Source organism: Terriglobus albidus, assembly GCF_025685425.1.
Taxonomy (GTDB): domain Bacteria; phylum Acidobacteriota; class Terriglobia; order Terriglobales; family Acidobacteriaceae; genus Terriglobus; species Terriglobus albidus.
Genome location: NZ_JAGTAS010000054.1, coordinates 1 through 57,671 on the forward strand (window position 1 = coordinate 1; position 57,671 = coordinate 57,671).

General features: G+C 57.7%; 50 protein-coding genes. 14 read left to right on the plus strand and 36 right to left on the minus strand.

The genetic code is table 11. The features are described from left to right. Together OHL21_RS13010 and msrP are read right to left on the minus strand one after the other, a co-directional pair. A partial coding sequence (locus OHL21_RS13010; RefSeq protein ID WP_263417708.1) for a TonB-dependent receptor plug domain-containing protein occupies window positions 1–1,045 on the minus strand: 1,045 nt, incomplete at its 3' end. A 436-nt stretch (window positions 1,046–1,481) separates the two neighbouring features. Beyond that, complete coding sequence (gene msrP, locus OHL21_RS13015) at window positions 1,482–2,423, minus strand: protein-methionine-sulfoxide reductase catalytic subunit MsrP (protein ID WP_263417709.1); 942 nt, start codon at window positions 2,421–2,423, stop codon at window positions 1,482–1,484. Window positions 2,424–2,538: 115 nt separating this feature from the next. Here msrP and OHL21_RS13020 point away from each other — a divergent pair, with 115 nt between their 5' ends. The 3 genes from OHL21_RS13020 to OHL21_RS13030 all read left to right on the plus strand — a co-directional run bounded on the left by OHL21_RS13020 (window position 2,539) and on the right by OHL21_RS13030 (window position 6,679). Further along, a complete protein-coding gene (locus OHL21_RS13020; RefSeq protein WP_263417710.1) occupies window positions 2,539–3,993 on the plus strand; it encodes an FAD-binding oxidoreductase in 1,455 nt (484 codons plus the stop codon). A 113-nt stretch (window positions 3,994–4,106) separates the two neighbouring features. After that, window positions 4,107–5,318: an FAD-binding oxidoreductase gene (locus OHL21_RS13025; RefSeq protein WP_263417711.1), complete on the plus strand. Its 1,212-nt coding sequence runs from the start codon at window positions 4,107–4,109 to the stop codon at window positions 5,316–5,318. Window positions 5,319–5,323: 5 nt separating this feature from the next. After that, a complete protein-coding gene (locus OHL21_RS13030) occupies window positions 5,324–6,679 on the plus strand; it encodes a (Fe-S)-binding protein (protein ID WP_263417712.1) in 1,356 nt (451 codons plus the stop codon). Between the two features lie 239 nt (window positions 6,680–6,918). On the opposite strand, the gene aceB is transcribed toward OHL21_RS13030, so the two are convergent. Continuing rightward, window positions 6,919–8,523 (minus strand): malate synthase A, encoded by a 1,605-nt coding sequence (aceB, locus tag OHL21_RS13035; RefSeq protein WP_263417713.1) that lies wholly within the window; start codon window positions 8,521–8,523, stop codon window positions 6,919–6,921. Window positions 8,524–8,625: 102 nt separating this feature from the next. On the opposite strand from aceB, the gene OHL21_RS13040 reads away from it, so the two are divergent. Beyond that, window positions 8,626–9,837 carry a DUF2264 domain-containing protein gene (locus tag OHL21_RS13040; RefSeq protein WP_263417714.1) on the plus strand — a complete coding sequence of 404 codons (1,212 nt, stop codon included), beginning with the start codon at window positions 8,626–8,628 and terminating at the stop codon, window positions 9,835–9,837. 386 nt (window positions 9,838–10,223) lie between these two features. On the opposite strand, the gene OHL21_RS13045 is transcribed toward OHL21_RS13040, so the two are convergent. The 12 genes from OHL21_RS13045 to OHL21_RS13100 form a co-directional block, all read right to left on the minus strand. Then, entirely contained in the window at window positions 10,224–10,763 is a 540-nt protein-coding gene (locus OHL21_RS13045; protein ID WP_263417715.1) for a c-type cytochrome, read from the minus strand. Between the two features lie 6 nt (window positions 10,764–10,769). After that, window positions 10,770–11,558 (minus strand): 2-keto-4-pentenoate hydratase, encoded by a 789-nt coding sequence (locus tag OHL21_RS13050; RefSeq protein ID WP_263417716.1) that lies wholly within the window; start codon window positions 11,556–11,558, stop codon window positions 10,770–10,772. A 41-nt stretch (window positions 11,559–11,599) separates the two neighbouring features. Beyond that, window positions 11,600–12,493 carry a uracil-DNA glycosylase gene (locus OHL21_RS13055; RefSeq protein ID WP_263417717.1) on the minus strand — a complete coding sequence of 298 codons (894 nt, stop codon included), beginning with the start codon at window positions 12,491–12,493 and terminating at the stop codon, window positions 11,600–11,602. A 9-nt stretch (window positions 12,494–12,502) separates the two neighbouring features. Beyond that, complete coding sequence (rpoZ, locus tag OHL21_RS13060) at window positions 12,503–12,706, minus strand: DNA-directed RNA polymerase subunit omega (RefSeq protein WP_263417718.1); 204 nt, start codon at window positions 12,704–12,706, stop codon at window positions 12,503–12,505. Window positions 12,707–12,817: 111 nt separating this feature from the next. Then, a complete protein-coding gene (gene gmk / locus OHL21_RS13065; RefSeq protein ID WP_263417719.1) occupies window positions 12,818–13,483 on the minus strand; it encodes a guanylate kinase in 666 nt (221 codons plus the stop codon). A 318-nt stretch (window positions 13,484–13,801) separates the two neighbouring features. Next, window positions 13,802–14,707, minus strand: a complete 906-nt coding sequence (locus tag OHL21_RS13070) for a YicC/YloC family endoribonuclease (RefSeq protein ID WP_263417720.1) — start codon at window positions 14,705–14,707, stop codon at window positions 13,802–13,804. Continuing rightward, window positions 14,704–16,551 carry an ABC transporter ATP-binding protein gene (locus tag OHL21_RS13075; RefSeq protein WP_263417721.1) on the minus strand — a complete coding sequence of 616 codons (1,848 nt, stop codon included), beginning with the start codon at window positions 16,549–16,551 and terminating at the stop codon, window positions 14,704–14,706. The genes OHL21_RS13070 and OHL21_RS13075 overlap by 4 nt, the downstream gene beginning before the upstream one ends. Window positions 16,552–16,618: 67 nt before the next feature. Then, window positions 16,619–17,521, minus strand: a complete 903-nt coding sequence (rapZ, locus tag OHL21_RS13080) for an RNase adapter RapZ (RefSeq protein WP_263417722.1) — start codon at window positions 17,519–17,521, stop codon at window positions 16,619–16,621. Window positions 17,522–17,533: 12 nt separating this feature from the next. Next, window positions 17,534–18,184, minus strand: a complete 651-nt coding sequence (gene hpf, locus OHL21_RS13085) for a ribosome hibernation-promoting factor, HPF/YfiA family (protein WP_263417723.1) — start codon at window positions 18,182–18,184, stop codon at window positions 17,534–17,536. A 36-nt stretch (window positions 18,185–18,220) separates the two neighbouring features. Then, entirely contained in the window at window positions 18,221–19,801 is a 1,581-nt protein-coding gene (gene rpoN / locus OHL21_RS13090) for an RNA polymerase factor sigma-54 (protein ID WP_263417724.1), read from the minus strand. A 112-nt stretch (window positions 19,802–19,913) separates the two neighbouring features. Further along, the gene (gene lptB / locus OHL21_RS13095; protein ID WP_263417725.1) at window positions 19,914–20,639 is read right to left on the minus strand and encodes an LPS export ABC transporter ATP-binding protein; all 726 of its coding nucleotides are present in this window, start codon (window positions 20,637–20,639) and stop codon (window positions 19,914–19,916) included. Continuing rightward, window positions 20,639–22,816, minus strand: a complete 2,178-nt coding sequence (locus OHL21_RS13100) for an LptA/OstA family protein (protein WP_263417726.1) — start codon at window positions 22,814–22,816, stop codon at window positions 20,639–20,641. The genes lptB and OHL21_RS13100 overlap by 1 nt, the downstream gene beginning before the upstream one ends. Window positions 22,817–22,855: 39 nt before the next feature. On the opposite strand from OHL21_RS13100, the gene OHL21_RS13105 reads away from it, so the two are divergent. From OHL21_RS13105 to OHL21_RS13125, 5 genes are all read left to right on the plus strand, one after another. Further along, on the plus strand, window positions 22,856–23,482 hold the full coding sequence (locus OHL21_RS13105) for a hypothetical protein (protein WP_263417727.1): 627 nt from the start codon (window positions 22,856–22,858) through the stop codon (window positions 23,480–23,482). Window positions 23,483–23,639: 157 nt separating this feature from the next. Continuing rightward, window positions 23,640–25,157 carry an IMP dehydrogenase gene (gene guaB, locus OHL21_RS13110; RefSeq protein ID WP_263417728.1) on the plus strand — a complete coding sequence of 506 codons (1,518 nt, stop codon included), beginning with the start codon at window positions 23,640–23,642 and terminating at the stop codon, window positions 25,155–25,157. 114 nt (window positions 25,158–25,271) lie between these two features. After that, window positions 25,272–25,793: a VanZ family protein gene (locus tag OHL21_RS13115; RefSeq protein ID WP_263417729.1), complete on the plus strand. Its 522-nt coding sequence runs from the start codon at window positions 25,272–25,274 to the stop codon at window positions 25,791–25,793. A gap of 644 nt (window positions 25,794–26,437) precedes the next feature. Next, window positions 26,438–27,013 carry a RidA family protein gene (locus OHL21_RS13120; protein WP_263417730.1) on the plus strand — a complete coding sequence of 192 codons (576 nt, stop codon included), beginning with the start codon at window positions 26,438–26,440 and terminating at the stop codon, window positions 27,011–27,013. Window positions 27,014–27,065: 52 nt separating this feature from the next. After that, on the plus strand, window positions 27,066–28,451 hold the full coding sequence (locus tag OHL21_RS13125) for an aminotransferase class V-fold PLP-dependent enzyme (RefSeq protein ID WP_263417731.1): 1,386 nt from the start codon (window positions 27,066–27,068) through the stop codon (window positions 28,449–28,451). 50 nt (window positions 28,452–28,501) lie between these two features. Here OHL21_RS13125 and OHL21_RS13130 read toward each other — a convergent pair whose 3' ends face one another. From OHL21_RS13130 to OHL21_RS13180, 11 genes are all read right to left on the minus strand, one after another. After that, window positions 28,502–28,867: a DUF5666 domain-containing protein gene (locus OHL21_RS13130; RefSeq protein ID WP_263417732.1), complete on the minus strand. Its 366-nt coding sequence runs from the start codon at window positions 28,865–28,867 to the stop codon at window positions 28,502–28,504. Continuing rightward, window positions 28,864–29,502: a c-type cytochrome gene (locus tag OHL21_RS13135; RefSeq protein WP_263417733.1), complete on the minus strand. Its 639-nt coding sequence runs from the start codon at window positions 29,500–29,502 to the stop codon at window positions 28,864–28,866. The genes OHL21_RS13130 and OHL21_RS13135 overlap by 4 nt, the downstream gene beginning before the upstream one ends. A gap of 5 nt (window positions 29,503–29,507) precedes the next feature. After that, a complete protein-coding gene (locus OHL21_RS13140; protein WP_263417734.1) occupies window positions 29,508–31,130 on the minus strand; it encodes a TolC family protein in 1,623 nt (540 codons plus the stop codon). A 16-nt stretch (window positions 31,131–31,146) separates the two neighbouring features. Continuing rightward, a complete protein-coding gene (locus OHL21_RS13145; protein WP_263417735.1) occupies window positions 31,147–32,628 on the minus strand; it encodes a multicopper oxidase family protein in 1,482 nt (493 codons plus the stop codon). A 131-nt stretch (window positions 32,629–32,759) separates the two neighbouring features. Next, on the minus strand, window positions 32,760–33,218 hold the full coding sequence (locus OHL21_RS13150) for a hypothetical protein (RefSeq protein WP_263417736.1): 459 nt from the start codon (window positions 33,216–33,218) through the stop codon (window positions 32,760–32,762). A 98-nt stretch (window positions 33,219–33,316) separates the two neighbouring features. Then, window positions 33,317–34,849 (minus strand): MFS transporter, encoded by a 1,533-nt coding sequence (locus OHL21_RS13155; RefSeq protein WP_263417737.1) that lies wholly within the window; start codon window positions 34,847–34,849, stop codon window positions 33,317–33,319. Window positions 34,850–35,116: 267 nt separating this feature from the next. Beyond that, the gene (locus tag OHL21_RS13160) at window positions 35,117–35,503 is read right to left on the minus strand and encodes a cupin domain-containing protein (protein ID WP_263417738.1); all 387 of its coding nucleotides are present in this window, start codon (window positions 35,501–35,503) and stop codon (window positions 35,117–35,119) included. Window positions 35,504–35,575: 72 nt separating this feature from the next. After that, window positions 35,576–36,409 carry an SDR family oxidoreductase gene (locus tag OHL21_RS13165; protein WP_263417739.1) on the minus strand — a complete coding sequence of 278 codons (834 nt, stop codon included), beginning with the start codon at window positions 36,407–36,409 and terminating at the stop codon, window positions 35,576–35,578. Between the two features lie 95 nt (window positions 36,410–36,504). Next, window positions 36,505–37,836, minus strand: coding sequence for a peroxidase family protein (locus OHL21_RS13170; protein WP_263417740.1), 1,332 nt, complete (start codon window positions 37,834–37,836; stop codon window positions 36,505–36,507). 10 nt (window positions 37,837–37,846) lie between these two features. Beyond that, window positions 37,847–38,422 carry a TMEM175 family protein gene (locus OHL21_RS13175; protein WP_263417741.1) on the minus strand — a complete coding sequence of 192 codons (576 nt, stop codon included), beginning with the start codon at window positions 38,420–38,422 and terminating at the stop codon, window positions 37,847–37,849. 19 nt (window positions 38,423–38,441) lie between these two features. After that, entirely contained in the window at window positions 38,442–38,792 is a 351-nt protein-coding gene (locus tag OHL21_RS13180) for a Rieske (2Fe-2S) protein (protein ID WP_263417742.1), read from the minus strand. A 178-nt stretch (window positions 38,793–38,970) separates the two neighbouring features. Between OHL21_RS13180 and OHL21_RS13185 the strand changes: the two genes are divergently transcribed. After that, entirely contained in the window at window positions 38,971–40,095 is a 1,125-nt protein-coding gene (locus OHL21_RS13185) for a ferritin-like domain-containing protein (RefSeq protein ID WP_263417743.1), read from the plus strand. Window positions 40,096–40,438: 343 nt separating this feature from the next. On the opposite strand, the gene OHL21_RS13190 is transcribed toward OHL21_RS13185, so the two are convergent. Beyond that, the gene (locus OHL21_RS13190) at window positions 40,439–41,062 is read right to left on the minus strand and encodes a response regulator (RefSeq protein ID WP_263417744.1); all 624 of its coding nucleotides are present in this window, start codon (window positions 41,060–41,062) and stop codon (window positions 40,439–40,441) included. A gap of 726 nt (window positions 41,063–41,788) precedes the next feature. On the opposite strand from OHL21_RS13190, the gene OHL21_RS13195 reads away from it, so the two are divergent. Next, window positions 41,789–42,694: a sigma-70 family RNA polymerase sigma factor gene (locus OHL21_RS13195; protein ID WP_263417745.1), complete on the plus strand. Its 906-nt coding sequence runs from the start codon at window positions 41,789–41,791 to the stop codon at window positions 42,692–42,694. A gap of 502 nt (window positions 42,695–43,196) precedes the next feature. Further along, window positions 43,197–43,472, plus strand: a complete 276-nt coding sequence (locus OHL21_RS13200; protein WP_263417746.1) for a hypothetical protein — start codon at window positions 43,197–43,199, stop codon at window positions 43,470–43,472. Between the two features lie 24 nt (window positions 43,473–43,496). Here OHL21_RS13200 and OHL21_RS13205 read toward each other — a convergent pair whose 3' ends face one another. The 9 genes from OHL21_RS13205 to OHL21_RS13245 form a co-directional block, all read right to left on the minus strand. After that, a complete protein-coding gene (locus OHL21_RS13205) occupies window positions 43,497–44,012 on the minus strand; it encodes a hypothetical protein (protein WP_263417747.1) in 516 nt (171 codons plus the stop codon). A 49-nt stretch (window positions 44,013–44,061) separates the two neighbouring features. Beyond that, window positions 44,062–45,243 (minus strand): VWA domain-containing protein, encoded by a 1,182-nt coding sequence (locus OHL21_RS13210; RefSeq protein ID WP_263417748.1) that lies wholly within the window; start codon window positions 45,241–45,243, stop codon window positions 44,062–44,064. A gap of 65 nt (window positions 45,244–45,308) precedes the next feature. Then, window positions 45,309–47,954 (minus strand): ABC transporter permease, encoded by a 2,646-nt coding sequence (locus tag OHL21_RS13215; RefSeq protein WP_263417749.1) that lies wholly within the window; start codon window positions 47,952–47,954, stop codon window positions 45,309–45,311. A gap of 9 nt (window positions 47,955–47,963) precedes the next feature. Further along, entirely contained in the window at window positions 47,964–48,314 is a 351-nt protein-coding gene (locus tag OHL21_RS13220; RefSeq protein ID WP_263417750.1) for a PadR family transcriptional regulator, read from the minus strand. A 117-nt stretch (window positions 48,315–48,431) separates the two neighbouring features. Continuing rightward, window positions 48,432–49,976 carry a DUF5060 domain-containing protein gene (locus OHL21_RS13225; RefSeq protein WP_263417751.1) on the minus strand — a complete coding sequence of 515 codons (1,545 nt, stop codon included), beginning with the start codon at window positions 49,974–49,976 and terminating at the stop codon, window positions 48,432–48,434. Window positions 49,977–50,167: 191 nt separating this feature from the next. Further along, on the minus strand, window positions 50,168–50,779 hold the full coding sequence (locus OHL21_RS13230) for a response regulator transcription factor (protein WP_263417752.1): 612 nt from the start codon (window positions 50,777–50,779) through the stop codon (window positions 50,168–50,170). Next, complete coding sequence (locus tag OHL21_RS13235; RefSeq protein WP_263417753.1) at window positions 50,776–51,945, minus strand: sensor histidine kinase; 1,170 nt, start codon at window positions 51,943–51,945, stop codon at window positions 50,776–50,778. Before OHL21_RS13235 ends, OHL21_RS13230 begins: the two co-directional genes overlap by 4 nt. Continuing rightward, on the minus strand, window positions 51,929–52,699 hold the full coding sequence (locus tag OHL21_RS13240) for an ABC transporter permease (protein WP_263417754.1): 771 nt from the start codon (window positions 52,697–52,699) through the stop codon (window positions 51,929–51,931). Before OHL21_RS13240 ends, OHL21_RS13235 begins: the two co-directional genes overlap by 17 nt. A gap of 2 nt (window positions 52,700–52,701) precedes the next feature. Next, complete coding sequence (locus OHL21_RS13245; RefSeq protein ID WP_263417755.1) at window positions 52,702–53,622, minus strand: ABC transporter ATP-binding protein; 921 nt, start codon at window positions 53,620–53,622, stop codon at window positions 52,702–52,704. Between the two features lie 193 nt (window positions 53,623–53,815). Between OHL21_RS13245 and OHL21_RS13250 the strand changes: the two genes are divergently transcribed. Both OHL21_RS13250 and OHL21_RS13255 read left to right on the plus strand, forming a co-directional pair. Beyond that, the gene (locus OHL21_RS13250; protein ID WP_263417756.1) at window positions 53,816–56,458 is read left to right on the plus strand and encodes a TonB-dependent receptor; all 2,643 of its coding nucleotides are present in this window, start codon (window positions 53,816–53,818) and stop codon (window positions 56,456–56,458) included. Window positions 56,459–56,481: 23 nt separating this feature from the next. After that, on the plus strand, window positions 56,482–57,594 hold the full coding sequence (locus tag OHL21_RS13255; RefSeq protein ID WP_263417757.1) for a hypothetical protein: 1,113 nt from the start codon (window positions 56,482–56,484) through the stop codon (window positions 57,592–57,594). The last annotated feature ends 77 nt before the right edge of the window (window positions 57,595–57,671 follow it).

Consider the following 57,671-nt stretch of genomic DNA (forward strand, 5'->3'; position numbering starts at 1 on the left):
TCAGCAGCGTGTTGCCGGAGACAATGTGGTTCCACGTCGCGGCATAGATCCCGCGATTCCCTGTGTACGTCGTGCTGACGTAACCGGGATCCTGGTTGTCCAACAGATTCGGGTGCAGGGCGATCTTATCGTTGCCACCGATATACAGGCCGAAGACCGTGTCCTTTCCAGTCGGATGCGTATCCACGCGTGCCAGTGTTCCGGAATAGACCGGCGCACCGCCGATGCCGATGTCGTCCGTAAAGTAGTTGATCACGCTGCGGCGATACTGCGTGAGAAATGCAGCCTTCTTCCCCAGCGGATGGCTGAAGATCGCACCCATGCCGGCATAGCCCATGTCCATCTGCAGATGCCGTTTCTGCGCAGCCGGCGCAGCGGTGTTCACACTGAGAACGGAGGACAGAGCGCCACTGTACTTTGTGCTGTAGAGCGCCTTATGCAGGCTGACCGATGAGACCGCGTCGGTATCAAGCATCGACACAAAGCCACCCGAAGAATTGCTCGTGCTGAGGTGGTTGATGTTCGCAATTTCAACGCCGTCGACAACATACAGATTCTCGATCGGGTTACCACCATTCACCATGTAGGTGTTTCTGGAGTCGGTATCGAAGGTTACGCCAGGTTCCGTCATCAGGAAGCGAGGGATGTCGTTATAGGTGCCAGGTGCTGCCTGCATCTCGGCGCTTGTTGCCTGCAATGTGATAGCAGTGTCGGTCTGCAGAATCTCGTCTGCGGAGTGGCCTTCCACCGTGATGGAGGCGATTGCTGTGGGGATGACGGCGGCTGCGGGTGCAGCTTTCGTTCCGCTTGATGCGCCTGCAGCGGTCGATACAGATGTTGAAGAGGATGCAGTTGCAGCAATTGCTGCTGCTTTGGTTTTCATCGCCAGCGAGGCTCGCTCACCTGTAAGGCGCAATGGTATTGCGTTCTTCGCGATCTCCACCGGAGAGGGCGTCTTGTGTTTGGAAGTTTGTCCGACGACTGAAAATGGCAGCATAACAACCAGTACAGCAACAGCTCGTATTTTTAATTTGTACGTAGTCATCTTGTCCTCTCCTTCAAAAGAACGGGGGAGACCATGCAGCAAGCTGCTAGTGGCAGCTAACGAAGCAATCGCTATGCCACGGACACACGACTCCATAGAGACGCAGGGATCAAGTCCCTTACGCCTGCAGGCTACGTGCAATCTTTTGCAGACTTTTTCCCCTGCCTAGCGGCAGCGTCTGATCCAGAACGGAGCAGTCGGTCAGAGGAGAATTTGTTGCAGCATCTTCTTCCGCTGCTTATTTCTTCGGCGCGGAACAGCGAGACTTTAGGCGTGACTCGTTTCGCTCAACTTTTTGCGATCGACATTTCAACTGCAATAGTGGCAAAGACTTGCAGTGCGGCAAGCATAGAAAATGCGCCCTCGGTCGGGCGCATTACGTTACATCTGACTAATTTCACGCAAAACAGTTGTAATGAACTGCAGCTAATTACTTCTAATAATTCTTATGAAGATCCATACCGCTGTATAAGCCGGCAACTTCATTACCGTAACCATTGAATGGGAGGGTCGGTACCGTTCTGGGAAAGAGGGAAGCATCGATCTTGCGTTCATTCGCCTGGCTCCAGCGCGGATGGTTGTGCTGCGGATTCACGTTGGCGTAAAAGCCGTATTCCGTTGGAGCAAGATCATTCCACGATGTGTGCGGCTGCTTATCGAGGAAGCGAATCTTCACGATCGACTTTGCAGACTTGAAGCCATACTTCCATGGAATGATGATGCGAATCGGAGCCCCCTGCTGATTCTCGAGCGTCTGTCCATATGAGCCGAAGGTAAGCAGCGTGAGCGGATGCATCGCCTCGTCCATACGCAGCCCTTCCGAATACGGCCACGAGATTCCAGCAGAATCCGGCAGGTCCATCTGCTTCCGATCCGCCAACGAGATGAACTGAATGTACCTGGCGCTTGGCAGAGGGTTGCATGCCTTCACAAACTCTGAGAACGAATAGCCTACCCAGGGAATCACCATGCTCCACGCCTCAACACAGCGAAAGCGATAGACCCGATCTTCCAGCGGACGGTAGTTCATGATGGTGTCGATGTCAAAGGTCAGGGGCTTCTGAATCTGACCCTCCACCTGCACGGTCCACGGGCGTGGCTTCAAACGGTGCGCGTTGGCCGCAGGATCACCCTTGTCGACTCCGTACTCATAAAAGTTGTTGTAGCTGATTGCCTTCTTCAAAGGCGTCGGCGTTTCACTGAGTGAGAACTTTCCCGGGGTCGTCTGCAGCTTGGTTGCACCCCAGAGCCCCTGTGGCGCTATCACGCCGGCGCCCGCCACGGCAGCCGCTCCCGCCAGGAACCCTCGACGGCTCAAGAACTTCTCCTGCGGAGTGATCTCGGAAGATGGAATCGCGGTAGTGGTGTTGATCAACATGGCTGTCTCCTCGTTCGGTTGTCTGACGCTCTGGACGGCTTTTTCGTTACAGTACGCTTTTGGGTGGGTTCGAATGTCACCAAATCATAGTGTCGGCCAGTATGCTAGGTGTGCCATGCTTTCGGCAGAACTTCTTACCGCCTTTTCCCAGATTGTCGGTCCGCGCGGCCTGATTACCGCTCAGAACCAGTTGCAGACCTATGAATGTGATGGCCTTACGGCCTTCCGTGAAGCCCCCTCTGCCGTCCTGCTGCCGGAGACCACCGAACAGGTACAGGCAATCCTGCGTCTCTGTAGCCGCCACAAAGTTCCATTTGTGGCGCGCGGTGCCGGCACGGGACTGTCGGGCGGTGCGTTGCCGACTCACGGTTGCGTCGTCATCGGCTTCTCCCGCATGGCGAAGGTCCTGAACATCGATCTCGTCAACCATCAGGTGACGGTGCAGCCCGGAGTCATCAACGCGAACGTTACCGCCGCGGTCGCAGGCGCCGGATTCTTCTACGCTCCGGACCCCTCTTCGCAGACGGTGTGCACTATTGGCGGCAATGTTGCCGAGAACGCCGGCGGAGCCCACTGCCTGAAATACGGCTTCACCGTCACTCACGTTCTGGAAGCGACAGTGGTTCTACCATCCGGCGAGCTGGTAACGCTGGGCAGCAAATCGCCCGATGCTCCCGGCTACGATCTTCTCGGTGTCTTTATCGGAAGCGAAGGGACGCTCGGTATCGCCACCGAGATGACCCTACGCATCGTACGGAAACCCGAAGCCATCCAGGTGCTTCTGGCGGCCTTCCCCTCCATCTCAGCCGCGGCGCAGACGGTCAGCGACATCATCGCTGCCGGGCTTCTGCCCTCGGCGATGGAGATTATGGACCGGCTCGCCATCGTTGCCGCGGAAGCAGCCGTACATCCTAACTATCCGATGTGTGACGGTCTGCTGATTGTCGAGGTCGACGGTCCGTCCGCTGAGGTCAAGCTGCAGGCGGAGCAGGTGCTGGAACTCTGCGGTAAAAACGGAGCTCTCGAGACACGCCATGCCGTCGACGAAGCTGATCGTCTTCTGATCTGGAAAGGTCGCAAGGCAGCCTTCGCCGCCGCCGGCCGCCTGAGCCCGAACTACATCGTCCAGGATGGCGTCATTCCCCGGACGACGCTTCCTGTCGTTCTGGAGAAGATTGCCGCCATGGCCAACGCGGAAGGTCTGCGTGTTACGAATGTCTTTCACGCCGGAGATGGCAATCTGCATCCTATCGTGCTCTATAACCGTGACAATCCGGGGGAAGAGGAACGCGCCATTGATCTCTCGATGCGCATCCTCGATCTTTGTGTCGAAGCCGGTGGCTCCATCACCGGGGAACACGGCGTCGGCCGCGAGAAGCAGTGCAGCATGAGCTACATGTATGCCCCCGCCGATCTGGCGACGATGCAGCGCGTGCGCCGCGCCTTCGATCCCAACAACATTGCCAACCCGGAGAAGCTCTTCCCCACGCCACGTCTCTGCGGTGAACAGAGCCGTGGTCACTATGTCCCACACCCGGTGGAAGCCTCCGGCATTGCGGAGGTCTTCTAGAGCATTTCTCCTGTTCCTGGGTAGCCCGGAAGAGGAGTTCAGTGGCGTTCTCATTGCGGAAAACGCCCATAAATGCGGAAGCCCTACTCTACACCCACAGGAGAAATGCTCTAATGCCGGTAATCACCCATCTCGCTGAACATCTGGCTCCACTCGTTGGCCATGAGTTTGTCAGAGAAGACAACGGCGTCTTCGTCGTTTCTCCCAAAGACACGCACGAGGTTGCCGCGGTGATAGGCTTCGCCGACCACCATGGACTCAAGGTACGGCCCACCGGAGGCCGTACGAAACTTGCCTGGGGGGCCGCGGCCGAGCCGCAGATTGAGCTCTCTCTCCAGCGGCTGAATCAGGTTGTCGATCATCCATGGCAGGACCTCACCTGCACCGTACAAGCGGGTTGTACCTGGGAGACGCTGCAGCAGACACTCGCGCGGCATGGCCAGTTTGTGGCGCTGGACCCGCTATGGCCGGCTACAGCAACGGTTGGGGGAATCTGCGCCACCAACGACTCCGGAGCTTTGCGCCATCGCTACGGGTCTCTACGCGATCTGGTGCTTGGCATGACGATCGTATTGGCCGATGGGACCATTGCCCGCACCGGCGGCCGCGTGGTGAAGAATGTCGCCGGTTATGATCTGCCGAAGCTGATGGTCGGCTCGCGCGGCACATTGGCCGTCATCACCGAGGTGACCTTCCGTTTGTATGCTTTGCCGCGCTACGCGCAAAGCTTCACGGTAACCGCTGAAATCGCCAGGAAACTTGCGGCTCTGATGCAGGCGATTCGCGATAGCCACCTGGCGACACAGGCTCTACAGTTACGTGGAGATGCGTCTGGTTTCGCGTTGGATATTCAACTCAATGCGCATCCCGAAGCGAAGCAGGAGGCTATGCTGGCAGTCCTCGCCCGACAACATGGCGTGACGATCCATCCGTCATCGCCCGATGTATGGAGATCCCGCGAAGACCTGATGAATACGCCAAATGCCTTTCTGGTGAAGGTGACCGGAAAGGCGTCCGAGCTTTCATCCAATGCAGCGGAAGTTGTCCAGCTTGGAGGGCGCTGCGTTGCGCAAGCGATAGGCATTCTCTACGCCAGTTTCCCGAATATAAGCCAAACGTATTCCGCGCTGGGAAGCCTCTATGCGCATACCGATGCCGGTTCCATGACAGTCTTGTCGGTTCCTCAAAATCCACAGGACGATTCAATGCCGCCGTGGGGCGCGAAAGAGCCTTCTCCACTGACGATGCTCGTCAAACAGCAGTTCGATCCCAACCAGACACTCAATCCGCTGGCCATTGAGCCAGCACCGCAACCGGTCCGCTAGCCATCATGTCTCATCTGCACCAAATCGAACCTCCTGCCAAGCCCTCGGCCTTTGACCCGCATCATCCGCCATCAAAGGAACTGCTCTCCGACTGCGTTCATTGCGGCTTTTGTCTTCCCGCATGTCCCACCTATGTTCTGTGGAGCGAAGAGATGGACTCTCCTCGTGGACGCATCTATATGATGACGAAGGCCGCGCAGGGCGAAGCCGGCCTGGATCAGAACTTCCGCACACACATGGACAATTGCCTGGGGTGCATGGCCTGCGTGACCGCTTGCCCCTCCGGCGTGCAGTACAACAAGCTCATCGAGGATACGCGCTCCCAAATCGAGCGCAACATCCCGCGCTCGACCGATGACTCTCTCTTCCGCAAGCTGCTCTTCGCCACCTTTCCTCATCCGGCGCGGCTGCGTCTGATGGCCTATCCTATGCTGGCCTATCAGCGGCTTGGGTTGCAGAAGCTTGTCCGTGCCACGGGGCTTCTGAAGCTGCTACCCAAACGTCTGCAGGCGATGGAAGCGCTGCTGCCTCGCGTGCCTGACTCGCTCTTCCGCAGCCACATCACGCTCTCCAATAAGGCGAAGACGGCCGACCGACCGCGCGTTGGCCTTCTGACCGGTTGCGTACAGCAGGTCTTCTTCCAGCATGTGAACGAAGCCACGGCACGGGTACTGGAGGCCGAGGGATGCCAGGTCGTCGTTCCTGAGAACCAGCAATGCTGCGGAGCCCTGATGGTGCACACCGGTGTCGAGGATGAAGCTCTGCGAATGGCCAAACAGACCATCGCCCAGTTCGAGGCGGCCAACGTCGACTACATCGCCATCAATGCCGCCGGGTGCGGTTCCACGATGAAAGAGTACGGTTTTCTGCTGCGCGACGACCCACAATGGGCGGAACGAGCTGCGGCTTTTAGTGCTAAGTGCCGCGATATCTCGGAGCTACTGAGCGTCCTCGAACCCCGCAGCCCAAGGCATCCCCTGCCCTTGCGGGTCGCCTACCAGGATGCCTGCCACCTACGCCATGCCCAGGGTATCTATGCCGAACCGCGCGGTCTGCTGAAGACCATCCCCGGTCTCGATCTCCGCGAGGTGCCCGAGGCCAATCTCTGCTGCGGTTCGGCGGGTATCTATAACCTGGTTCAGCCAGACCCGGCGGCCGAGCTTGGTGACCGTAAGGTCGATAACCTGCTCTCGACCGAGGCCGAGGCGTTGATCTCCGCCAACCCTGGCTGCCTGCTGCAGCTCCAGGCTGGATTGCGCCGCCGTGGTCATGCGGAGATTCCAACCTTTCACATGGTGGAGCTGCTGGACGCGAGCATCCGCAATCTCTCAGCAGAAGAGCTGCTGCATCGCCGCGCCTGATAATGGAACTCCGATCTTCCCGTCAGCCAGGTAACCGTTGCCGGCATTATGCCTGTGTAGACCGAATCGGTGGGAGCCGTGCGCTTTCAGCCCACCGTTTTTTCGGCTCTATAGATAATGGCTTTCAGCTCTGGCCTTTTCTCCATCAAAGCTAGACCCAGGGCTAAATCCCGGTTTTTCTATAAGCTCAAATCAGCGGGCTGAAGCCCGCTGCTCCCATCCTTTATGCCTTCCCTAGCCTAAGCGAACGTCTCTTCCCGCAGCACCTGCGTATACGCCGGCAATGTAAGGAACTCCGGGAACTTCTCTGCCCGGACAAGGTCCCGCATCAACACTGCGGCTTTTTGGTAGGACTCACTCCGCTCCGCATCCAGTGTCGGCTTCAGCTTCTCCAGCTCCTCATCGATGATCTGCTCGACAAGTTCTGCGGTTACTTCACGGTCATCGTTCAGCTTTGCATGATGGTGAATCCACTGCCAGAGCTGCGCGCGGGAGATCTCTGCTGTGGCCGCATCCTCCATCAGGTTGAAGAGCGGCACGCAGCCGATGCCGCGCAGCCAGGCTTCCACGTATCCAAGACCAACGGCAACGTTCTGGCGCAAACCTGCTTCTGTAATCTCTCCAGTCGGTATCTCCAGCAGATCGGCAGCGGTCGCAGTGTAGTCCGGCAGCTGTTTCGCAATCTGGTTGGGTTGCGGCATGATGCGGTTGAAGACCTCGAGCGCTACCGGCACCAGGCCGGGATGCGCCACCCAGGTGCCGTCGTGTCCGTCGGTGGCTTCGCGCTCCTTATCGGCGCGCACCTGCGCCAGGGCCTTCTCGTTCGCGACCGGATCTGACTTGATGGGAATATAGGCGGACATGCCGCCCATCGCATGAATCTGGCGGCGATGGCAGGTCTTGATGCAGAGCTTCGAGTAGCTGCGCATGAAGTGCGTCGTCATGGTTACCTGGCCGCGGTCTGGCAACAATACGCTGGTATCGGCAGCGAGCTTCTTGATGAACGAGAAGATGTAGTCCCAGCGGCCACAGTTCAGACCTGCCGAGTGGTCGCGCAGCTCGTAAAGAATCTCATCCATCTCAAAGGTCGCGAGAATGGTCTCGATCAGCACCGTCGCGCGGATGGTGCCCTGCGGAACCCCCAGCAGATCCTGTGCCTTCACAAAGATCTCGTTCCACAGGCGAGCTTCAAGATGCGACTCCATCTTCGGCAGGTAGAAGTACGGCCCGCTGCCGCGTGCCACAAGCTCCTTGGCATTGTGGAAGAAGTACAGACCGAAATCGAAGATCGAGCCCGACATCGGCTCACCATCCACGATGATATGCCGCTCCTCCATGTGCCATCCGCGCGCGCGGACGAACAGTACTGCCGTCTGCTCATTGAGCTTGTAGCTCTTGCCCGTCTTCGCATCCTCGAAGGTGATGGTGCGTCGGATCGCATCGCGCAGATTCGCCTGGCCATCAAGCAGGTTGTTCCACAGAGGTGTGGACGAGTCTTCAAAGTCTGCCATGAAGACCTTTGCGCCGGAGTTCAGCGCGTTGATGATCATCTTCCGGTCGACCGGACCGGTGATCTCCACGCGGCGGTCCTGGATATCGGCCGGGATCGGAGCGCAGCGCCAGTCTCCCATGCGGATATGCGCGGTCTCATGCAGAAAGTCAGGCTTCTCCCCGGCGTCCAGACGAGCCTGGCGCGCAACGCGCGCCGCCAGCAGCTCCTTACGGCGCGGATTAAAGGCGCGGTGAAGCTCAACGATGAAAGTAAGTGCTTCAGGAGTGAGGATTTCGGCGTGAGCGGCTGAGACGGGGGCGTTGATCGTGACACCGGCGATGTTCGGATTCATGACTTGGATATAGTACTTCGCCACGGAATATCATGCGAAGCGAAGGCATGTGAGCCAATCTTCGTCCGTCAGAAGGTTGGACCACACGCCCAGGGAGATTGGATGGATCGGCGTGAGTTTGTGACAGGTGCAGGACTGGCTCTGGCAGCCGGTATGGCGCGTGGTGAGAAAACAGGAACAACCGAACCCACCACTGACATCCGGCAAGAGTGGATTGCGAGGGTGGAAAAGACCGCAGGTCCCGTACTCACAGCCCTGAGCCAGCGCCGCCTGAAACAGGTAATGCCGGTCGAATGCAAACCGGGTCAGGAAGAGTCGCGCAGGCTCTGCACCTATCTCGAAGCCCTGGGACGCACGCTCTGTGGCATCAGCCCATGGCTCGAGAGCGGCACCGCAGGCAAATACGCCGAGCTGGCGCGGGAAGCCATCGCCGCCGGCGTCGATTCCGCATCGCCCGACTACATGCCCTTCGGTTCCATCGCGCAGACTCTGGTGGATGCCGCCTTCCTGAGCCTGGGCATTCTGCGAGCTCCGAAAGAGCTGAACCAGAAGCTCCCCGAGAAGACGAAGCAACTGCTGATCAAAGGATTGCAGCAGACGCGCACGCAGAAAGCGGGTATGAGCAACTGGTTGCTCTTCGCAGCGACCGTTGAAGCCGCGATTGAGGCCTTAGGCGGCGACTGGGAGAAGGCTCCCGTGGAGCTGGCCCTTGCAAAACACAAGGAGTGGTACCTCGGCGACGGTGTCTACGGCGACGGCCCTCACTTTCATGCCGACTACTACGACAGCTTCGTTATCCATCCCTTCATGCTGGCTGTTCTAGAAAGCCCGGTCGGCAAAGTGGGCGTCGGGCCAGAGCTCGCCGAGGTCGAGCCGAAACGCGCCATGCGCTACGCCGCCATCCAGGAACGAATGATCGCCCGTGACGGCACCTGGCCGGTCGTAGGCCGGTCTATCGCATATCGTTGCGGAGCCTTCCATCTACTCGCTGACATGGCACTGCGGCAACAGCTCCCGGAGCATGTGGCTCCCGCCCAGGTCCGCGGTGCGCTCACAGCAGCCATGCGCGCCTCTCTGGGAGCACGCGGCACTTACGATTCCAACGGCTGGCTGACGATTGGCCTGGCTGGGCACCAGCCATCACTGGGAGAGCCCTACATCTCCACCGGTAGCCTGTATCTATGCCTGGAGGCTTTTCTCCCGCTTGGTCTGCTGAAAGATGCGCCATTCTGGAAGGATGCTCCCGCAGAGTGGACGACACGGAAGGTCTGGGCCGGGCAGGATCTGCCGAATGATCATGCGGTGGATGTTTAAAGAAGAATCGTCTCCGGACATCCTTTGCAGATCGAAGCAGGACGCAAGAGAAGCCTTCGAAACCTTATCGGCGCTTCCTGTTTCGCACCGCAGGTGCGAATGCCGTGCTTAAGGGGACGGCTTCAGCCGTCCCGTAGGAATCTCTACGCAATGGCGGCTTTTTAGCCGCTGAGGTGAGGTTTTGTTTGTCATTTCGGAGCGCCGCTGAGGGACATACATCGCCCTCAGCGGCTGAAGCCGCTTTCTCGTCAGGGCAGATACGGGACGGCTGAAGCCGTCCCCTTAAGCAAGGCATTCGCGCTACAGCGCGAAATGGTTGTGCTACGCACAACGTTGTTTGAATCGCTCTTCTTTGTGATTCCGAGCGAAGGCGAATGAATCTATTCCTATTTCCCGATCGGCTTCGATACAGCCTCTTCCGCCGCGGCAGGAAGTGGTTTGTCAGCCTTTGAGAGCAGCAATGAGACCTGCCAGAGTTGGGTATCGCTCAACAACTTCTGATACGAGGGCATACCCGTCAGCCGGATACCATTCTTCGCTCGCCAGTAGGTCATGCCTGGCTCATCATCGCTGACGCCCACCACGCCGTTCTTGTGCTTCTCCCAGAGCTGCGGTGCGCGCGGATACATGGACGCGCCAAACGACGAAGGATGCTCCTTCAAACCGTGGCACGAGGCACACTGCTCTCGATAGATAGTTGCTCCTGCAACCAGATTCTCATCGCTTGCAGGAATGGCCGGCTGCTTCGGCATCTCCGCCTCCATACGAGCGTGCAGCGGAACACGAACAATCTGCTTTTCAAAGGGAAACGCATCATCGGCAACGGCGACCGGGGGACGTCCGAAGGCGAAGTACGCGTAAGCGATTGCAGGCAGCACCAGAAGACCGGCGACGATTCCGAGGATGAAAACGATAGCGGAGCGCATAGAAGGCTAGCTTGCGAAAGAAAGCTTAACCGATCCTGAACTTGTAAATCGAACAGCCGCTTCGGATCCAGGCGTCGCGGGCGTATTCCCGGTCCACGATCCCGTTGTGATCCACTGCCCGGCGCGAATGCCGCCGGTGCGCTTCGCTCCCTCATTCACCACCCAGGAGAGCAGGCGCATCAGGTCCGTGCCGCCGGGGTTCGAGCCCGTACGCTCTACGCGGATCACCCCGTCCACCGCCAGTTCGACCGATTCCAGCGCCCAGTCAACGCTCTTCCAGTTCTCGATCGCCGGCCCGTGCACAAAGGCGCCGTGGAACTGCATGTCGGCAGAGACCGCAAGACGAGGCTGCTTCCCAGGCTCGGTATAGGCCGACTCCAGCACCTCGATGACGGCGTGTGCGGAAGAGATCGCCTCAGCGATCTCTTGGTTCGCATAACGCATCGCTCGCGCCGGAAGATCCTTGGCAAAGTGGAAGGCGATTTCACCCTCCAGAATCCGCAGGCGATGCATTGGATTGATCAGGGTCGATCCGGACGCAGCCATCCAGATGAGCGGCATGGGAGCGAAGAACGGCTCGGCATCGGGCGAAGCCGCGCCTACCTTGTACCCACCTACATCACCGTAGGCGGCCATCATCTCGTCCTGTACGAAGTACGCCTCCTCCATGGAGGACGGAACAAGATGCTCCGGCAATGCATCGATCGTCTTGCCCGTGCGGCGGGCATCCAGCAGCAGGTCGGCCAATGAACGAAGGTGTGACTCACGTTCCGCGGTGAGGATGTTCTGCGACATAGCGTCTCTTTTCTCCTGAACTACTGCTTCGCGCTCCTGAACTACTGCTTCGCGGGAGGCTTCAGACCCAGTTCCCGCATCACCATCTGCAGGTCTTTCCAGGCTTCGCCCTTCATCCGGGGGTCGCGCAGCAGAAATGCGGGATGGTAAGTCACCGCCACTTTGGCTCCGCGCGCCGTGTGCCACGTGCCACGCAGCCCGGCCAGCGCCTGCTTCCGTCCCAGCAGGTACGTTGCCGCCGTGGAGCCGAGAGCCACAATCACCTTCGGCTGTACAACATCGATCTGTTTGATCAGGAACTGGGAACAGGTCGTGGCTTCCACGTACTCCGGCGTCCGGTTTGCCGGCGGACGGCACTTGACGATATTGGCGATATAAACCTGCTCACGCTTTATGCCCATCGCCGTGATCATGTTGTTGAGCAACTGCCCGGCCTTGCCCACAAAGGGCAGCCCCTGTGCATCTTCATCGGCGCCGGGGCCTTCCCCGACAAACATGAGCGTAGCGTTCGGGTCGCCGTCGGCGAACACAATCTTGCGGCGTCCGCCATAGGCAAGCGGACAGCGGGTGCAGTCGCCGATCTCATCCTGGATCAGCTTCATCGCAGCCGCACGATCGGCGGCGGGAACCGTCGTCGTCGGCAAAGGAACCAGTTCATCAAAGGAATACAGCTTGGGAATGGGAGGCTCTCTCAGCTCCGGCGGCAGCATCTGCGCCGGTTGTGGCTCGCGGTCATCGATCTCCGGCGCAGTAGCAGCCGCCACCGGCACCGGTGTTGGTACGGGAGCGGAAGGCACAGGCTGCTCGATAACCGCAGAGGTCTGTTGCGTCTGCGGAGCCGGCTCGCTCCAGCGATAGAACTCATGTACGCCAAGGTCGCGGAAGTACGCGACATAGGCCCGCAGCCGCGCGGCGGCCTCAGGCGTGTAACTCATAGAACGATCTTAAATCACAGACTCAATGTCGGGCTTCAACTCTGTTTTGGGAACGACGAACTTTACCTGCCCGGAGAGAATCTCGTCCTGGGCAACACGGCATGCCTTCATCGATTTGGATGCGATCAAGGGAGTGGCACCCGACTGCAGTTGACGTGCACGACGCGCCGCGCCCTTAACCAGGCTGTACTTATTGACGAGCTTTGTATCCATTGCTAGCCTCCGTATGCAAGCAATGTACCCGCTTGCACTGGACTCGCCAAGCAGGAATTTAAAGCTGTGGATATTTGAGGTCGAATTCGGGAACGAAAATACCAGGACGAACTATTCCGTCGCAAAGCTGCGGAGAGAATGCATCAGCCGCTCCGACATTGCCGAGGTGCGACAAGACTGTGCCAGTTCACGCAAATAGCGTCCCTCTTCCCCACGCTCGGTCACAACAACCGCCTTCAACTCCGTTACCGCCTGGTCCAGCACATCATTCACGACGGCGTACTTGTACTGCTCGAGGAACTGCAGTTCGTTCCGCGCCTCTGTCAGCCGCCGCTGAATCACCGTCTCGTCGCTCATGTTCTCGGCCAGCGACCGGTTACGCAGCCGCATCTCCAACACCTGCGGGCTGGGCGGCAGGATAAAGATCGAGACTGCGTCCGGCATCTTCTGCATCACCTGCATCGCCCCCTGCACATCGATATCGAGCAGAAGGTCGTGGTTGTGCTGCCGGGCATGATCCAACGCCGAACGCGCCGTTCCGTAGTAGTTGCCGAAGACCTCGGCCCACTCCAGGAACTCATCGCGGGCGATCATCGCCTCAAAGTTCTCGCGCGTCGTGAAGTGATACGCCTCACCATCCACCTCTGACCCACGCGGTGCGCGGGTGGTGTAGGAGACCGAAAATTCAAGCCCCGCCACAAGCGAGCGAACGTTGGCCACAAGAGTCGACTTACCCGAGCCCGAAGGCGCGGAGATGATGAAGAGAATGCCTGCCATCAGAAGGAATGTTTCTTTTCAGAAGTGTACATAACGCGATTGTTGATCTGACAGATCCAACAGTTACGGGGCTGGGCTGAATGACTGAAACTGGTGGAAGCAGCGGGCTTCAGCCGCTGATAAAGGCGTTTAAAAACAAATAGGCTTTAGCCCTGGGCCTCCTCTGTCCGTCAGGCCCAGGACTAAAGCCTGTTCCTATGTGGTCTGATAGACCGTGGGCTGAAGCCCACGGCTCCCACCGTTCGAACTTCGCTCGTATCCCAGTTCCGTGATAGAGACGAAATCTTATTCAATCATTCAATGATTCAATTTCCCTGTTTATTCAAGGTTCTGTACCTGTTCCCTTGCCTTTTCAATGACCGTCTTCAATTCCAGACCAAGCTCGGTGATCCGGAGACCGTTCGCCGTATTGGCTCCGCTGGTTTTGGAGAGGAGCGTATTTGATTCCCGGTTCAGCTCCTGCAGCAGGAAGTCGAGCTTCTTCCCCAGCTCCCCGCCGGCGGCGAGCAGTCCACGAAAGTGGTCGACATGGGTCTTCAGCCGGACGATCTCCTCTTCCACGTCACTGCGTTCAGCCATTACCGCAGCCTCGGAGAGCAGGCGTTCTTCGCTGATATTGGCGCCTTCGGTCAGCTCTGCAATCCGGCTCCGGATACGTTCGTAATAGCTGGCGCGTACATCGCCACGCAGCGTGTTGACTTCATCCGCCACGGCTCCGATCCGCACCATGCAGGCATCGAGCTCGGCTACAAGGGCCGCGCCCTCCTGGGCCCGCATCGCTCGCAGCGAGGCGATCAGCGGTTCCACCTCCTGCAGCACCGCCGCCTCAATCTGCTCCGGCTTCAGCTCAGAGTCTTCGCCATCTGAGCTGAAGACGCCGGGCATACGCAGAATGCTGGCGAGGTCCGGTTCCCCGGAGAGATTATTCTCCTCTGCCGCACGACGGTACGCCTCAACATACGCGGCCACGACGGCACGGTCGTACTGTAGTGTGCGCTGACGCTGGCGGTCGAGCTGCAGCGTTACCTCGACGTGGCCGCGGCGCAACTGCTCTTTGAGCAGCTTGCGAAGCTGCATCTCCAACGCATCGCAACCGGCCGGAAGGCGCATGTGCAGATCGAGGAAACGGTGGTTGACACTCTTCAACGAGAGCGTAAATCCAACGCCCTCAGCCACACTGCCTTGAACACGGGCAAAGCCCGTCATCGAATATGCAAGACTCATGCGGTTCCTTCCGCAACAGTTTCAACAGCCCGGTCGTTCACGAACTGCAGATCATACAGCCGCTTGTACGTTCCGGAGAGCTGTAGCAACTCCTCGTGCGACCCAATCTCGGTGATCTGCCCTTGTTCGATCACGACGATACGATCGGCACGGCGAACCGTGCTCAGCCGATGCGCGATCACAAAGACGGTACGTCCCTGCATCAGATTAGCCAGAGCGGCCTGTACCAGGGCCTCGCTCTCCGTATCCAGAGCCGAGGTGGCCTCGTCCAGAATCAGGATCGGCGCATCCTTCAACAGCGCTCGCGCAATGGCCAGCCGCTGCCGTTCACCACCGGAGAGGCGCGCGCCCTTTTCGCCGATCATCGTGTCGTAGCCGTTCGGCAACCGCTCAATGAAATCGTGCGCCAGAGCCGCTTTCGCAGCCTCCTGTACCCGGGCTAACGGGACATCAGGCTGCCCATACGCGATGTTGTTGCGTACCGTGTCATTGAACAGAACGGTCTCCTGGGTCACCTTGCCGATCAACTTGCGCAAGGATGCGATGGTGACATCGCGCAGATCGTGGCCATCGACCGTAATCGCGCCTTCGGTCACATCGAAGAAGCGTGGAATCAGATTTACCAGAGTCGACTTTCCTGCGCCGCTGGGGCCGACAAACGCGATCACCTCGCCACGCCGAACTTCCAGATCGATGTCCCGCAGTACCTGCTTCTGCTCATGATCGACCTCATACGCAAAGCCGACATGCTCGAAACGGATCTCGTTCTGGAAGCCTGGCAACACAAAAGCCTTCTTCTTCTCGCGGACATCGTCCTGTGCGTCCATGAAATGGAAGATCTCTTCGCTGGCGCCCAGGGCCTGCTGAAAACTGTTGTAAAACATCGCGCACTTCCGCACCGGGTCATACAGAGTGAAAACAGCAATCAGGAACGAGATGAACGAACCGGCAGTCATCTCATGTGACCGGATGAGGCCGCGGCCCAGCAACAGCAATAAAGCAATCGCCACGGAGCCGATGGCATCCATCAGCGGAGAACTGATCGCCTGCACACTGACGCTCTTCAGGTTGGCGCGGAACAGACGCCGTGCCGCTGTGCGGAAACGGTCCATCTCCCAAAGTTCCATCCCGAAGGCCTTCACGATGCGGTTGCCGGTGATGGTCTCGTGCAGGATGTTCTGAATCTCGGCCAGCTTGTCCTGTCCCTTACGAGTCGTAGACCTGACGCTGCGCCCGATGCGACGTGCCGACGAAAGGACTACCGGCACGAAAAGCAGCAACACCCAGCTCAGCTTGCCGCCCATCAGGATGACGACGACAACCGTCCACACCAGAGTGAAGAACTGCTGCAGCAGTTCACTCAACACGGCGGACATAGCGACCTGTACTTTTTCGATGTCGTTGATCAGCGTCGAAAGGAGTGTGCCCGTTGAGTGCCGCTGAAAGAACGCGACCGAGCGCCGCAGCACGGCGTTATACAGGTCGTTTCGAAGATCGGTGATCATGCCAAAGCCGGCATAGTTCACCAGATAAGTTCCTACGTAATCACAGACGCTCTTTAAAATCGCCGAGCAGACCAGAGCGTAGGCGATTACCGTCCAGGCATTGTGGAAATGGCTGGGAACGAGCCATTGCAGATTCAGCGAGATATTCCGATGGGGGATCGGGATATTCAGTACATTGGGCGACGGAGAATCCGGCGCAAGCACGTTATCGAAGATCGGCTTGACCAGCAGAATGCGGAAGGCCGCCATGGCGCCGACCGTCGCCATCAACACGACAGAAGCCAGCGAGTAAAGCATGTATGGCCGCGCATACAGCAGCAGCCTCCAGATGCGCCTCAAGTGCGCACCCCCAGCCCGGCGTTGGTGATGGGAGACATCGGTTTTATTCTAATCAGCCCGCTGCCGGTCAACGCGGCATATCCCTGTGGCCGCTCTTGACGCGATAACCCGCGGCCTCCAGCCGTTTCTTCATCTCTTCGGCGATTGCGACCGACCGGTGCTGGCCACCGGTACATCCGAAGGCGATCGTCAGGTAACTTTTCCCTTCCTTGACGTAGAACGGCAGCAGAAATTTCAGCAGATCGGTGGTCTTGTCCAGGAACTCCTTGGTCTGGGGAAAGCGTTTGACGTAGCGCGCCACCTTCGGGTTCAGCCCCGTTTCTTTCCGGAACTCGGGGATGAAGTGCGGATTCGGCAGAAAACGCACATCGAAGACAAGATCCGCTTCCGGCGGCACACCATTCTTGAAACCGAAGCTGATGGCGCTTACCAGCAGGTTCTGATCGGTATCTCCACGATCAAACTGCTGGTTGATGTGGGTGCGCAGCTCGTGGACATTGAACTTGGTGGTATCCAGAATGACGTCGGCCACATTCCGGAGTGGGTCGAGGCGCTTCCGTTCCCGCTGAATCGACTGCAACACCGTATCGTTCCGTCCCAGCGGATGTGGCCTGCGCGTCTCACTGAAGCGACGCAACAGTACCTCATCGGTCGCCTCCAGAAAGACAACCCGCGTATCCAGCACCTTGCGGACTTCTTTCAGGATTGCGGGAAACGCGTCGAGCTTCATGCCCTCGCGCACATCCACTACCAGAGCGGCACGGTCAATCTCGTGCGACTGTCGCACCAGGTCGGCAAACCTGGGGACCAGTTCCAGCGGCAGATTGTCGACCGAGTAGAATCCAAGGTCCTCAAATGCCTTCAGAGCGCTGAGCTTGCCGGAACCGGACAAGCCCGTCAGAATGACGAGCCTGTCCTTTCCGTCCGATTTTTTCTTTGGGGATGCCGCCCGCGTACCCTTCTTTGGCATGCAGAGATGCTACTACGCCGGCGTCTCAATCAGCTCCATCTTGCCATCACGCATACGATGCAGCACCAGCAACTGCCCCGTCCGGTTACGGAAGATAAAGATGTCTTTATCGCGAAAGTGTGCTTCCTTCAGCGCTTCCTCCAGCGTCATAGGGCGCATCGCCACCGAATCCAGAGAGCGAACGACGTGTGGCTCCGGCAGGCTGGCTGTTTGCGGAAAGCTATGCGCTATCACGGCGACCTTGCCGTTGGCGTGGCCGTTCAGCTTCGATTTTCTAGCCGCCGGCACTGTTGGGGCCTTGTCCGACGCGGCGCGGGCTTCGTCACCGCTCAGCCGGACGGTGCCCGCCGTCAGCTTATCTCCCTGAGGATGACGTTTCCGTGTCACGATGGTCTTCTTCAACTTCAAGATCTGCTTCTCGATCTTGTCCAGAGCGTCGCGCAACGCGATCTCCACTTCCGGTGAGACGCACAAGGCGGCGATGTCTTTCAGCTTGGTCTTCAACGTGATTTCCACGCTGCAGCGATACTTTTCGCAGTTTAAAAAGATGTGGACTTTGGCCGTATCATCAACCAGCTTTTCAATGCGCTTCAAACCCTCTTCAGCCTGGGCCTTCAGCTTTTTTGTAACAACGACCTTTCGTGCGGTGTATTCCACGTGCATCTTGGGCACCTCTTTCTAAGGTCTGGTTAGACGCGATTAGCGTACTCTGCGTTTATGCGTACTGGGAATCTGCATTTCTTCCCGGTACTTTGCTACGGTACGACGAGTAATCTGGATTCCCTGACGCTGCAGCTCGGCAGCCAGGTAGTCGTCCGTATAAGGTTGGCGCGGATCTTCTTCTTCAATCAGCTTCTTTACCTTCCGTTTGAGCAATACGAGGGGAAGGTCGCCACCTTCAGGCCCATTCACTCCTTCCGAGAAAAAGAAGCGAAGCTCATATACGCCCTGCGGCGTATGGACATATTTGTTCGACACCGCGCGACTGACCGTAGAAGGATGCACGCCGATCTCCTCGGCGACCTCCTTGATCATCATCGGCCGCAAACCATCGATGCCCTTTTCGAGAAAGTCATGCTGGCGGCGCACAATCGCCTCGCAGGTGCGCACGATCGTATTCTTCCGCTGCTCGATGTTCCGCAATAGCTGAATCGCCGAACGATACCGCTCCTTGACGTACTCCTTCAGATCACGGTCGGCATCCTTCTGATGCATCATGCGGCGATAGCCCGCATTCAACCGCAGCGCCGGCATATCCTCCTCATTCATCACCACCACGTACTCATCGCCGCGCTTTACAAAGGCGACATCGGGTTCAATCAGCCGCGTCTCCGTATTGTTGTAGCGCTGGCCTGGACGAGGATCGAGCGAGCGAATAACATCCACCGCCTCCTGCACGGTCTCAGGAGATTGCGCGCACTCCTTCACCAGCTCGCGCATGTCCTTCTTCTGCAGCAGAGCCAGATGCTGCTGCACGATCGCATCAGCAATCCTCATGACACAACCACGGTGCTCTGCCGCCAGCTTCTCAACATCCTCGACCCGGCGATCGATCTCGACGGAGAAGTCGTCCTCATGCTCCTTCTGTGCCCGATAAGCGGCACGCCGCTCGGCAGCCGCCTCGGCCTCGCGTTCACGGGCGGCGAGCTGCATCAGCAGGCATTCCTTGAGATCACGCGCTCCCACACCTGCAGGGTCGAGTGTCCCGATCACCTTGTGGGCTTCCTCCAGTGCAGCCTCGGGATGCTCAATCCCCTGCTCTCGTAAAGCCGTGGCCAGCTCTTCGTCGGTAGCGACAAGATATCCGTTCTCGTCCAGGTTGCCGATCATCAGCTCCGCGGCAGCCCGAACCTCATCCAGCAAGTGGACAGAGCCGAGCTGCCACAGCAGATGGTCTGTCAGCGTGCTTGGTTTGGAAAGGAAGTTTTCGAAGGAGGGCTTGTCCAGCTCCTCACCGCCGAGATTGCCCGTCCGGAAGCCGGGGTCAAGATATTCCTGGAAGTAGCTGCCGAAGTCGATCTCTTCAAAGGGATCTTTCTCTTCCTTGGCGGCAGTCTCTTCGACGGTTCGCTCGCGGTCGCCCTCGCGCCCGGCGAGCTCTTCGAAAGAAGGATCGTGGCTCTCGATCTCCTCAAGGACAGGATTCTCGACGATCTCAGTATTGATCATCTCCTTGAGTTCAAGCTTGTTCAGCGCCAACACGCTGACCATCTGCATCAACCCAGGGGTCAGTACCTGGCGTTGGGAGATCTTTACGTTGAGCTTGGGTTGGAGGAGCACTCTTTGTTACTGGATCCCTTTCTTTATCTCCGCGGCAGGGGTGTCTCCGACCGTGTGCCGTAGTCTACACCCGCATGCAGGCTTGTAAAGTGGTTGCCATCGCGTGGTTGTACTACAACGAAAAACCCTCTCCCAAATAGATTCGCTTGACCTCTGGATCGCGTCCAAGTTCCCCGGGAGTTCCCTCCCGGAAGATTTTGCCCTCATTAATGATGTAAGCGCGGTCGGTGACACTCAGCGTCTCACGAACATTATGATCTGTGATCAAAACTCCGATCCCACTTGTCTTCAGGTCAAAGATAATCTCCTGCAAATCCAGTACCGCGATGGGATCGATTCCCGAAAATGGCTCATCCAAAAGGATGAAAGCCGGCTGGATGCACAGGCACCGGGCGATCTCCACGCGACGGCGCAGACCGCCGGAGAGCGCATACCCCTGCGTCTTGCGGACAGGCCCCAGGTTGAGCTGCTCGATCAGCTTTTCCAGGCGCGTCCGGCGGGTCTCCGGCGAGAGCTGTTGCGCCTCCAGAACCGCCATAATGTTTTCTTCGACCGAGAGTTTGCGGAAGACCGAAGGCTCCTGCGGCAGGTAGCTGATACCGAACTTCCGGGCTCGCATGTACATGGGAATCCGGCTGATGTCCGCTCCGTCTGAGAGCACCCGGCCGATATCTGGCCGAACCAGACCCACCATCATGTAGAAACTAGTGGTCTTTCCCGCACCGTTGGGGCCCAGCAGGCCGACGACCTCGCCCTGGCTGACGTGCAGGCTGACGCCGCGTACTACTGGCCGGCCGCCATAGCTCTTCCCGATCTCATCTGTTGACAGCCTGCGCATTACTTCACCTGCGTTTCGGTGCGCACACGCCGGTCGCTCGCGCCCGATACAACCACGCTACCATCCGCTGCGTGGAAGCTCAATTGCGTCCCGGTGATCGTCCCCTGTTGCGGATCTACCACTTTGGGAGATCCCGTAAGAACGGCCAGTCCATCGGCCGCCGTATAGACCAACTGGCTCCCCGTACCCCGGCGCTGGCCTTGTTCAATCACAACATCTTCTTTGGCCACTACCCGTTCCACATTGCCGCTGAAGTCAGCCGTTTTTGCCTTGGAGGGGGAAAGAAAGACCGTCGCCTGTCGCGCGCTGACGGTACCGTCGGCGCTCTCCATCCGGACAGGTCCGGCAAACTCCACCTGATGTTGCGCTTCGCTGAAGCTCATCTGGCGGGCCGCGATGCGATAGACCGTCGAGGGACGCTTCGGCGTAGCCGCCGAGACCAGCACCGCCCGCACCATACCGTTGCCTGCCGCAGCCAGAGCCGTATGTTTGCCGCGGTCGAGCGTGATCGTGGGAGCCTCCACCTGAGAATTCGACTGCCACATACGCGCGGGGCGGGCTCCGCCGGTAAAGATCACCAGTTCGTCCTGGGGCTTCCATTCAGCCCGGTCCGCGATGACGTGCATAGGATCGTTGCCGCGGGTATAGTTCGCCTTTACATTGCCAGTGGCCCAGGCCTGCTGCGTCTGACGCTGCATCTGGATCCGTTGCGCCTCTACGCTTCCGTCTCCATCGCCGACACGGGGATGGCCGGTCAGCTCAATGAGGCCATCCTGTTTCAAGACGGCCAGGTCTCCCGTGGCTTTGGTCTGGCGGGACTGCCCCTTCACCACGCTGGCCTGCGTCACCGTCACGCCACCGGACATTGTGCCCGATTCCACTTCACTGGCGGCATTCAGAGTGGCATCGATGCGATCCGAAGCGCCGGTCTGAGTAACACCCTTCGCCGAGAGCGACTCCATGCGGGCATGCCCCTCACCATGGACGTGGGACGCACGAGGCCGCCGGTCGCCGGCAAACTGCGCCGTCAGCAGTTCAGCCTGGAAGTGGCTGCGGGCGCCATCGGCAACGCTCAACACATTGGCATCTCCCTGGGCGACTGCGGAGCGCAGCACTGAATTCTTCTCCACCTGCTCGAAGTGCAGGTCCACTTTGGCGGCACGCAAATCTCGCGAAGTTCTCTTCCCCTCCGCATCCGTCAGCTGCACGCCGCCAATCAGGTGGGCCACCTTTGCCACGCCGCCTGGCCCGAACTCCACCAGAGCCTCTGCCGCATCGCCGCGTGAAATCCGTTCGCCCGTGTTCTGCTCCGTGTGCACTGCCCCCTGAAGCCGAACCCGTTCCGGTTCGCTGCGGGCGCTCAGCCATGTCTCACTCCGCTGTGCGGTCAGCAAACGGCCATTGTCTGAGGTTATCTTTAGCCCACCGGAGGTCTCAATCCGCTCGGCCGACCCATCCCGGCGGAGATGCACGATCGCCTCAGCCGCTTCTCCGACGGAGTCACCCTGCACCATCCGGGTCTGCTTCAGTTGCGCAATCTGTCCCTTGCGGTCGAGCTGGGCCCAGCCGGCGAACATCTGGATCTGACGGCCCTTGGCCTCGGTCGTCGCATCCACGGCCGAATGCAGTACCAGCAGCCCGGTATCGGTGCTGTAATCCGCGCCTGTAGCGTGGCCGCTTACCCCTTTGGCGGCAAATTCGATTGGTTTCTCAGTAGCGGCGAGACCCAATTTCTGCAGAAAGACCAGGCCACTGGTCTTCACATGAACAGCCGCTTGATCTTCTTTGCCTTCGGGAGAATCAAGGTCAAGGTGCACCTCGCCATCCGCCTGGATGACACCATTGTTCTGGTCGTAAACGAACTCATTGCTGCTGATGCGATCGATCCGGGAGCCGTCATGCACGGTAATACTGACGTCGTGCAGCGTTACTTTTCCATCGGTTCGCTGAATCATCTTCGACGCATGCACGGTAAACATCGTGCGGCCCTTGATGCTCTGCGAGTAGGTGAATCCATTCGTCGACTGCTTGATGTCGGCTCCGAGCTGCTGCGGCAGCCGTTTTAGAAAACTGCCCGTCCGGTATCGCGCATAGCCAATGAAGCCGGCCACCAGCAAGAGCAGCGCGCCCGCACCGATCAGCAGCCACATCCGCAATCGCTCAATCGTTATCCGCATTCGTGCCACATCTATTCTCTCACCGGCCTACAATGAAGCATGAGCGATCAACTCTATCTTTCCCTCTGGTTCCCGAACTTCCGGCTGGAGGCGTTGCCCGCCGCTCTGATCAGCGTCCTGCAGCAGTTTGCCCGTATCTCAGGCGATAGCCGCGTCTCCGCGGCATCCGCGATTCCCATTGACTGGACCGAGTCGCCCATTTATCAGCGCATCTATGTCAACGACGAGCGTTCGGAGGAAAGCGATGACGCCAAAATCGAAAATGCCATCCGTGAAGCCACCGAACAGCTCCACGACGACACCGCCTACGAGTTCGAGATGAAGTGGCAGCTCTGGCTGCCCGAGTCCGTCGAGGGATTCGACACCACCTGGCGGTTGCAGCCCTATACCGTCAAGATCACCGGCTTTGGACCGGAGTTCGACGAAGGCGCCTACGACCAGAACGGCCACATCCGCGTTGACTTTGGACTTGACACCCCCTGGGTTCTGGAAGACGAGGAACTCGACAAGACGGCCCAGCAGAAGATCCAGCAAAACATCGAGAAACTTCTGGCCTTCACTCTGTCGGTTGAGAAACATAGCGGCATCTCCAGCCGTCTGCTCTGGACCGAATCCGGAGAGCCGTTGGCCGAAAAGCTGGTTGCCAGCCTGCAACGGCTGAACTAGGCCCGATCCACAGGGACGAGCAGGATCAGTAGCTTAGACACGATTGGCGGGGATCCGGCACACCTGTTTGACCCAAGTACGGTAAGCTATCAGGAAACTTTTTCGTCAACACCCCTCAACCCGGCGCGCAACGGCGCCACGAGGAATCTCACACTTTATGATCGTGTCACCCGTACCTGAGGCACTTACCTTCGACGACGTCCTGCTCGTTCCTGCGTACTCCGACGTTGTCCCTACGCAGGTTTCCACGCAGGTCCGTCTTACCGCCAACATCATGCTGAACATTCCGCTGATGTCGGCCGCGATGGACACCGTAACCGAGTCCCGTCTGGCCATCGCGATGGCACAACAGGGCGGTATGGGCGTTGTCCACCGCAACCTCTCCATTGAGGCCCAGGCAAGCGAGATCGATAAGGTCAAGCGCTCTGAGTCCGGCATGATCGTCGACCCGGTCACCATCGGACCCGATCAACCCATCTCCGCCGCCCTTGAGGTCATGCGCCGCTACAAGATCTCCGGCGTTCCGGTGACGCAGAATCGCAAGCTGGTCGGCATTCTGACGAACCGCGACCTCCGTTTCGTCTCCCGTACCGACCTCCGCATCGACGAGGTGATGACCAAGAGCAACCTCATCACTGTCCCGGTCGGCACGACATTGGGACAGGCGGAAGAGATCCTCCACCAGCACCGCGTGGAGAAGCTTCTGGTGGTCAACGACGCCTACGAACTGAAGGGTCTGATCACTGTCAAAGATATCCAGAAGAAGTTGAAGTATCCCAACGCCTGCAAAGACGGCCAGGGCCGTCTGCGTGTTGCCGGAGCCATCGGCGCCACGGGCGACTTTCTGGAGCGCGCGGCTGAGTTGATCAAGGCGCGCGTCGACGCGTTGGCCATCGACTCCGCCCACGGCCATTCCAGCCGCGTTCTCGAAGCCGTCGCCGAGTGCAAGAAGCGCTTCCCTAACGTTGATCTGATTGCCGGCAACATTGCCACCTACGAAGGCTGCGCTGCTCTCATCGAAGCCGGCGCCGACGCCGTGAAGGTAGGCATTGGGCCTGGCTCCATCTGCACCACCCGCATGGTAACCGGCGCGGGCATGCCCCAGATCACCGCAATCTCTGAGGCCTACCGTGCCGCCGATGAGCGCGGTATCTCCGTCATCGCTGACGGCGGTATCAAGTACTCCGGTGATATCACCAAGGCCATCGCCGCGGGCGCCTCCATCGTCATGATGGGTTCGCTCTTCGCCGGCGTGGACGAGTCCCCGGGTGAGACCATCCTCTACCAGGGCCGCAGCTTCAAAGCTTACCGCGGCATGGGTTCACTCTCTGCAATGGCGCAGGGATCGGGCGAGCGCTACTTCCAGGGCAAGGACGACATGACTCCGTCTGAACGGCAATCCATCACGGCTCCCGAACAAACGAACTCCAACCGCCTGGCCAAGTTCGTTCCTGAAGGTATTGAAGGCCGCGTCCCACATCGCGGACCGCTGGAGAACATGGTCTACCAGCTCGTCGGCGGACTGCGCTCCGGCATGGGCTATCTGGGTTGCGGCACGATTCCGGACCTGCAGAAGAATGGGCGCTTTATTCGTATCTCCGGCGCAGGTTTACGCGAGTCGCACGTCCACGATGTCATCATCACGCGCGAAGCGCCCAACTATCACGTCGAATAGAGCATTTCTCCTGAAGGTGTAGTGCAGGGTTTATGCATCTGTGGGCGTTTTCCTCAATGAAAACGCCGCTGCACACTCCTCACGGGATGCCCAGCAACAGGAGAAATGCTCTAGATGACTGTTTTCCGCAAAAGACCTTCCAATCTGGAATCACGCACTGGTGTGCGATGGCTCCTCTATGCCTGGCTTCCGGCCATCATCATGGTCGCCGCCATCATCACGGAGTCCACACACACCTTCTCCGCGGCCAACACCGACGGCATGTTCAGGCCGATCTGGGAGGCCATCTTTGGCAGGGTGGATAACGCCCGCTGGCAGGAGATTCATCACTATATCCGCAAAACCGGTCACTTTACCGGATATGGCCTGCTTTGTATTACCAGCCTGCGCGGCTGGTTGCTGACCTTCGCCCGCAGCCTGCGGCATATGCCTATCGGCGCATGGCGCGCACGCTCTGCGCTCATGGCGATCTGCACGACGGTCTTTGTCGCATCCAGCGATGAGCTGCACCAGTACTTTATGCCAGACCGCACCGGAACCATCGTTGATGTCGGACTGGATACGTTTGGCGGCCTCTGCTTCCTTGGCGTCGTTGCGCTGTTGTTCTGGCGTAGAGGTTCTCGCTCCGGTAACTAGGGCTTATCGACAAGCCCATACACTCGGTGCCTCATCCATCGCAAATCGGGGTCTCCGGCGAACTTGTTCGTTGGGGTGACTCGTGATGGGTGGGATATTCGAGCGAAGCTCGAACCGTCTTTCCTCGTCGTTTCGTAGCAAACGGGTGCTGCGTCAGCTTCGCTCGCTGTGAATGATCCGCTCTTCTCGAACCCTTCGGACGCCTAAGATCAATCGAATTCGAGCTCCGCTCGAACGTTCCACTCACGCTGCGCGTGAATGGGGCACCCAGTGTATGGGCTACCAAAATTTCTAAAAGCCCTTAGAACCTTTCAAGTCTACAAAGCGTTTGGACAAACGTTTGGGACAGTGCCCCACGCCGTCTAGAGACAGTAATCAACGTCACATCTTTGGCATAGGTCATTTGCCTGTGGCGTGGTGTTTGCCGTAAAGGGCACACTACGCGAAATTTCGGATTCGAGCTGTATCCGTGCGGAAGATCTTGATTTGTCTGCCAGACATAGTCATTTCCCGATCTAATCATCGGCTTCAGCATGTCGGCTAGGCCATGTTTTCTGCCGGGCACTGCCAGTACAAACCCCAACGGTTTCGGAAATAAGGCAGGTCGCTTTCGACCAAAACGATACAAAGGAGGATTTCTTTCAGTGATCGACAATTTCGCGGAGACCAACTCACGGCGCAGCTTCTTTGGGAAGCTCGCGGCGATGATGACTATCCTGACGGGCACGTCCAGACTTTCTGCACAACAATCTGCCCCGGCACAACCATCCACTCCATCCGGCGCCGCGCCTTCGTCCCCGGAAGGCAACAGACCCAGCCCCACCAGCAACCACACCTACAACGGCATCTATTACTTTTCGGGAACCGGATCGAATGACGGGTATCCCAAAGACGACCACGTCACCGTGACCGATCCCTTCGAGAAGCACGTCACCCGAACCATGGATGCGCTGAAGCGATCGCTCGAGCGCAATGGTTGCAGCATGGACAGCATTCTCAACCTGCAGGTCTTTCTCTGCCTGCCGCTTGCGGAAAGCACTCCCACGCCTACCGGGAAGGCCAGATTTGATGCGCACAAGGCACAGTATGACGCGTTAAATAAGATCTATGCGACCTACTTCACCCCGGGAAAAGCCCCTTCCCGTGCCTGTATGGCCGTGGAATGGATTCCTGGCGATTCCCTCATTGAAATTGTCGGCAGCGCGCGCGTGATTGCCTGACCGGCTCTTTCCGAGAAACCCCAAACGCAAGAAGAACCTGAAGGAGTAACGAATGAATCTCGGATCCGGCTGGAATCGCCGTTCTTTTCTATCCATGCTTGCGGCGGCAACCGGCAATCTGCTCAGCCCTGCCAGGCTGAATGCCGAAGGGATGTTTTCCAAAAAAGGCAAACAATCTATTCCCCCTGTCGATGGACATCCCATCGTTCCCATTACAAGTGGTCTTGGTTCTACCGGCGATATCTACGCCGAGCTTGGAGTCACACCTCTCATCAATATCAATGGAACGGTAACCGTGATTGGCGGCTCAGTGATGAGGCCAGAGGTCATGGAGTTGATGCGCCAGGGCAACCAGCACTTCGTCCTGATCAATGAGCTGGAAGTTGCTGCCGGGAAGTTTATTGCGAAGCTATGCAAGTCGCCTGAGGGCTATACCGGCCTGGTAACGGCCGGCGCGGCTGCTGCGATGGTGGTCGGCTATGCGGGCATGATGACGGAAGATCTGGAACCACGCATTACTTCCTGCCCAGACGTGAGTGGCTTCCCCAGGACGGAGGTCATCATTCAAAAAAGTCACCGTTATCCATTCGATCATCAGATTCGCCAGACAGGCGCAAAGCTGGTCGAAGTGGAGACGCGTGAAGAGATGATCGCCGCCATCAACCCCAAGACACTGGCCATCCACTTCACGAACATCCTGTCAGACCGCGGTAAAGTCAGCGGCCCCGAAACTGTTGCCATCGCCAAGGCGCATAACATCTATACCTTCAACGATGCCTCCGCCGATGTGCCGCCGAAAGAACGCCTGTGGGAGTATCCCGCACTTGGCTTCGACATGGTCACGTTCAGCGGCGGCAAGGATATCTGCGGTCCGCAGGCCTCCGGTGTTCTCATTGGAAAAGAAGAACTGATCCGCTGGGCAATGCTCAACATGAGTCCGCAGGAAGACCGCATCGGTCGTCCCTGCAAAGTAGGCAAAGAAACGATCTTCGCGCTGTTGAAGGCTCTGGAGCTCTTCGTCAACCAGGACTACGACGCAGTGCTTAAGATGTACGATGCGCGGGCACAGGTGATTACTGATGCCATCAAGAAGTTTGGCGTAACGGCTCTTCCAAGGGAGTTCAATCCGCAAGCTCTGGGGAATGTGACACCGCACTATAGCTGGCATATCGATCCGGCAAAGCTGAGGATTACCGGACCGGAGGTCATGCAGAAGCTCGCCGATACGCGGCCGATAGGAATCGGAAGCATGGGCGCCGGTGCAAGCGGCCTTCGCGGACGCAATCCCGACGCTCCCGAGAAGCCGGCCACTGAACGCCGACGTCGTCCGTCTGATCCAAGTGTCTTTGGTTTCGCTCTCTGGCAGATCAAAGATGGCGAAGACAAGATCATTGCGGACCGGCTTGTACAGATCTTCAGCGAAGCACCAAAGGCTTGAGCACAATCGTGAATGCCCGGGCGCGCCGGCTACAGTGCACCCGGGCATCGCTATTTTGATTTGGCTCCCGACATATCCATTCCGTTCATGTCACCGTGCATTCCCTTCATATCGCCCATCCCATGCGCGGTCCCAAGCTTGATTTCGGCAGCAATCAACTGGTCTCGTTTTTTGGCAGCGTGCACCACGACATGATCGCCGACCTTGACGTCTTTCTGCGCGATCACAGATGTGCCTTTGGCGTACTTCGTCTGGCTGTTGAGGACCACCATCTGTGTTGTTCCGTTTGTGGCTTTGACCGTCAGGCTGTTCTCGGTAATGGCCACCACTGTACCCATCACGTGCTGCATGCCTTCATGGGCATACGCCAGGCCGGCAAACAGAACGACTACGACTAATGCGACAAGACGCTTCATGGAATCTCCGTATTCCTTTTGTGGTGCGTAGTAGAAGTCTTTGGTGACGCGGAGCCTCCATCACTGTTCAGAAACTGATGTTCTTCGCGTTCTTCCTGGAACTCTTCCGGAGTCTTCGGATTTAGCTGCTCCATCTGCAGCTCCTCCTGTTCCGTCAGCTTTGGAAGATGACGGATGAAGGCGACGAGCTTCCAACTATCAATGTCATCGTCGCCCGGCTCTCCGAAGGCGGGCATTCCGCTCAGCCTCACGCCGTTTTTGATGGTGTAGTAGAGCTCTCCGTCTGAGAGTTCCTGAGTCGATGCGAGCCGCATATCCGGAGGACGCGGATACATCGTCTTTCCATACATAGTCTCGCCGCCGCCATTATTTCCATGACATGACGCACAATGATCTGCCCAATGCGCCATGCCTTCACGAAGGACATCAGGTGTCCCCTTCACGGGCATCTTCAACTCCCTCTCATGAGAGGGAATGGCCGCGCGGCGAAGGGTTGTCGCAAGCATCGCTTCGATCTTGCCGGGTTGATTGCGCGTACTAAAGCCGCGATGCACGAAATACCATGTCACGAAGCCAGCGCCTGCCAGCAGCAGAATAACCGACGAGACAATCGACACGACCAGCCGGTATCGCATAGCTCTCACTCCTGCGCTCCAGTCGCATTTGGAAGATTGATCGTGGTGCTTGGCGTATCGCTTGAGACCGGAGCCTGAAGACCTCCCCTCAAGGTGTAGTTCTGAAGAGCAATCGCATTGCGCCAAACTTCACGCAAAGCTTTCACATAGCTGACTCGCAGTTGGAAGAGCGTCCGTTGCGAGACGAGAACCTGCGGATACGCCTGTGCCATGTTCTGATACTTGTTCAGATAGAGCTGATAAGCGCGCTCGGCACGGGGAATGAGCTGGGTCTTGTAGCGGTCTGCTTCGAATCGAGCTGACTCGTACGACTGAGCAAGCGGCGCTGATTGTTGACGGAGCGATAACTGTTCACGGCGAAGCGACTGCTCGGCGCGCTCGATATCCGCCTTAGCCGCCTGCACGTTTCCCTGGTTCCGGTTCCACAGCGGAATATTCACGCCTGCACTGGCAAAGCTCTGTGGGCCGGTTGCCTTGTTGGGAATCCCGTCGACCCTCTCGAAGTTGTACTGTTCTCCTGCCCTCAACTGCAGGTCTGGTATCGCTTCTCGTTTTGCATCCTTAAGGCGTGCCTGGGCAACCACAATCTCCTGCTGCGCCCGCTTCACTGCAGGACTTTCGGAGACGAGGCTCTCAGTCATCTGTTCTGCGTTGAGATCAGGAGCCTTTTCAAGCTCTCCCTGCAAGGGACTAACGGGAAGATCGCCCCTGCCCGCGAGAGCAGAGAGTCCCCGGAAGCTTGCGAGATAGTCCCTCTGAGCGGTGGTGTAGTCCACCTTCGCCTGTTCCGCCTCGACCTCGGTCTGCAGAATGTCCGGCGCATCTGCTTGGCCTATATTCGCCAGCTGGTGCACGGTTTCGACTGCATCGAGCGCGATACTCAATAGCTGTTGGCGCAGGCGAACGGTCTCCTGCGCAGTCAAGGCGTCGAAGAATGCCTGCTGGATATCGGCATGGACGCGATAGGTTTGTTCCTGCACGCCGATCTGCTCCGAGCGGCTTTCCTGTGCGTGAATATCCCGCCGCAGCCCCAGCTTTCCTCCGAGGACTATCGTCTGCTGAACGAAGGCTCCTTGCTCGCCGCCGTGATAGGAGCCACCTCGGATCTGTTCTCCCTGGTAGCCGACCGTAGGATTCGGATACAAACCTGCCTGCCGTGCTTTTTCCTGGGATCTGCGGACAAAGGCGCCTGCTTCCTTGATCGTGGGATTGTTCGCATCTGCCAGTTTCATGAAGTCATCCAGACTCATGGGCGGCCGTGCAGCAACCTCCTTGAGCAGTTCCGGCGCTGGCAGATTCGATCCTGTCTTGTGCGCAGGATTCTCAGGCTCCTGCAACGTCATACTGGCGTGTAAATTCGGGCCCTGCCCATTTTGCGGAGAGGAGGTCTGCGCCGGCGGATGTTGGTGCTGCATGCCCGGCATACTGTGCTCCTGATGCTCTTTGGATGGCGTCGCACCTTGCGGTTGTTGCTTCGGCTGCGGGTTGGGTGGCGTTTTGACCGGTATGCATCCGGGCATATCCATGCCCTCCATACACGGCATCGCATTGTGCTCCTGGCCCTGCGCGACGGAGATACCACTGAGGAGAGCGAGCATCGCAAAGGGAACATAGAATTTCATCGTCATGACACAGCTCCTCATCTCAGGCGCGCTCCAGAATGGTTTTGTAGGGATCGTTAGGACGGTTCGCCTGCTTCATGCGCGAAATCACTTCGTCGTATTTCTCCGGAGGCAGCACGCGGATGAAGGTCATCATGCCCTGCATGAAACCGCTCCAGCCGGCGTTGAGACCGTAGTTCTCCGGCCGTTCCACAGCTTCATCCATGGTCATCATCGCCCCTTCCATGTATGCGTCCTGCGGGAAGTTGGGAACGTCGTTGGCATTCGGGGCAACATCACTTGCCATATCCGCCATCTGCTTCTCACTCATGTTGTGCTGCATGCCGGGCATCGCATCCATTGCCTTCTGTTGAGAGAGCGGCCCATTGGTGGATGGCGTCTCGTTCGCATTACCCACACCACCGAGACCACGACCGAGAGCGGGGCCATAGCCTTCTCCCATCGGGGCGCCGGGTTCCCCGGTCAGCATGCCCATTCCAGTATTCATGGCGCCGCCGGCCGGCGTTCCAGCGGTCCGGGTCATCTTGCCGGCAACGGAGGACATCTGGTTCATCATGTGATGTGGAAGGTGACAGTGGATCATCCAGTCGCCTGGATTATTCGCCACGAACTCCACCGCACGAGCCTGGGCAACACCTACCAGCACCGTATTTCCCGGCCACCAGCCTGCCTCCGGGATGCGTCCGCCTTCCGTGCCTGTGGTGTAGAACGTGTGGCCATGCAGGTGCATCGGATGATGATCCATCCCAAGATTCACGAAGCGGATGCGCACGCGGTCGCCGAGCCGCACAATGAGTGGAGTTGATGCCGGGGCAGCCTTTCCGTTGAAGACCAGCCAGTTGAACTCCATGTTCATGGTGTTAGGGACGGTGTTATTCGGAAGAACGGCATACTCCTGCAGATGGATCAGAAAGTCCTTATCGCAGTGAGGGCGATATGGTTCCTTCGGATGCATGATGAAGGCGCCAAGCATGCCGGCCATCTCCTGCATGGCCATGTGCGAGTGATAGAAGTAGGTTCCTTCCTGGTGGATATCGAACTCGTAGATGAAACGTCCGCCGGGCTTCACTGGAGGCTGACTGATGGAGGGCTGACCATCGTTCTGGATGGTGTCTTCAAATCCATGCCAGTGGATGGAGGTCGCCTCCGGCAGGTGGTTATCGAAGATGACACGGACGTGGTCACCCTGATTCACCTGGATGGTCGGCCCGGGTGCGCTGCCGTTGAATCCCCAGAGATCGATCGTCTTATCCGGATGAATCTGTTGCTTCACTACCTCAGCTACAAGGTGGAAGACCTTGGTATCGCCGTCCATCGTGTAGGGGAGATCGCCAACGTCCGTCGTAATAACCGGGACATTGAAGGCCGGACCGCGGTCGCGGATACGCTTGCGCTTCAGCTGTTCGGCAGCGGATTGAGGTGTGGATGCGGATAGCTTGTTTGCCGAAAGAAACGTGGCTCCCAGGCCAAATGCGCTCTGCAGAAACGAGCGACGGTTCGCCATAAAAACTCCCTTGAATAAGGACAGACAGTGGGCGCCACCGGCGCGGGGTGCTGTGCCGCTTCAAGACAAATGGAAGCAAAACGGCGCACTTCGGCCAGCGACAGAGGTATGTCGCAGGAAAAGGACTATGCCTAGACGCGCTGGATAGAGCTCAGTTCGAGAGCGGTAAGAGGGTCTGGAGGCGGCTCTTCCGTGGAAAGCGATGCGTATGAAGCCTGAAGAACAGGTTGCTGTGTGACGCCTGCGACAACAGCTGCATTGACTGTCCAGCTTGGCTGCCAGTCACGCATCGATTCGGCAATTGCTGCATCGTTATGCCCGCAGAGATGATGTCCGGAGCTTACGATGTAGCATCCTGCATCGCTTTGGCGCTCCGTCATGTGCATGGACCCGCAGTCAGCCATGTCGCCCATCTCATCCGATTGGGCTTTGGCTGCAACCTGCTCTTGGGTGGATGCGCCTGAACCTGCTACGCCAGCAGCTTTCATCTGCCCCAGATCACAGAGCGCTTCACAACGAGCAGAGACGCAGGAAAAGATCAGGGCCAGGATGACCGCAAGTGTGCCGACGATGGTTCGAACCCTGTGCATTTCCGTTTTGACTCTCTGCGTTGTTTAACGCAGAAGATCACTCTCCGTTTCAGTTGTACCACCTTCCGCTGGAGATTTCCTTCCCGGACGGGGGTGGGTTACTTGTTCCGATTCGATTCTGCTGAGGAAGGTATACCTGGCTCGATCAACAGCCACGCCGTGAGCGAGCTCAAAACCGCAAGCGCCGACGCGATCCAGATCACCGCACGGTAGCCGCTCAGAAACGACTCGGTAATTGCCTGCTGAACCGCGGGAGCAGGATTGTGAGCGGCTGCCAACTGGGCCCTGGCGGCATCGACCTGCGCACGAATATCGGGGCTTACGGCTAGTTGAGAGAGGTTTTGATCGAGAGAGTGGTTGAACACCGTTGCCAGGACCGCGCCGAATGCGGCCACGGCAAGCAGAGCGGCCAGACGCGAGACCGCGTTATTGACGCCTGAGGCAAGCCCGGACTCGGAGTCCGGAACAGCGTTCATGACCGTCGTCGTCAAAGGAGCGACGCTGATCGCCATTCCCAGCCCCATGACGACCACGGCCGGGAAGAACGCGGTCCAGTAGCTCCCATTCTGCGGAACGACCGCGAAGAGTGCGATGCCACCAGCTGCCACCAGGGGTCCAATGGTCAACGGAAGCCGGGAGCCGTAGTGTGCCACCAGGCCGCCGGCCCAGCGCGATAGACCGAACATGATCACAACAAAGGGAAGGAACGCCGCTCCTGCCTGCGTTGCTGTGTAGTGCTGGATCTGGATCAGGTCCATCGGGAAGAAGAACATGAGCCCGCCGAGCGATGCATACAGGAAGAGGGTCAGCAGGTTTGCACCCGTGAAGTTTCGCGAGCGAAACAGCGTGAGCGAAACCATTGGAGCCCGGGAGTAATATTCGACCGCTACAAACGCCATCAGCAGAAGGACGCCCAGACCGATGGCCGCTGCAATCGTACCGTGGCCATGATGCGCTCGGCTGGGCAACTCGATGAGGCCATAGGTGATACCACCAAGCCCCAGCGTGACCAGGAGAGCACCGGACCAATCGACACGATGCGAGATCTCACCATTGCGGCTTTCGGGAATTCTGACCGACAACAGAATAACTGCCAGTGCAAGTGGAAGGTTCAGGAAAAAGACCCAGCGCCATGTGGAATGCTCAATCAACCAGCCGCCGATGACGGGCCCGATGGCGGAAGTAATCGCGGAAAACCCGGACCATGTACCGATAGCCTGCCCTCTCGTACTAAGCGGAAAAGTGGCTGTGATAATCGCCAGACTCCCTGGCACCAGCAATGCCGCTCCGAACCCCTGCAGGGAACGAGCCCAGATCAGCATGTGGATATCCCGGGCCAGACCGCACCATGCAGAGGCGACGGCAAACACAGCAACGCCGCACACGTAGATCTTGCGGCGCCCGAAGATATCTCCCAGGGAACCACCAACCAGAAGCAGGGCGGCCAGCAAAAGAGCGTACGCCTCGACCACCCACTGGACGTCCGCAAGAGATGCATGGAAAGCATTCTGCAGCGCAGGAAGCGCAACATTGACGACCGTACCGTCAAGAAACGCCATACTTGACCCAAGAATGGTGGCCGCCAGAACAACCCGCTCACTCGTTTGCGAATTAGAGTCGCTCTTTCTCATGGATGGAGTCTCGGCGGTCCTCCTCAACCTGGATTATCCATCCTTACAGATAGCCACGGATAAAGACGGGCTGTAACGGCTCGAGCAGTTCTCCTAATGGTATAGAGCGGATTATTGGGGTCCCCAGCGAACTCGTTCGCTGGGTGACGTCTTGGCAGTTTGCGCCGTTTTCTTTCGGAGAAAACGGATTCACATATTTATCCAACGGTACAGTATTAGAAGAATTGCTCTAAACGACATAGTCCACAAGAATGAACCACTTTGCGTTTAGTTCACGGGTGTCAGTACAGGAGCGCCCTTTTCCTTCACGAGGAAGACAACGAACTTCGCCGGTTTGGTCTTGCTTGCATTGCGTCCGACAGAGTGAATATCTTCCGGACCTTCATAGAAGGTCTGACCAGGCGTTAGAGTCACCTCTTTCCCACCCTTGACCTGCATAATGATGGAGCCTTCTAGCACATACACGAATGCATGCGCATAGTGGCGATGGGCGGGATCAGAACTGCCCGGCGGGTAGACCACCGTAATCATCAGGCCCTCTTTGTTGATGTCCTTCAGATCTTTCGTCATTAGCTCCGAGACCTGAGCTTGTTGCCCGACCAGTAAGCCAGGCGTGAACCACGCCAGGCACAAGATCAACTTTGCGAACGTCATACTTAACCTCCTCGCGTATTGCTTCCTGTTTTTGCTTCCGGCATAGGAGCCGGTCAAATCCCGGCTCCTGTTTCACCGTGCCGCGGCTACTGCTTTCTCTGCGGACGGGGAAGCCGTGTTCACGGCCGGCTTTGCGGACTCTTTGAGCCAGGTGTCGAAATGAATTTCTCCAAGCCGAGCGTCGTTATCGGGAACCAGAGCGCGTTCATCGACTTCAACTCCGTAGTACCCGGCAGCGGGGTCGGCAACGACAGTGCGTGAATCATTACGCGCACGCAGGCCCTCCCGGACAAATTCATCCAGGCGGAACTGCTGTGGGCCTCCGACTTCGACGATGCCATTTACCGGTGATCCGACAGCAACTCTGCCGACAGCGCTTGCAACATCGTCAGCCGCCATAGGCTGAATGAGCACCGGCGCTACACGGACGGTGGTTCCGCTGGTGGATGCATCCGCGATGCTCTTGACGAACTCGAAGAACTGGGTTGCATGGACAATGGAATAAGGAATCGAAGATTCGGCGATCAGCTTCTCTTGCATGAGCTTCGCTCGGAAATATCCGCGAATTGTCTTCTCCGCATCGGACGGTTTTCTCTCTGCAAGACGATCGGTTCCCACCACAGACAACGCAACGTGGTGCAGAATGCCTGCAGCCTTTTCATACCGAATGAGGTTGTTGGTGGCGGTGGTGAAGAACTTCATCGCCTCCGCTTCTTCAAAGGAAGGAGAGTTCGATACATCCACAACGACTGAAGCGCCTTTCAACACTTCAGCAAGTCCTTCGCCGGTGAGCGTGTTGACACCTGAATTGGGCGATGCTGGTACGGCCTCGTGCCCGTGCTCACGAAGCTTGCTGACAAGCTTGGATCCGATAAGGCCGGTTCCGCCGATCACTACGATTTTCATAATGGTTCCCCTTCGTTTCCGAACGGCCATTTCAGGTTGGCGTTCGTGTCAGCTAAGACCAGATACGACGGGATTTTGTGACAGGTCCCTCTGCCTTAGGAGACAAGTAGTTCAATCAGTGTCTTCGAGGGTTGCCAAGCCGGAGAGCTCCGGCGAAATGACATCTCATCAGCGTCGATAAGACCGACCAGCACCTCCGCAACGATCAGGCCGCCAACCGGACCAAGCCGGTGACCGCCGGTCCGGACATCAGCTTCACGCAGAATGTAGTACCAGAGGGGCGTCTCACCGGGCCAGCCGGTAGAGGCGATGCCAACTTCCTCCGCTGTAAGTGGAGTAAATCCAAGGTACCGCGCAAGGGCTTCGCCTGACGGAAGCCCGACGCCTTGCCCGCGCTGCAGGTCACGGACAGCGAGAGAGTGATAGTCGTCAATCTCGACAGCTCCCGTAAAGTCTATCGGCAACTTGATAAGCGAAGGTACGAGCTTCCCATCAATCTTCTTGGAGCGCTGCGCTGATGCTCCCCCCGCACGATCGAAGAACAATTTCCAGTCAACTGCCCGATCACGCGGTACCGGGCGAAAGCCCAGGAGGTCAGGAAAGAGCGGCACCGGCTCCGTCTGCAGGTTAAGTTGGTAGCGATGGCGGATCTGAGAGTGACCATAGCGGTAGGCTGCATCGGCAAACTCGAGCGGAATGAATCCCTTCTGACCAGGATGAAACCATTGCGGGCCATTCCGCAGCACCTGCTCTGCAAGCTCCTGCCCTACAAGCACAGGTAGAAATTCGTTAAGAACAAACCATTGATAGTGCCACCGCAACTGCCGAGCTGCCTCGTCAAAAACGCGATCGTTCGCAACGCCGGCACGCCGCGCTTCCTCAACAAACATATTGTGAGCCTTGAGCATGGCAAGATGCAGTTGCGACATAAGCAAATGCGAATCGTTGCGCGGATCGCCTATTATGGCGATGCCCTCGCTATTTCGCTGAAGATCCGCTCCTCCTGAGCCCAGCAAAAACTTCGCCGCGTCGTCTCTCTGATAGAGAAATGGATGGCCTACAGGTCCGTCGCCGTACAGGCACTCGAGATTGAGTTGTGGACTGCGAGCGTTACGCAACTCAGACGTATTAGTATTCGCACGCAAAGCTGACCGGTCTGCGGTGATGTCGTGGGCGACAAATTGACCAAAGACCGGCCAGCCGGCTGCAACCTCTCCCAGAGATTCCGGCGAATCGTTGACGTCTCCGCAATCGCAGATCCCACCGGCGCGGCCGAGTGCGTGCAGGAACGACTCCTCGGCACGAAATGATGGAAGCTCCGGAAACATCCTTGCGTAGGCTGGAGGTACAAGTGGCGCATCGATTGCCACACGTGCCCGCGCTGACGATAGACAATGACTTGGGATGAATGCTGTGCTTTGACTCATAGCCACCTCTTCATTTGGCGAGACGCTTCTCGATGCGCCGGTCCGGAATCATCCAGATTAGCGCCGCGATGACAAAGATCGCCTGGGCAATCCATGAAAAATAGAGGGTCGTAATGATTGCAAGCACATACAGTAATAACGATGCCTTCCCTTTCCAATCGCTCCCAATGGCCTGCAGGAGAAGCGAATCCTCCCCTTGCGCATGAATGATTGTCTGCTGGAGCACGTAGTATGCGGCTGCAGCCATGAACAGCACTCCCCCATAGAGCGCGGTAGGAACACTGGTGAAGTGGTTTTCGCCCATCCATCCGGTAGCAAATGGCAACAGCGAGAGCCAGAACAAGAGGTGCAGATTGGCCCAGAGAACTCCACCTGTCACCGCCGTACATAGATGGAAAAGGTGATGGTGATTGTTCCAGTAGATGCCGACATAGATAAAACTCAGGACATAGCTGAGAAACACGGGCAGGAGCGGCCTAAGGTCCTGCAGGCCGCCCCCATGGGGAACCTTCAACTCCAGCACCATGATCGTGATGATGATTGCGATGACTCCATCGCTGAATGCTTCCAGTCGCCCTGCGGTCATCTTTGCGCTCCTCCTGCGTTCAAACCGTTTCTACATGGCCGGTCTCACCTTCCACAACAACCTTGTAGGCCTTAAGTGGTTCAACGGCGGGTCCACGCAATACGGCGCCAGAGCACACATCGAATTGGGAGCCATGCCATGGACATGTCACGATCGATCCATCGAACCCGCCTTCATTCAGAGGACCCTGTTTGTGTGGACACTTCGCCTGTGTGGCACAGAAGCGTTCTCCGACGTTGAACACGACCGTGTCTCCAACCAGCAACGACCTCTCCACAGAGACATCTTTGATATGAAACTGATTTCCATTTCCGGCTTCGGATTGGATGGAAGCGGTCGCGGTATCCACCAATTGCGATTCGATTTCCATGGCGGGCCTTTCAGATTTTGAAGATGAAATGACACTTTGTCGCCACCTAAGACAAGACGGCCCTTGCAAATGTGACAACGATCGACTCCAGCTGATTGCACCCGGCATGTGTCACAAATCAAAGCTCTGCGCGGTCATTGCCTGCGAGATTCAATGCTTGCCCAGCCGGAGTACTTCCATGAACACATCTGATTCGATATCCACCATGGAGACAGCATCCAGCGCTGGAACCATCACGACCCTGGAGAGCCTTCGGGAGCACCTGCAGTGGGCCCTCGAACTGGAGCACTCGACCATTCCGCCGTATCTATGTGCGCTGTACTCCATCAAGGCCGGACATAACACCGAGGCGATTGAGGTATTGAACAGCATTCTTGTCGAGGAGATGCTGCACCTTACGCTCGCGGCCAATCTTCTGAACGCAGTTGGCGGGCAGCCGCGGCTGGACACACCGCAGATGCTGCAGAGTTATCCGGGACCATTGCCGCACAGCGCGGATTCCTTTGAGGTCTCTCTCCTCCGTTTCAGTCCGGAGGCGCTCGAGACATTCCTCAAGATCGAACAGCCCTCGTCGAGGAGAGGCTCCGCCGAGGGCAATCACTACGAAACAATCGGTCAGTTCTATGAGGCGATCGAACAGGGATTCCGTGACCTGTCGGCCAGCCTGGGTGAGAGCAACGTCTTCTGCGGCGATCCGGCTCGGCAGATCACCAACCATCCCTTCTATAGTGGCGGCGGCAGCATTGTGGCGGTGAACGATCTTGCCTCCGCGTTGACGGCATTGGCAGAGATCATCGAGCAAGGTGAAGGCGCCGGGCACACGCAGGTGTGGGACGGAGACTCGGACGTCTTTCATCCGGAGCGGGACCAGGTCGCTCACTATTACCGGTTCCAGGAGCTGAAGCTAGGCAGGCGATATTGCCGCGGCGATACTCCGCGATCAGGCCCGACGGGCGAGCCGGTCGTGGTCGACTGGAATGCCGTGCACCCTATGCGGGCGAATCCGAAATCCTCTGATCACCTTGCCGGCACTCCGGCCCGCCTGGCTCAGGAGGAGTTCAATCGTTCCTATTGCACTTTGCTGCAACTTCTCGAACAGGTATTCAATGGAGCGCCTCAGATGCTTGGAAACGCGTTTGGAGGAATGTATACCTTGAAAAGCCAAGCCCAGAACCTGATGCAGATGCCCAATGAAGACGGAGGCACAACTGCCGGCCCGTCCTTCGAATACGTCGCCCCGGAACTACGCACAGCAATAGTGCAGCAGTCACAACCGGTATCGCGCGGGGGCCTCAGCGGCTAAAGCCGCGTTTCTTCTGAGGCCTGGTACGGCACAGCTAAAGCTGTGCCCTTAAGCAAGGCATTCGCGCGTTGCGCGAACAAGAGACAAGCTTTTGTTTTGCTTAAGGGCATGGCTTCACAGGCTGCGGAAAAACTCCGTATGAGGGTTTAATCGGGTCAAATTTGGGGATAGAAAATCATCACCTAATGTCTACGGATCGCTTATAGGCATTCTGACGCGATCGATTTTTCGCGCTTTTTGAAAAATTGAGTTTTTCCGCAGCATGTTCAGCCATGCCGCACATAAGCGGAGGAGGAGCGCGGCTTAGCCGCTGAGGTACTGCGCCAACCGCACACCAAATACGCTAACCGTCGATAAAGCCACGCTTGATCGCAATGGTTACTGCGTGTGTGCGGTCGTTGGCGCCAAGCTTGGAAAGAATGCTTTTCATGTGACCTTTGATCGTGGCTTCGGACACTGACAACTGGGCGCCAATGATTTTGTTGGAGTTTCCATTTGCGACGCGTTGCAACACTTCAATCTCTCGATCGCTGAGCGCGTCCTGGGTCATATGCTCTGCAAGTTCAGCCGCTATTTCGGGCGGGATCCTTCTCTTCCCGGAGTTCACCGCGCGGATCGTCTCCAGCAGGTCTTTCCGCAACATGCTCTTCAGAAGATACCCGGAGGCTCCTGCCTTCAGCGCACGGAAGGCCTGCACGTCACCCTGATAGGTTGTAAGCACTACAAATCGAGCATCCGGGAACTCGGACCGGATGGCAACGATCGTCTCAATACCGTTCATCCCCGGCATCTGCAGGTCCATCAACGTGACATCAGGACGGTGGAGACGGAAGAGCTCGATCGCCTCCTGTCCATTGGCGGCCTCGGCGACAAGCTCGATATCCTGCTCACCTTCGATGACGGCTGCTATCCCTTCACGTAACAGGGGATGGTCGTCTACGGTGAGAACCTTAATGGTCTTTGCCATAATTGCCTCCAATTTGCGACCACCGCGCGACTCTCAGAAAATCCTGATATCTAACGATACGCCGGGATCGCCACGGATTCAGTCTCCGAATGGATGGCAAACGACCACTACTTTGGAGATTGCCTGGCAGCCCCGCCGTCGTTAGCCTTCGGGTGTGCAGCGACTCTTTTCAATGTTTCCTACCGGGCTGGTGGGGGTGGCGCTCCTGGTATTACGAGTCTCGATAGCTACCTCAATGCTCATCCATGCAGCCGACCGCTGGTCCCAGGTAACGTCCTGCTGGATGACAATCGGGTTCGTCCTGACTGCATTGCCGTTATGCCTTGGTTTGTTCACTCCATACGTCGCTGTATTTTCAGGAGTGCTGCAGCTTTTGGCGCTTACGTCAGAAGGCGGCAATCGACCACAGCTCATTACATCGATTGTCGACAGCGGAGTACTCTCGGTTCTGGGCCCGGGCGCCTATTCGATCGATTCCCGGCTCTTCGGTCGAAAGCTTCTCCAACTCCCACCTAAAAAGTAGTACGGCGCGCCTGTAACAGCTCACTGCAACAGCTCGCTGCAACAGAGGCCGATGCGCAGTACCCCGCTGTTGCTTCGCAGCATTGGTGGCGTTCCCGCGGTATCCGAAAGAGGTGGATTCGCCAGCACGAATGGGGATGTTGGCGAAGTCGCAACGAGCCGGATACTCCAATCAAAAGCAGCCATAGAGAGGAGATTCCCCAAATGATCCAACTTGAGAAAGTCCAATACACAGCAGATGGCTTTCTATCTCCGACCGATCCGCATCTTAAATGGAATAGACAGACCAGTGAATACGATGACGGCCTTTCGGCATTTCTCCATTTGCGGCGCAACCTGTTTGGCGTCGCCTATCGCATACTGAAAAGCGCTGCCGAGGCAGAGGATATTGTTCAGGACGTCTGGTTGCGTTGGCAGGCCACGGATCGGAGCCTGGTACTCGATCCTCCGGCATTCCTGATGACGATTACAACCCGCATGTGCATCAACCTGTGCAAATCTGCCCGCTCGCGCCGCGAGACCTACGTCGGGACATGGTTTTCAGAGCCGGTTGATCCAACCACTGATCCCCGCCTGGGCGCAGAACGCAAGGAGGCCTTGAAGAACGCTGTCCTGGTTCTCCTCGCAAAGCTCCGTCCGACAGAACGTGCCGCGTATGTCCTTCGCGAGGCCTTCGACTACTCCTATTGCCAGATCGCAGAGATCCTTCAGCTGAAGGAGACCAATGTTCGCCAACTACTCACCCGGGCTCGCAAACATATCGCGGCGCGGCAGCCCGCGGCTGTGAGCTCGGCGGAACGGAGGCGCTTCCTGGCGGCGTTTACCGCCGCAGCCCAGAACGGAGACCTGGTCAAACTGGAAGGTCTCTTCGCCCCAGGTGTCGTTCCAGACGCGAAAGAAAATACCGCGGCCGATCTGGAGCCTCCTCCCATGGAACAAAATCTGACATGCTGTCACAAAACGGCGGGATACACGGTCTTAACCAGCGCAACCGTCCGCTGTGAGGCTGATCGAAAGGAAGGTCTTGACCACATGGACCCGGGGCCGAGCAGCATTGGCCCACTGGCAACTCATGGACTGGTTCGCGCTGTAAATATCGGCTGCAAATAAGACAAATTGGTGCTTATTCGCTTTAGAGATTGCCACAGCTCGCTTTGGGGCTCGGCTAGAGCAATTCTCCTAATACTGTAGCTCTGGATAAACCTGCAAATGCCGTTTTCTTCGAAGGAAAACGGCGTAAACAGCCGAGACTCCGCTCTACGCCTTTAGGAGACTTGCTCTATGGCATGCGCACGCAGAGGAGCTGGGTTTTCGCGATTTCTCCAGCTTGTCTCTGGTGAAGGAGAATCGCAGGCAACTGGGGAACTCTGCGTGTTGCATTTAAAAACGATTAGCGACTTTTGCTCTTGTCTTTGCTCTTGTTCACGATAGGTATCTCGTGGTTAAATTGCCGGTCCAATACGCGGCGCACGCAAGACGGTATGCGAGCTGCTGCGCAACGAGGAGCGGGCCTGGTTGGAAAAGGCGCGTTGCCAATTGAGGCCTCGCCCGCGTGATCGGGGAAAGGCGGAATCTTGAAAGCCCCTCAATGCATGAAAGGAGGAATGACGGCATGGATATCTACGCACGTACGGATGAAACCATTCTGATCCAGACGGATGCTTACTACGAGAAGCAGGCCAGCCAGGAGGAGGTATATCTCGAGGAGACAGAGGAAGAACTACGCATGATCTTATGTGCGGACGATCTGCCCTCATCGCAAAGCGAGTGTGTCAACGAAGAACCGGATGATGATGATGCGGTCGAAGAACTCATCACCGGCGATGCCGACGATCCTCCTCTCAGCGAACAGAAGGTCAGGGAGATGCTCAATCTGTGCCCTGAATAACCGGAGCAAGGAAGAGGGCAGTATCTAGGGCTTACACAGCTCCTGTTCCGTCATCGCCTTCAACAATGGTCTGGTCGGAAAACTCCAGCTCGTGTCGCGATCCTTGAAGACCGTCATCGTAGTTGTCGATCCCATGAACTTCAGATAGAAGTCCACCGGCTCCATATTGCCGGAGTGCGTGCCCGGGCGGTTGTATAGAAACTGGTTGTTACGCACTTCCACCCACTCCCGTCGCATCGGTTTGTAGGCATCGAAGGTAAATGTCAGCTTCGTCAGCGGCAGAGGCTGTTCCGTGGCCTGCTGCTCATGCGGCATCCAGAAGGCGGACGTCTGCCCGATCTCAAAGAAAATATCCGCCTGTTTCACGCCTTCTACCGTCTTGATGCACTGCAATGTCAGCCAGGCATCTTCCGGCTCGCCACGTACGCTGATACGCGTCCAGGCGGCCCGGCTGGTAGCGGCTACACCGCTGGTCACAGAAAGATTGGGCGCCTGGGCTATGGCGGCACAGGCAAACAGCATCCAGGCAAAGCGGCGCATATGGCCACTTTAGAGCATTTCCCTGTTGCTGGGTATCCCGCAAGATGCTCTACCGCGAAGGCTCGCCGACATAATAGCCGTCGCGCGTCTGCACGAAGAGTTTGTTGTCCTTCGTAGTCAGATCGATCTGGTGGTAGCCGTCGCTGCCGGTCGCCTGGTCCGGGGTGAACTCGATGCGGTATTGGCTGCGGAGCTCGCGGGCGATCTCCTTATAGATCTCGTCGACCGGATGCTTCTTGCTGACCTCGAAGACCTGCCCCCCGGTCTCCTGGGTCATACGTTCCAATACCTTCTTGCCATCTCCGTTACGGTTCCCCGCTCCGCCACCTGGGCCTGGCCAGCTGCCGCGAGGTCCGCCGCCGAAGCCGCGCTGTCCGCGGCTCTCGTCACCCTTGTAGTAGATCGCATAAATGATGGTGTCGGAACGTTGCGCAGCTTCCAGGGAGCGCGCCAGCGTTACCTTACTGCCACGGTCCTCACCGTCAGTCAGCAGGATCAGCGCCTTGCGCCCGGTCTGCTTCTTCATCAGCTCATCGCTTCCCAGAAAGACAGCGTCGTACAGCACCGTTCCACCACCGCCGAAGCCGCCACGTCCACCCTGGCTGCCTCCCTGCCCGCCGCGACGGCCGCTGCGGCCGCCGCCATCGCCGGGAAACTGGAAGAAGCTCCGCGATCCCTGGCGGTCGTCGTCGGGCGGAGGCCCCCCATTTCGATCTCCAGGACCCCGATCTCCCGGCCCCCTATCGCCAGGACCGCTACCGCTTCCGGGCCGGTCGCCTTCGAGCTGCTTCAAGCCTTCCTGCAGCTTGCCCCGCTCATGCGTCAGATCGGCCAACAGGTCGGCCTTGTGACCGAACTGGATGACGAACGCGCGATCATCGTTCGAGGTGAGCATGTCGTCCAGGAATGCCGAACTTGCGCGCCGCTCATCGTCCAGCCGGCTGGCGACACTGCCGCTGACATCCACCAGAAGCCCCAACGTTAACGGCAGGTTGGCGTCATTGCTGAAATAACGAATCTCCTGGGGCTTGCCGTCGACCTTGAGGATGAAATCTTCTTTTTTCAGGGTCAGGATAAGCGCACCCTTCTTGTCATGCACCACCGTCGGTACATGGACAAGTTTCGCGCCAACGCCCTGAATCGGCTTAGGCGAGTCCTGGGCAATTAATACCTGCGCACACCACACACACGAAGAACTGAGGACGAGGGAAAGGAGCAGTCTGCGCGTCATGGCATCTTTCTTAGACGGTTGTGCGCAGAAGTGGAGTACCGTACCCGTCTTAGGCAGAGGAAGAGCTACTGATCCCGCAAGGTCTTCATAGGGTCAAGGCGCGCGGCTCGATAGGCAGGCATGCTGCTGGCCGCGATGCTGACCATTAAAAACAATGCCGCGGTCAGTGCAAACGTTATCGGGTCGATCGGCCGGATGTGGAACAACATTCCCTCCATTAAGCGGGTCAGCAAGGCGGAAACAGCCAGCCCAATCCCTACCCCGGCCAATGACAGCAGCAAACCTCGACGAACAATCATCCTCAGAACGTCAGCCCGTCGCGCCCCAAGCGCCATCCTTAAGCCGATTTCCAGAGTACGCAGTGTAACCATGTAGGAAAGCAACCCATACAATCCGATTGCCGCCAGAACTAACGCAACTCCCGCAAAACCGGTCAGCAGGAATGCTTGAAAACGCGGCTGTGCCGCTGATTTCGAGAGATAGTCCTCCATCGTAGAGACCTGGTAAACAGGCACATTCTTGTCAAGATCATGAATTACCGCATAGATAGTTCTCTCCATTGCAGCCGGATCTGTACTGGTGCGAACTACCAGATACGGATTCGTCACAACTGCCTGCGCGTAAGAAAGATAGAACTGCGGCTCGGCATCCGCGCTCAACGCTTTGGTTCTGATATCACCGACAATACCAACGACCTCACGAATGGGCTGCTCAAAGAAGCCGTCGCCGATGCGAACCTGGATGTGCTGACGGATGGGATTCTCTTGCGGAAAATATTTCCTCGCGAAGGCCTGATTAATGAGGATGGTTGGCGGCCCGGTAAGACCGTCCTGGGTGCCGAAGCTGCGTCCCGCGATGAGGGGAATCTGCATCGTCTCCAGGTAGCCAGGCATGATGACGCTCAATGCCCCACTCGGCTCGTCCCCCTTCGCCACCGGATGGCCTTGAATGTTGAACGAGATACTGGCTGAGTTGTGGCTCATCGGTAGCGGCCATCCTGCCGACACGGACTGAACGCCGGGGACTGCTGAGAGACGTGTGAGCAACTGCTGATAAAAAAGAACGTGCTGGTCGCGATTCAGCTTGTCAAACGAGATACCTACGCGGCCGGTAAGGACATGCCTCGAATTGAATCCGGGATCGACATTCAGAATGCGAAGGAAGCTACGCATCATCAGCCCCGAGGCAATCAGCAGCACCATTCCAATCGCCGTCTGAGAGATGACAAGCCCATTGTGGAGTCGATGTTGACCTCTACCACCGGCGACGCTGCGAGCTCCCTCGCGCAGAGCGTTGGCCGGAGCCCAACGTAATATGCGCCATGCCGGAAATACACCAAAGAGAAGTCCGGTAACCAGCGATAGGATGAGGACAAAGCCGAGCACGCCTGCATCGACCGTGGCTCCCTGCATGCGTGGAATTTCAACCGGCATGAGCTGAAGGAAGACTCTTACAAGACCGACAGCAAGCGCTACTCCGGCCGCGCCGCCACAGAGTGCAAGCACGATTGCCTCCATCAACAATTGCCGCAGGATAGCTGCGCGGCTTGCCCCAATGGCCGCGCGCAACGCAAACTCCGCACTACGACGTGAGCCGCGTGCAAGCAGCAGACCGGCAACGTTGGCGCAGACCAACAACAGAACCAGGACTACGGCCCCGAAGAGCATGCGCAATGCCGGCCTTGTATCTCCGGTCATGTGCTCAAGCTCCGGCTCAACCAGGGCAGAGCTGTATTGCTTATTGTTGTCTGGATACTGCCGGGCGAGATTGTCCGCGATCAAGCTGAGATCTGCTTTCACCTGATCGATGGTGACACCAGGTTTCACCCTGCCGATTACATCGAGGACGTCAAATCCGCGCTGTTCTGTCTTGGGATTTTTGCCTTCCGCATCCCCGGAAAGTGACCTCCAAAAAGCAGGCGTGGGATGTTCAAAGGGAAACTGAAATCCCTTCGGCATAACTCCCACCACCGTATAACTGCGGTCATCGATCTGGATGGTTCTGCCGACGATATCTCTCGCCGAACCGAACTCAGACTGCCAGAAGGAATAACTCAGCATGACAACATGATGGCCGGGTTTCTCATCTTCCCAATTGAAGTCTCTGCCCAGCATGGGAGCAACACCCAGCACATCAAAGAAGTTGGCGGAGACAGACTGAGCATCGAGATGCTGCGATGTACCGTCATGCTGAAACGTGACTCCACCGCCCAAATAGGAAGCCATTCCGCTCAGCGTGTGGTTCTGTACACGCCAGTCAAAGTAATCCGGATAGCTGAGCGACTCCGGCACAACTCCGGGCGCTGAATGGTCTTGCTGGCTAAGCCACACCAGCCGATCCGGTTCAGGAAATGGCAGTGGCCGCAACAGCACCGCATTCACAAGGCTGAAGATAGCTGCCGTCGCGCCTATACCCAGCGCCAGAATCAGAATAACGGTCGAAGCAAATCCAAAATTCTTCAGAATCTGCCGGAAGGCGAACTTCGTATCCGCGCATAGATTTTCTACCAGCGGCCACATCCAGGCTTCCCGTCCACGCTCCTCGATATGTGTCACGTTGCCGAACTCACGTTTTGCCGCACGCTCCGCCTCTTCACGGCTCATTCCATCCGCGATCAGAGCTTCGGTCTTCTCGTCGATGTGCTGCCGAATCTCTTCGGCGAGATCGTCGTAGATGCTTTTTCGAGTTAGTAGCTGTTTGATCCAGATCATGCGACGCTCCTATGATTCCAAGGGAGAAAGCACCCGTGTGATTCCTTCGAGCATTTGTTCAAAACTGGATACTTCCTGTTCGAGGTGCCTCTTGCCGGCCTGCGTAATGCGATACGTACGTACCTTGCGCTTAGAGGCAGAGATTTCCCACTCCGCCTTCACCAGACCTGCCTTGAGCAACCGCTGCAATGCAGGGTAGAGAGAACCCTCTTCCACTTGGAGAAGCTCATTGGACCTCTGCTTAATGTGCTGCACCAAGGCATAGCCATGCATCGGCTCATCCATCAGCGAGCGAAGAATCATCATCTCCAATGCGCCGCGAAACAGATCGCGTTGTTCTGTTTTCTTAAGATTCGCCATAGGCATATCTCAAACACCCCTAGAGTAAACAGGTATAAGACATAAATCAAGTGCGGTCTTAAAAAGAAAGAGCCTCTCTGTGAGAGAGAAGCTCTTTTGAAAATAGACCTTCTGCCCCTATATCCGTGTGAACCGGACTGCCATATAAGGCTTACCGGTCAGCTTCACCCGGCTCTTCCCGCTGAACTCTCCGGTTACCGGCGTTATGGTCATGGCCCAGGGGTCGATCAACTCCGCGCGGTATTTGTCCTTCTCCGGCAGAGGAAAGTCATAGTAGAGCGGCTCATGGAAGTCGAAGTAGAACAGGAATGCTTCGTCCTGATTCCGTTTCGCACTCGGATAGTACGGAGGCTCGATTTGGGTAAATCCGATCTGATTTCCACCGGCCGCAGCGGTCTCTTCCACGATCTTTCGCAGAAAGCCGATGCGGGCGGGACTTGTTCCCTTCAGCGTGCCGCCATGCGACCACCACAGCACAGCCTTATCGTTCTCAATATCTCCTTCAGTGACATAGGTCTCTCCGTGACCGGGATAGGCGCCAGCAACGATGCACAGCCAGAAGCGCCGCGTCATCTCCTCGCCTGAGAGGTTCCCCCAGCGCGAGTTGATATTGCCCTCATACATGCATTCATCGAAGATCACAGGCTTGCGCCACGACGAGCGCCAGCTTGCTGCTTTATCGAAGGCGTAGTCCTGCACACCGGCGTGGGTACACCAGACACGACTGTAGTCATATGGAGCCTTGCTGTAGTGGATCGACCGCAGATGACCATACGGATCGTTCTCAGTCACAATTTCCGCATAGCGGTCCCAGTCACCGGAGTTCTTTTTCTTCATCAGGTCGAACTCGTTGGCCAGTGACCACCACACGTTGCGATACGCCGCAAAGCGCGCAATCACATATCGCAGATAACGGTCGTCCACCTCTGCCGGCATCTCCTGGAAGCCCCAGTGATCGTATGGATGAAAGAGAATCAGGTCGGCCTCGATGTTCATCGCCCGCAGATCCAGAATGCGCTGCTCGATATGGCGGAAGTACTCCGGATTGAAGCGGGAGTAGTCGTTCGTCTCGCCCTGGCGCGGGAATGGGAAGCGCGGTGGGACTCCGTGGTTGTACTGGTACCACTTGGGGAAGATGCACATGCGCATCTTGTTGAATGGTCCTGTCTTCAGCGTTGCCAGCGTCTCCCGCTCGCGCTCTTCGGTCTGGTGCACCCAGGCATAACAGGTCGTTCCGAACGGATAGTACGGTGTGCCGTCGGCATAGCCGAAGTGAAAGGTGTCACGGACGCTTACCGGACCGTGATTGTTCCCGGCCGCAGGCCTCACCTCCAGGGAGCCTGTCTTGTCTTTCAGTCCGGGAGCATTGCTATCCGTGCTGTAGCTCCAGACTCCGACAGAGTCGGGCATGAAGCGCACCTTATAAACACCGTCACCATCGTAGAAGCCCTCAATGGTCATCTCGCGGCCGCCCTTGCGGAAGATGGCTCTCACCCAGACGTCCAGGAAGGGATTGCCTTCCTTCGGACCATTCAAAGTGACTTCAAAGACATCCCAGCGCTCGACCTTCGTTGCCGGTTGTACCGGTGCAGCTATACCGTTTGTCGATATCCCGGCAACCATGGCGGCGCCGCCGGCCTTCAGCATCTCTCTGCGATTCATGTCGAAGATTTTACTTGGATATGCATAAAGATGCATAGAGGATCAAGGATGAAAACGTTTGCGCAAAGGAAAATAGATGGACGAGAAGCAGATTTCTCCGCTCCCTTCGGGAGCTACGAAATGACAAAGAAAAAAGGCAGCCGAGGCTGCCTGCTAAAACCTGAAGTGTGTAGGAAGGCAAAAGTGGCTATCTACAGCCAGCCTTTAGAGCGCGCGAGGCGGGCTGCCTCGATGCGGTTGGAGACACCCAATTTCGCGATCGATTCCGATAGGTAGTTCCGCACTGTGCCTTCACTCAACCCCAACTCCCGCGCCACATCGGCAGTAGACATTCCGTCCCCGGCGCGCTGCAGAATCTGCCGCTCGCGGTCCGTCAGAGGATCGGGGTCCGCCGTCCATGCCTCAGCGGCCAGATCTGGATCCACGACCCGTAGACCGCGATGTACCCGGCGAATCGCTTCGGCCAGCTCGGCTGCGGGGCGGTCCTTTAATAGGTAACCCTGTGCTCCGGCATCGAGAGCGCGGCGCAGATAGCCGGGACGAGCGAAGGTAGTCAGAATCACCACACGCGTCTTCGGGAAGCGCTCTTTCACCTCCGCCGCCAACTCGAGACCGGTCATCTGCGGCATTTCAATATCAGTGACCAGCACCTGTGGCGGCTTCTTCGCCATAAGATCCAAAGCAACACGGCCATTACCGGCCGTGCCCGACACCGTGATGTCCGGCTCCGTGTTCAGCAAAGCCGCCAGAGCTCCCAGAACCATGCCCTGGTCTTCGACCAGCAGTACCTCAATCTTCATCATGCCGTAGCCGCACCCTGCGGCAGATCGATCGTCAGTTGAGTGCCAACCTCAGACTGGATCGACAACCGCCCACCCAGTGCTTCCACACGCTCCCGCATACCGCGCAACCCTGATCCCTCTTCCTTGATTCCGCCTTTGCCATTATCGGCGACCGTCACGTGCAGCCTTCCATCACGAAAGCGGAACTGCATCCAGACCTCAGTAGCCTCAGAGTGACGCATGATGTTGGTCACACTCTCCCGCACCGCCAGGCATAGTACCGTCTCTTCGGCGATGGGCAGTTCGTTCGGCAGACCATCGCAGACCAGCTTGACGCCGGCCGTCGCCAGGGCCTTACGTGCGCGGTCGATTTCGGCATTCAGCCCTTGCGAGCGATAGCCAAGTACTGCCTCGCGTACTTCGGCCAGTGCCTTACGCGAGGTCTGTTGAATCTCGGCAATCTCGGATGCCGCTGCATTGGGATCGCTGGTAATCAGTTTGCCGGCCAACTCGCTTTTCAAGGCAATCACCGTCAAGGTGTGCCCCAGAAGATCGTGCAGATCGCGGGCGATACGCTCCCGCTCGGCAACTGTCGCGAGATGTTCGATCTCTTCATTGGCAAGCTTCAGCCTTGCGTTGGCCCACTCCTGCTCCGCGTAGTACAGATTCGTTAGCGTGATGACCACGACGAAGAAGACTCCGACGCAAACCGCCCAGCGGCTCAGACCGAAGACCGCCATCTCCAGGAACATGCCGGAGACCTGTGCGCCCATCACGACCAATACTTTCCGCGGCCTCTTCAGCATGAACGGCAGCATCGCCACCGGATAGACGAATAATCCAGAGGCACTGGCGTTGAACGGCATGTACACATAGCCCACCGCAAACAGCACGGTATACGCGATCCACCGCGTGCGGCCCCTGGTCTCGGCTGCGACGATAAACGAGGCCAGGAAGATGGGGTATGCAATGGCCAACGCAAGCCAGGAGGCGCGTTTGTGGCTGAGAATTGGATCGATCAGGAAAAACAGGGTGTAGGTCAGCGAGATATAACGGAAGAAACGCCTCGCTTTACGCTCCTTCCATTTCTTTTCCCGAAGCGCCTGCTCCAGTCTTTCACTGTCGTTCTTCTCGTTGCAGTCGACCACCGCAGCCTCTCCTGACATCACCTTAACTCTTTGCGCCATTCCGCCGGAAGAGCACTATTGCGAGCCCCAGCATCAATACGGTAAATCCTGCGAGCGCAGCTATGTGGCCGGTCACCGAACCCTGGGTGCCAAACCCGATGCCGCCCAGTGCAATCTGCGCCAGATGATACGTCGGCCAGACCGGCGCAACCGTCTGCAGCCAGTGCGGCAGCACGGATATCGGCATCCACAAGCCGGAGCAGAAACTCATTGGCAGATAGATCAGGTTCAGAATGCCCGGCGCAGCCTGCGGAGGCACCACCATCGCCAGCATCAATCCCATGGAGGCAAACGGCAGCACCCCGCCAAGAATCGTCAGCGCCAGGTTGCGGATCTCCGCGCCTGTAATCACCACATGGCCCATCGTCAGACCAAGGGTCAGCAGCAGCCCGAAGATAATGGTCGCGAAGGCAAAGGCGGTCAGCAGCTTTGCCACCAGGTAGGCCGGAGCCGGCATAGGGCTGGCCTGTTTCACCTCCAGCCACCCCAGATTGCGCTCATTCGACAGCGTCACACTGATGCCAAAGAGCGAACAACCGACCAGACCGAAGATCGAATATGTCGCCATCAGGTACTTGCTCGCTGACAAAATTTCGTGTCCCCTGCTGTTGACCACACCGAAGAGCAGATAGAACATCACCGGAAAGCCGATGGTCGCCAGGGTAAAGGTGCGAGCCCGCAGCAGGCGCAGAAACTCGTACTTTGCCTCTTTGCGGTACAACGGAAAACGGGGTGCTACGGTCATCGTCGTCATTGCTACTCTCCTTTGGTCAATGCGAGGAAGGCATCTTCCAGTGCAGGGCTGCTGATCTCAAGGCTGTGGAGTCCCGTATCGAGCGCCAGCATCTGGCGCACAGCATCTTCGACCTCCGCGGAACGCACGATCGTGGTTCCGTGTTTCACCTCCACTGAGGTAACGCCGGGCAGGCGCCGCAATAGGTCTTCATCCAGCGAAGTGACGCACTTGATCGTCCGTCCCGAGACCCTCGACTTGATCTGCGCCGGTGTCCCCTCGGCAATCACCGCTCCCTTGTTGATCACCACAATGCGGCTCGCCAGGCTGTCGGCCTCTTCCAGATAGTGTGTTGTCAGCAGCACCGTCTTTCCGCGGGCAGCCAGATCGCGCACCTGCTGCCACAGTCCATGGCGTGATTCAATATCCATGCCCAGCGTGGGCTCATCGAGAAAAACCAGGTCAGGATCCCCACAGATCGCCAAGGCAAACAGCAGACGCTGCTTCTGGCCTCCACTTAGCTGGCTGAACAGGCGATCTTCAATGCCGGCGAGACCGGCAACGCGCACGACATGCTCAACGGACAGCGGAGCGGGATAGTAGCTGCGGAAGAGGTCGAGGTACTCCTTCACCTTCAGCGTCTCCGGAACGCGAGCTACCTGCAGCATTGCGCCGATGCGGGTCCGTGTCGCCGGGTCACGGGGATTTCCGCCGAAGACTCGAGCCTCACCGGCATCCGGACCAAGCAGCCCCAACAGCAATTTGATTGCGGTTGTCTTTCCCGCGCCGTTCGGCCCCAGCAGAGCAACCACCTCCCCGGCCGACAAGGAAAGCGATACCTCATCCAGGGCGCGATGCGCGCCGTAGCTCTTGGTCGCTCCTCGCAAGTAAGCCACCTCCACCGCCGGGGCAGACACCGCACTCTTCTCTTCGACTGCAACCATCGCTGCACCTCCCAGAGATCGTCTTCAAACTCCTCAAGCATCGCGTTGATACTCCGCCGGCAACAGTGCCGGATGTCATTCTTCGCGTATGACATTTGTCATGCTGACAAATGTCATGTTTTCCGCCTGACAACTCACACTGTTTTCCCCTTCCGCGCTCCGCGATGCTTGAGTTCGTCAAGGAGAAACCGCGATGCACTTCAAGCTTTCAGCTTTCTGCCTTCTGTTCGCTGGTACCCTCGCCGCGCAGCAATGCTCACCCGTCACGGGTACAGTACGTGATACTACCGGCGCGGTGATTCCGGATGCCACGTTGACAGTAGATGCCAATCCAGCGATCGTCTCCGACGCTCAGGGGCACTTCTCTTTAGGCTGCATCAGCGGGAAGCATACGCTGCTGGTCGAGGCCGTCAGTTTCGCACCACAGACGATCATTCTGCCGGGCGCCGCAACGCTGAATATCACGCTGAAGCCCGAGACCGTAACGACGGCGGTCGATGCGCAGATCGATGGCTCCGGCCTCGATACCAGCGCAAACGAAGCTGCCGGATCGCGCACCCTCAATCGCCAGGACCTCGCACAGATGGCTGACGATCCCGACGACCTGCAGCGTCAGCTGCAGGCGCTCGCCGCTGTCTCCGGCGGTGCTCCTGGAGCAGCGACCATCACGGTAGACGGCTTCCAGAACGGCAGCCGTATGCCTCCCAAGTCGTCTATCGCTTTCGTGCGTGTAAATCCCGACCTCTTTTCCGCGGAATACGAGCGTCCTCCTTATGAAGGCGGACGCATCGAGATCATCACCCGGCCTGGGCAGGACAAGTACCACGGCTCGCTCTTTCTCACGGACTCCGATACGCTGTTCAACGCACGCGATCCATTCGCTACCAGTCGCGCCGCCATCGGCAAACGCCGCTACGGCTTCGATCTCTCCGGCCCTCTGCTCTCTAAGAAGCGCGACTTCACGCTCTCTCTGGAAAAGCGCGACATCGACGACTTCGCCGTCGTCAATGCCGTGAGCCTCGATACCCTGGGCAACCAGCAGATCATCAATCAGAACGTCCCAACGCCACAGCGATTGTGGATTGCAAGTGCTCGCGTCGGTATGATGCTTTCGCCGAAGAACAATTTCACGCTCAGCTATACCGCCAACGTGAATTCGCTGCGGAATCTTGCCGTCGGTGGGACCGTGCTTCCGGAGGCCGGCTACGACAGTCAACAGGCCGAACATATTATCCGGGTCACCAATGTCACGACCATCTCTCCCCGCATCGTGCACGAGGCGCGTGCGAGCTTCATGTGGCGTAACCGCGATGACACGCCACACTCCACCGCTGCTGCCCTGCAGGTTTCGGGGGCCTTCACCGCAGGCGGATACACCGGTGGGTACTTCGCCAGCCACGAGAAGGTCACCGAGATCGATGACGACGTCCTGTTCAGCAGCAAGAAGCACGCGCTCAAGCTCGGCCTGCAGATGATCGACAACATCGAGCATCTCAATCAGCCCGACACCTTCAACGGGAGTTACGTCTTCAGCGGCGCTACTGTAGCAGGAAGCACGATTGGTGGCCTGGAGCAGTACCGCCGCGCGATGCTCGGGCTCGCCGGCGGCACTGCAACCACCTACACCGTTAACCAGGGCTCGCCTACTGTCGACTTCAACCAGCTTCGCCTTGTGCTCTTCGCGCAGGACCAGTGGAAGCTGACATCTCGCGTCCAGATCGCTCTTGGCATGCGCTATGCACTGCAGACCTCGCCTTCTACCTTCTCCAACCTCGGACCTCGCGCCGGCATTTCCTGGTCGGCAGACAAGAAGCAGAGGCTCATCTTGCGCGCACGTGCCGGTCTCTTCTTCTCCCCCATCGATACCAACACGACAGGAGTCACACTCCGGCTGAACGGTATCACCCAGCAGCAAAGCATCATCTACTTTGCCAACTACGGCGCGCCCTTCACGGGAGCTACGCCGATCCACACGCTTCGTAACTTTGCAGGCAGCGTGATGCAGACACCTTCCCTGCAGACGCACCTCGGCGCAGAGTACGAGTTACCCGGCCATTGGCATGTTCAGAGCAACCTCTACATTGTGCGTGCCTGGGACACCATGCGCTCGCGGAATGTAAATGCTCCGCTCAACAACCAGCCCACCGGACCTCGTCCCTCACTGGCCAACACCAACATCCTTGAGTATCAGCAGACCGGTCATTTGCACGGCAATGTCATGTTCGTTGGTGTGGATCAGCATAGCCTGCGCCGTTTCCAGATCTTCCTCGGCTATGTGCGTATGGATCTACGCGGCGACGCTGATGGCCCGAACACCTTCCAGCAATCAAACCTCAGCAAAGCCGGCGAGCTGGCACGTCCTACATGGACAAATACACACCGCATCATCAGCATCAGCCAGGTCAATCTGCCGAAGAAGTTCACGGTCAGCAATGTCTTCAACGCGACCTCGGGTGCGCCGCTCAATCTCACCACCGGCCTCGACGCCAACGGTGATGGCATCTTCAATGAGCGCCCGCAGTACGCCACCTCGACTGCGAATGCATACCAGACGCCCTTCGGCCTGCTGACCGCTGCGGGTGGAACCGGAGTCTTCCCGCGCAACGCCGCTACTCTCCCATGGTCGGTACAGCTCGATACCAACCTCAGCCGCAGCTTTGCGCTCTCGAAGAAAGACTCCGCTCGCACCATCACCTTCAATGCGCGTGCGGCCAACCTGCTGAACCACACGAACGTAACCGCAGTCGGAAGTGTTCTTGGCTCGCCGCTCTTCCTCAAGCCCTACGCTTCAGATGCCGGACGTCGCATTGAACTCGGCTTCCGCTACAACTTCTAACAATCTTTGCAAGGAGACCTCTCATGAATCGCATCGCATCTCTGATCATCTCCGCCATTGTCGCCGCAATCCCCGCCATGACCGTCGTGCATGCACAGCAGGCAGCTATCGCTCCTCCGATCTCTGGCCTGATGATCAGCTATCGTTACTGGCCCGAACAGTTCGTGCAGTGGACTGGTCCGGAGGTTCCCTACACCATGGTTGAGCTTGACTACGACGAGAACAACGGTAAGCCGCTCTATGACTTCATCGTGACCAGCCGTACGAGCGGCAAGCGCATCCACTTCGCCAATCAGCCCCAGCTTGTAGCGATCGCCAAAGCGCAGGATGGTGAGGCGTATCTCACACAGATTGAGTTCACAAAGCCTGACAGCGAGGTGAACGGTGCAACCTTCGATCTTCGTCTTCGCCTCAATGACGGTACACCGGTCGAGTGGCGCTTCATTCAGGGCTCAGATGTCCTGCAGCAGGGTGGCGGTCTCACCGCTGTCGCCGAAGCCAAGTTACCTGTCTTTCCTTATCGGGAAGAATCCGCTGTCGCCGGTGAAGGTTCCGCCATTGTCGTTGGTGACAAAACCTCCGTCGCTGAGATGTGGAAGGAGATCTCCAGGCCTCCCTACTTCGTAGCCTGGCATGGAGCTTTGACGCATTCGGCCACGACGGCCGTGCTCGCGGCCGGCAACGAGAGCTTCAATATCGCCTCAGCTCCCAGCGAACTGAAACAGGGCGCTGCCTGGCAACTCACACAGGAGAGCGGCCGCTCCATCACCCTCAAGATTGAAAAGGCTGCAGCTCCGCACTACACCATCTCGGTCGAGAACAATCCGATGGTGAAACAGACCATGGAGGCTACCTATGACGGAACCAACTGGGCCATTGAGAAGATCCGTTACGCTCCAATTCGTGCCGAAGATCACGGTTTGACGCTACAGTTCACCCCTGCCTTTGGCCAGACGGAGATCTCGACCGTCGACCTCATCATCGGGAAGAAGACGAAGATCGCGACCGCCACTCTCAGCGGCACTCCGGTGAAGTACCAGCTCGCCATGAAATCTCCTGAATGGGCCAAGGGTAAGACTCTGACCGGCGCGAACAGTATTACTCCGGAGAGCGTTACGCTCGCAGTTCATCCTTAGTGTCCAGTCGCCTGAAGTTCACGACATAAATCATTAAGAGTTGTTGCTGAAGCGCCGAAAAGCAGGTCCTTCACGAA

Bases quoted from the DNA above. Each gene is read 5' to 3' on its own strand.
- rapZ (WP_263417722.1), bottom strand. From the start codon at position 17,521: ATGCCAAAGAAGGGTACGCGGGCGGCATCCCCAAAGAAAAAATCGGAC.
- OHL21_RS13070 (WP_263417720.1), bottom strand. From the start codon at position 14,707: ATGAGTCTTGCATATTCGATGACGGGCTTTGCCCGTGTTCAAGGCAGT.
- OHL21_RS13030 (WP_263417712.1), top strand. From the start codon at position 5,324: ATGTCTCATCTGCACCAAATCGAACCTCCTGCCAAGCCCTCGGCCTTT.
- OHL21_RS13055 (WP_263417717.1), bottom strand. From the start codon at position 12,493: ATGAGTTACACGCCTGAGGCCGCCGCGCGGCTGCGGGCCTATGTCGCG.
- OHL21_RS13150 (WP_263417736.1), bottom strand. From the start codon at position 33,218: ATGCACAGGGTTCGAACCATCGTCGGCACACTTGCGGTCATCCTGGCC.
- OHL21_RS13050 (WP_263417716.1), bottom strand. From the start codon at position 11,558: ATGTCGCAGAACATCCTCACCGCGGAACGTGAGTCACACCTTCGTTCA.
- OHL21_RS13135 (WP_263417733.1), bottom strand. From the start codon at position 29,502: ATGCGATACCGGCTGGTCGTGTCGATTGTCTCGTCGGTTATTCTGCTG.
- OHL21_RS13140 (WP_263417734.1), bottom strand. From the start codon at position 31,130: ATGACGATGAAATTCTATGTTCCCTTTGCGATGCTCGCTCTCCTCAGT.
- gmk (WP_263417719.1), bottom strand. From the start codon at position 13,483: ATGGCAGGCATTCTCTTCATCATCTCCGCGCCTTCGGGCTCGGGTAAG.
- guaB (WP_263417728.1), top strand. From the start codon at position 23,640: ATGATCGTGTCACCCGTACCTGAGGCACTTACCTTCGACGACGTCCTG.
- OHL21_RS13160 (WP_263417738.1), bottom strand. From the start codon at position 35,503: ATGACGTTCGCAAAGTTGATCTTGTGCCTGGCGTGGTTCACGCCTGGC.
- OHL21_RS13025 (WP_263417711.1), top strand. From the start codon at position 4,107: ATGCCGGTAATCACCCATCTCGCTGAACATCTGGCTCCACTCGTTGGC.
- OHL21_RS13175 (WP_263417741.1), bottom strand. From the start codon at position 38,422: ATGACCGCAGGGCGACTGGAAGCATTCAGCGATGGAGTCATCGCAATC.
- OHL21_RS13205 (WP_263417747.1), bottom strand. From the start codon at position 44,012: ATGCGCCGCTTTGCCTGGATGCTGTTTGCCTGTGCCGCCATAGCCCAG.
- OHL21_RS13245 (WP_263417755.1), bottom strand. From the start codon at position 53,622: ATGGTTGCAGTCGAAGAGAAGAGTGCGGTGTCTGCCCCGGCGGTGGAG.
- OHL21_RS13225 (WP_263417751.1), bottom strand. From the start codon at position 49,976: ATGAATCGCAGAGAGATGCTGAAGGCCGGCGGCGCCGCCATGGTTGCC.
- OHL21_RS13130 (WP_263417732.1), bottom strand. From the start codon at position 28,867: ATGAAGCGTCTTGTCGCATTAGTCGTAGTCGTTCTGTTTGCCGGCCTG.
- hpf (WP_263417723.1), bottom strand. From the start codon at position 18,184: ATGCACGTGGAATACACCGCACGAAAGGTCGTTGTTACAAAAAAGCTG.
- OHL21_RS13240 (WP_263417754.1), bottom strand. From the start codon at position 52,699: ATGACGACGATGACCGTAGCACCCCGTTTTCCGTTGTACCGCAAAGAG.
- aceB (WP_263417713.1), bottom strand. From the start codon at position 8,523: ATGAATCCGAACATCGCCGGTGTCACGATCAACGCCCCCGTCTCAGCC.
- OHL21_RS13250 (WP_263417756.1), top strand. From the start codon at position 53,816: ATGCACTTCAAGCTTTCAGCTTTCTGCCTTCTGTTCGCTGGTACCCTC.
- OHL21_RS13100 (WP_263417726.1), bottom strand. From the start codon at position 22,816: ATGCGGATAACGATTGAGCGATTGCGGATGTGGCTGCTGATCGGTGCG.
- OHL21_RS13195 (WP_263417745.1), top strand. From the start codon at position 41,789: ATGATCCAACTTGAGAAAGTCCAATACACAGCAGATGGCTTTCTATCT.
- OHL21_RS13020 (WP_263417710.1), top strand. From the start codon at position 2,539: ATGCTTTCGGCAGAACTTCTTACCGCCTTTTCCCAGATTGTCGGTCCG.
- OHL21_RS13045 (WP_263417715.1), bottom strand. From the start codon at position 10,763: ATGCGCTCCGCTATCGTTTTCATCCTCGGAATCGTCGCCGGTCTTCTG.
- OHL21_RS13155 (WP_263417737.1), bottom strand. From the start codon at position 34,849: ATGAGAAAGAGCGACTCTAATTCGCAAACGAGTGAGCGGGTTGTTCTG.
- OHL21_RS13215 (WP_263417749.1), bottom strand. From the start codon at position 47,954: ATGATCTGGATCAAACAGCTACTAACTCGAAAAAGCATCTACGACGAT.
- OHL21_RS13040 (WP_263417714.1), top strand. From the start codon at position 8,626: ATGGATCGGCGTGAGTTTGTGACAGGTGCAGGACTGGCTCTGGCAGCC.
- OHL21_RS13185 (WP_263417743.1), top strand. From the start codon at position 38,971: ATGAACACATCTGATTCGATATCCACCATGGAGACAGCATCCAGCGCT.
- OHL21_RS13190 (WP_263417744.1), bottom strand. From the start codon at position 41,062: ATGGCAAAGACCATTAAGGTTCTCACCGTAGACGACCATCCCCTGTTA.
- OHL21_RS13235 (WP_263417753.1), bottom strand. From the start codon at position 51,945: ATGGCGCAAAGAGTTAAGGTGATGTCAGGAGAGGCTGCGGTGGTCGAC.
- OHL21_RS13105 (WP_263417727.1), top strand. From the start codon at position 22,856: ATGAGCGATCAACTCTATCTTTCCCTCTGGTTCCCGAACTTCCGGCTG.
- OHL21_RS13180 (WP_263417742.1), bottom strand. From the start codon at position 38,792: ATGGAAATCGAATCGCAATTGGTGGATACCGCGACCGCTTCCATCCAA.
- OHL21_RS13210 (WP_263417748.1), bottom strand. From the start codon at position 45,243: ATGACGCGCAGACTGCTCCTTTCCCTCGTCCTCAGTTCTTCGTGTGTG.
- OHL21_RS13200 (WP_263417746.1), top strand. From the start codon at position 43,197: ATGGATATCTACGCACGTACGGATGAAACCATTCTGATCCAGACGGAT.
- OHL21_RS13125 (WP_263417731.1), top strand. From the start codon at position 27,066: ATGAATCTCGGATCCGGCTGGAATCGCCGTTCTTTTCTATCCATGCTT.
- OHL21_RS13165 (WP_263417739.1), bottom strand. From the start codon at position 36,409: ATGAAAATCGTAGTGATCGGCGGAACCGGCCTTATCGGATCCAAGCTT.
- OHL21_RS13170 (WP_263417740.1), bottom strand. From the start codon at position 37,836: ATGAGTCAAAGCACAGCATTCATCCCAAGTCATTGTCTATCGTCAGCG.
- OHL21_RS13220 (WP_263417750.1), bottom strand. From the start codon at position 48,314: ATGGCGAATCTTAAGAAAACAGAACAACGCGATCTGTTTCGCGGCGCA.
- lptB (WP_263417725.1), bottom strand. From the start codon at position 20,639: ATGCGCAGGCTGTCAACAGATGAGATCGGGAAGAGCTATGGCGGCCGG.
- rpoZ (WP_263417718.1), bottom strand. From the start codon at position 12,706: ATGGATACAAAGCTCGTCAATAAGTACAGCCTGGTTAAGGGCGCGGCG.
- OHL21_RS13145 (WP_263417735.1), bottom strand. From the start codon at position 32,628: ATGGCGAACCGTCGCTCGTTTCTGCAGAGCGCATTTGGCCTGGGAGCC.
- OHL21_RS13230 (WP_263417752.1), bottom strand. From the start codon at position 50,779: ATGATGAAGATTGAGGTACTGCTGGTCGAAGACCAGGGCATGGTTCTG.
- OHL21_RS13255 (WP_263417757.1), top strand. From the start codon at position 56,482: ATGAATCGCATCGCATCTCTGATCATCTCCGCCATTGTCGCCGCAATC.
- OHL21_RS13115 (WP_263417729.1), top strand. From the start codon at position 25,272: ATGACTGTTTTCCGCAAAAGACCTTCCAATCTGGAATCACGCACTGGT.
- msrP (WP_263417709.1), bottom strand. From the start codon at position 2,423: ATGTTGATCAACACCACTACCGCGATTCCATCTTCCGAGATCACTCCG.